We start from the raw sequence: 55550 nt of genomic DNA on the forward strand, positions 1-55550 counted from the left end.
CTTGCGAGTGCTCGATTCCGCCGTGTTGTGCAGCACTTTCGGCGTCGAGGCACGGGCCCTCGAGGACGAGATGGCAGCGCTCTACGGACGTCCCGCGGTGGCCTGCAGTTCCGGTACTGCGGCGTTGCACCTTGCCGTGGCGGCCGTGCAGTTCGAGCCGGGGGACGAGGTGATCACCACGCCGATCTCCGATTTCGGCACGGTGGCGCCGATCCTCGCGCAGAACGGCGTACCGGTGTTCGCTGATGTGGATCCGGCGACCGGCAACCTCGATCCGGCGGCGGTGGAGGCGGCGATCACGCCACGGACCCGGGCGATCATCGCGGTGCATCTCTTCGGCGCCCCGGCTGATGTCCACGCGTTGCGGGCCATCGCGGATCGGCATCGGCTGCTGCTGATCGAGGACTGCGCCCAGGCATGGCTCGGCACTACGGCGTCCGGCGAGTTGCTGGGGACCGTCGGGGACATCGCCTGTTTCAGCTTGCAGCAGTACAAGCACATCACGGCCGGGGACGGCGGGCTGGCGCTGACGGCTGATGCCGAGCTGGCCGCGCGGATGCGATTGTTCATGGACAAGGGATGGGACCGCTCGGGTGGGCGGGTGCACCTGATGCTCGGGCTGAACTACCGGATGACGGAACTGGTCGCGGCCGTCGCTCGCGCTCAGCTCGGGAAGGTTGCCGAGGTGGTCAAGCGACGCCGCGAGGCCGCCTCCCAGTTGGTGACGGCACTCGGCGACCTCGCTGGAGTGGGGCTGCCGTCGCTGGCTGGGCACGCCTTCTGGCTGTTCCCGCTGATCGTGGCCGGCGACAACCATGTCTGGGCCGAGTCGCTGACCCTCGATGGCATTCCGGCCTCCGCGGGGTACCTGGATCGCCCGCTCTACGCCAACCCGGTGTTCACCGGCTCCCCGGTCTACGGCACCTCGCGGTACCCGCTTGACCGTGACTACCCGACCGGCCTGTGCCCGAACGCCGAACGCCTGATCGACCGGACTCTCGTAGTGTTGCCCTGGAACGAGGCCTACACGGAGGCCGACGTCGACGACATCGCCCGCGCGATCCGGAAGGTGCCCACTGATGGCTGACTGGCTGACCCGGTCACCTGACGAAGACATCGAGTACGACGTGGACGTGCTCTTCGGCGCCTGGCCCAGTCATCCCGTCGACACCGATCTCGCCGGCCTCAAGTCCCACCTGGCCAAGCACCAGATCCAGAACGCGCTGGCCGTCTCCACCCGCGGCGCGCTCTTCTCCGACCGGGCCGGCAACGCGGAGACCTTCGCAGCAGCGTCGTCCTCGGACGGGTTGGTTCCGGTGGGCACGGTGGATCTCCGCGATCCGGTCACTGTCGTCGACCAGCTCGACGCGATGGTGGCGCAAGGCGTCAGGTTTCTTCGGTTGTTCACCGTGCAGCAAGGGGTGCCGGGAGATACGCCGGGGTATCGGCACGTCGTCCGGGAGGCGCTCGAGCGAAACCTGGTGCTGTTGCAGGACGGGGATCCGCGAAAGTTCGGCGACGTACTGGCGGGCCGCGGCGCCGAGGTGATCTTCCTGGATCTCCATGTCTATCTGCTCGGCGACTTCGTCCTGATGGCCCAGCAGGAGCAGGGGTTCAGGGCGACGACCAGGATGTTGTCGAGTCCGGACGGGATCGAGCGGGTGGTCGACAGCGTGGGGGCCAGGCATCTGGTGTTCGGGTCGCGGACGCCGTTCATGGACGTCTCGCCGCAGACGCTGCGGTTGCGGTACGCGCGGATCAGTGCCGAGGACCGGCAACTGATTGCTGGAGGCAACGTTCGGGGGCTGCATGCGGATCATTGACGTGCACGGGCACTGGGGGCCGTGGCCGTTCCACCTGGAGGTGGACGGTGTCGAGCTCAATCTCGAGCTGATGGACCGGTACGGGATCGAGCTGCAGATCGTGTCGGCGGCCGAGGCGGTGGTGTACGACGCGGTGGCAGGCAACGCGAAGCTGGCCGAGGTCCTGGTCGACCAGCCGCGGCTGCGCGGGTACGCGGTGGTCAACGCCAACCGGCTGGAGCGCAGCGCGGAGGATCTGAGGGACTGCCTGAGCACCGGACGGTTCGTGGGGGCGAAGATCCACACGACTTATCCGGGGGTGACGATCGGATCGCCGTTGATGGCTGATGCCTTCGATCTGCTGGACGAGTTGAAGGTGCCGTTGCTGATTCACACCTGGGGCACGGACGTGGCGTTGCTGCCGGGGATGCTGGAGAACCGGCCCAACCTGCAGGTGATCGCGGGGCATGCGGGTGGTGACGCGTGGCGCGAGGCGGCCAGTGCGGCGGTCGAGTGCGACCGGATTTATCTGGAGCACTGCCGCACGGTGACGGATGCCGGCCGGATCGCCTACGCGCGCGGGGTCGGCGTACCGATGGAGCAGTTTCTGTTCGGCACCGACTCGACGTTGATCGATCCGTGCATCTCCCTCGGGGTGATCCGCGACGCGGGGTTCACCGAGGAAGAGCTCGGGCAGGTGCTGTCGGGAAATGCGGAGCGGTTGTTCAAAGGCTTTCGAGACAACGGATGACGAGGTCGCGCTCGGCGGCGGGCAGCGCAGGGCCGTAGGGATCGAAAGCAGCCTCCTCGGGCAGCAGGCCTTCCCAGACCGCGGCCCAGAGCATGCGTTGGACGTAGCCCTCGATCGGGTCGTAGAAGGTGGCCGCGGCGAACCGGTCCAAGCGGTCTGATGCCTGCAGGAACTCCGTGTGGTCGCCAGCAGTCCAAGCACGCAGTACTGCGGCTGAAAGCTCTACCTGAGCTGCAGCGATGCCCACCAGAGCAGTGTCGGCTCCCCACATCATCGAAGGGCCGTACATCCGGTCCTCGCCGGTGATGAGCAACTTCCCGCTGGAGCGACCGGCCCAGATCGCGTCCTGACAGGCGACGGCCTGGTCCAGCGTCGCGGTCTTCACCCCGAGCATCTCCGGCAGTGACAGCAGTTCCTCGATCAGCGACGGCGGATACGGGTACCCGCCGGCCCCGCCGTGCAGGTAGAAGCCGACCAGCGGCAGCCCGCTCTCCGCCGCCACCCGCTGGTGCAGCCGCACTGCCGCGGCCTCCCCGTCGGGCAGGGAGCCGTAGGCCGCCAGGGGATAGACCATCACCGCATCAGCCCCGAAGCCTGCTGCGTTGACGGCCATCGACACCGTGGCGTCCTCGGCCTCCTGCAAGCTCCCTGGCGAGACACTGCGGGGTACACCGACCCCGGCCACCAGTGGAGCGCTAGTAGCGGCCCGCCAGGTCGACAGCACCTTGCCGCGGTCCGCATCGCTCAGGTACAGCCCGCGGCCGGTGTGAGCCCACACGGCCACCCCGCCGATGGGCCCCGCTGAGATAGCCGACGCGTAGGCCTCCAGGGCGTCGTACGAGATGACTCCTGAGCTGTCCATCGGTGTGACGACAGCAGGGAGGAGCGTGCCGCGGAGTTGGTCAACTAGTGCGTGCATCAGAGGTCATGTCCCAATCCGGGCCGAGTGGGCACATCCACCCAGCCGTTGACGTCACTGAAGGCCTTGGGAGCCAGCGGCTCCTCGCGGACCAGCAACGGCCCGACCAGGTCGGCCGGGACGGTAGCACCGGGCACAGCAGCCGCCAGGTGTACTGCGGCGAGTGTCGCAACCCCCAGCTCCGGCATGGAACCCACCTTCACCGCCAACCCGGCCGCCTCGGCCAGGTGAGCGATCTGCAGCGCCCTGTGCAGCCCGCCGACCTTGAGGATCTTGATGTTCAGCACATCGGCAGCACCCCGGCGCACAATCTCCATGGCGTCCTGCAGCGACTGCATGCTCTCGTCGACCATCAGCCGCAGCCCGACTCGCTCCCTGAGTCTCACCAGCCCAGCGAGGTCCCACCGGGGCAGCGGCTGCTCCACGAGCGCCAGGCCCGCGTCAGCCATCTTGGTGAGCACCGGCAGCGCGGTAGCGGAGTCGTACCCCTCGTTGGCGTCCAGGCAGAGCTCTGCGCCAGGCGGGAGCGCAGCGAGCACTGCCCGGACGAGTTCGAGGTCGCGCGCCGGATCCTGGCCGCCCTTGACCTTCAGGTGCCGGAACCCGCGTTCGGCGTACTCCGCGGCCTCGGCGGCCATCTCGTCGAGGGTGCCGAGGCCGACCACCCAGGCGGTCTCCACCCGAGTGCGGATGCTGCCGCCGAGCAGGACATGGACCGGCCAGCCGCTCAGGACTCCGGCCAGGTCGAACAAGGCGATGTCGAGCCCCGACTTGGCGACGTGCTGGCCGCGCAGCGCGGTGTCCATCACCAGGTGCGCACCGGCCCGGTCGAGTGGGTCGTGGCCGATCAGAGCGGGCGCGAGGTGCTCCTCGATCGCCGCCCGGACGCCGGCCAGCGTCTCACCGGTGTACGCCGTCATCGGCGAGGTCTCGCCGATCCCGACCACGCCGTCGGTCGTCTCGACCTCCACCACCAGGCTGATCAACTCGTGGCTGACACCGCTGCTGATCCGGAACGGACGCCGGTACGCCGCCCGCACCACCCGGGTGCGGATCTCGGCGATCGAACCGGCGGCCGCGGCGGCCGGCAGACCGATGGGCTGCGATGCAACACTCATGAGTCTGCTCCTCGGGGTCGCGCGACGACGAAAAAGGACTTACGGTCAAGACCGTAATTACCTGATATGGGTGATGTCAATGGACGGAAAGGTGGCAACGATGCGACTCGGGCTCTATCTGAACCTGTACGGCGACCAGGCGGACCGCCCCTCCCTCGAGGACGGCGTCGAACAGGCCCGGCTGGCCGAGCAGGCCGGCTTCGAGTGGATCGTGCTCGGTGAGCGGCATCTGCACCGCCCTGGCTACCACGAGATCCTCACCTCGCTGACCTGGCTGGCGGCGAAGACCGAGCGGATCGGGATCGCCACCGCCGGCATCGTCGCGCCGCTCTACCAGCCGGTCGTGCTGGCCGAGACGCTCGCGCACCTGGACGTGCTGTCCGGCGGGCGGCTGACCGCGGGCTTCGTGCTCGGCTACCGGCCGGAGGAGTTCGCCCTGTACGGCGTGACGCAGCGCGAGCGGGTCGCGCGGTTCGAGGAGTGCCTGGAGATCGTCACCCGGCTGTGGACCGAGGACGAGGTCACCGTCGACGGCAGGTACACCAGCATCAGCGAGGCCTTCCTGTCGCCGAAGCCGGTGCAGAACCCGCGACCGCGGATCTGGAACGGCGGCCGCGTCTCGGCGATGCTCGAACGCACCGCCCGGATGTGCGACGGCTGGACCACGTCGTTCAACGAACTCGACGCCGACCTGCCGGCCAAGATGGCGGAGTACCGGTCGTATCCCCGCGGTGAAGGCACGCTCGGCGCCGAGGTGATCCTGTGCCGCGAGGGCTACGCGGCGCCGACCTCGCAGGACGCCCGCAAGGCGCTGGAGGAGCCGCTGCGCGACCTGTACGACGCGTACGCCGGCTGGAAGCGCACCTCCGCCGACGCCTCGCGGTACACCCAGGGCTGGGACGCCATCGCCGATCGCAGCGTGATCGGCTCACCGGCCGAGTGCGCCGAGCGGATCCAGCACTACGAGGAGATGGGGGCCGACGGCATCATTCTCCGGGTCCAGCCGCCGGGGATGTCACAAGCCGATGCGCTCAAGGCGATCGAGGCCTTCGGCAACCTCTAGGTCTTGAGCCCGGTCATCGCGATGCTGTCGGTCAGGTAGCGCTGCAGCAGCCCGAAGACGAGCAGGCTCGGGACGACGGTGATGGTCGCGCCGGCCATCACCTGGTTGATCGGGACGGCCTCGCTCTGCAGGCTGGCCAGCCCGACGGTCAGCGTCTGCATCTGCGCCGACTGGCCGATCACCAGTGGCCAGAGGAAGTCGTTCCAGTGCCAGAGGAAGACGAAGATGCCGAGCGTCGCCAGGGCCGGCCGGACCAGCGGCAGCACGATCGTGGTGAAGGTCCGCCATTCCGAGGCGCCGTCGATCTCGGCCGCCTCGAACAGCTCGTCCGGCAGCTGGCTGATGAACTGGCGCATCAGGAAGACCGCCTGGGAGTTCGCCAGCGTGGGCACGATCAGCCCCCAGTAGCCGTCCACCCAGCCGAGCTTCGAGACCAGGATGTACGACGGGATCAGGGTCGCCTGGAACGGCACCATCAGGGTCGCCAGGAACGCCCAGAACATCAGCTCCCGGCCCGGGAACCGCTTCTTCGCGAAGGCGTAGCCGGCCATCGCGGCGAACAGCAGGATGAAGAACACCGAGACCAGCGAGTACGCCAGCGAGTTGAACGTCCAGCGGATGATGTCCGAGCCGGACAGCACGGTGGAGAAGTTCTGCCAGGTCCACCGGGTCGGGTCGAGCGCGCCCGGGAAGGTCTCGCCGCTCGGCGGCGCGAAGGCGACCAGCACCATCGCGGCGAACGGGACGATCGTCACGATCGCGGTCAGCGTGAGCAGGGTCGGCAGGGTCAGCCGGGCCGGCGAGACGGCGGAGCGCATCAGTCGTCCCTGCCGACCAGCCGGCGCTGCACCAGCGAGACCACCAGCACGATCAGGAACAGCACCAGCCCGATCGCGCTCGCGTAGCCGAAGTCGAAGAACTTGAAGCCGGAGTCGTAGAGGAAGTAGACCAGCGAGTAGCTGCCCCGGATCGGGCCGCCGGCGGTCATCACGTACATCGCGTCGAAGACCTGGAAGGCGCCGATCGTCTCGATCACCAGCACGAAGAACAGCACCGGCCGCAACTGCGGGACGACGATGTGGCGGAACCGCTGCCAGGGCCCGGCGCCGTCGATCATCGCGGCCTCCAGGTAGGACTTCGGCACTGCCTGCAGCCCGGCCAGCAGGATCAGCATCGAGTAGCCGAACCCCTTCCAGGCCGAGGTGACCGCGATCGACGGCAGCACCGAGTTGGCGTTGCCGAGGAAGTCGTAGGGGCCGAGCGAGAGCCAGCCGAGGAAGCCGTTCAGCAGGCCGTTCTCGGCGTTGTAGATCCACTTCCAGACCACCGCGGCGAGCACGATGCTGGTGACGTAGGGCAGGAAGAAGACGCCGCGGAAGAAGCCGCGGTTCCAGACCACCTGCTGCAGCAGCAGCGCAGTACCGAGGGAGAGCAGGACGGTGAGCGGGACGAAGATCACCGTGTAGGTGAGGGTGACCAGCAGGCTCTTGTGGAACAGCTCGTCGCCGAGCAGCCGCGAGTAGTTGTCAACGGCAACGAAGGTCCACTGGCCGTTCAGCCGGTAGTCGGTCAGCGAGAGCAGGAACGCGCCGACCACCGGGACGAACCGGAAGACCACGAACAGCACCAGCATCGGGGCCACGAACAACAGACCGGCCAGCGACCGGCGGCCCCGCCACGGCGACAGGTCCCGGCGCGCCGCCCCCGCGGCCGGGCCTGTCGCCTGGTTCTGTGGGGAAGCCGCGCGGCCTCCCTCCGTCATTGCCGCGCGACCTCCCCACGAGCTCATCTCTGCCGGGACAGCAGGTCGTCGGCCTGCTTGGCAGCGTCGTCCAGCGCCTGCTGCGGCGTCTTCTTACCGGTCAGCGCCGCCTGCAGTTCGACCGCGAGCAGCGACATCACCTGCCGGGCGGCCGGGTTCGGCTCGCCGGGGAAGGCGTACTCGAGGGCGGCGGCGAACTTCTCCGCCTCCGCGTCCTTGGCCGGCACCTTCGCGTCGGTCCGCGGCGACAGGAAGCCGGAGGCGGTGCCCAGGCTGACCACCTGCTTGGGGTCGATCATGAAGGAGAGGAACTTCTCCGCGCCGGCGATGTTCTTCGACCCCGCGTTCACGGACAGGCCGCCCGGCAGGCCGAAGCCGACCTGCTTCTGGCCCTTCAGCGGGAGCCCGATCACGACGTTGCCGGCGCCCCAGTTGGCGGCGACCGTCTTGGCGTCGGCGGGCGTGTTGGTGAAGCCCATCGCGACCTGCTGCTTGCCCAGCGCCTGGTCGGCGATCACGTTGCCGTTGGCCAGCGCGCTCTTCGGGATCGCGCCCTCGGAGTACAGGCTGGTCAGGAAGGTCAGCGCCTCGACGCCGGGGGCCTGGTTGAAGGCGGCCTTCTTGCCGTCCTCGGAGAAGACGCTGCCGCCGGCCTGCCAGAGCAGCGGGTAGAAGTTCAGGTTCAGCGTCGCGCTCGGCGAGGCCGAGTAGTCGAGCGTCGCGACCCCGGCCGCCTTGAGCTTCGGCGCGGCCGCCTTGATCTCGTCCCAGGTCTGCGGCGGCGTGGTGATGCCGGCCTTGTCGAGCAGCTTCTTGTTGTACATCGTCGTGGTGACGGTGTGGTAGATCGGCGCCGCGTAGGCCTTGCCGTCGACGGTCAGCGCCTTGACCGCGCCGGGCAGGAACTTGTCCTTGGCCGGGTCGATCACCTTGTCGACCGGCGAGAGCGAGCCGTTCTTCACGTACTGCGGAACCTGGTCCGGGTTCAGCAGTACGACGTCCGGGCCCTTGCCACCGGAGAACGCGGTGGCCAGCTTCTCGTCCCGGTTGAGCCAGGGCTGCAGCTCGATCTTCAGGTCGGTGCCGGCGTTGGCGGCCTCGAAGTCCTTCTCGACCTGACCCCAGTACGCCGTACCGGCCTTCTCGTCGGCGATCACCGGGTAGATCCAGGCCGTGACGGTGCCGCCGGACGAGGACGGCTCGTCGGAGCCGCCACAGGCCGTGAGTGAGGCCGCCACCGCGAACGCGGCGAGCGGCGCGAGGATACGGCTGACTCTGGTTTTCATCGGGCGACCCCTTCAATAACGGCCTAGGCCGAAACTACTAGGAATGAATTTCCACTGTCAACGAATCACTGTCAACGCTGCAGATCGATCCGGAAGAGTTGCGCCCCACTCGTGACCAGCAACTGGTTGTTGCCGCGCACGGCCAGCCGCCGGTTCGGCTGGGTGATGAACACCGGAGGAGTCTGGCGCTGCCACGGGTCAAGCCGGTAGATCCGGTTGCCGTCGATCCCGGCGTACAGGGCGTCCCGGGTCGCGACGATGTCGCCGCCGGCCGTCGTGGTGCCGACGTCGAAGCGGCGCTTGAGCCGGCCGCGGAGGGTGTCGACGGCGAAGATCGATTTGCCGGCCACACCCCAGAGCAGGCCGTCGGGGCCGATCGCGACCGAGCTGACCGTGCCTTCGCCGGTGATCGGCGTCTCCCAGAGCTTGCGGGCGTGCCGCACGTCCCAGGCGAAGACGGTGCCCTCGGCGCGGGTCGGCGGGGTGGTGCTGAGGCCGCCGGTGATCGAGGTGCCGCCGTACACGATGCCGTGGTCGGCGGCGAGGCCGAAGACGCTCTGGTCCTGGACGACGTTGCGGAACGTCTGGGTGGTCCCGGTCTTCGGGTCGTGGATGGCCAGCGCACCGCCGAGCCGGTCGCCTTCGGGAACGGTGCCGATGGCGATCTTGCCGTCCACCTCGACGAGCGCCCGGGCCCGCATCTGCAGGTCGGCCTTGAGGTTGACCTGGAGCTTCGGGTTGTCCGGGGTGCCGGGTGGTCCGGGGGAGTACTCCGGGCTGCTCCACGGCTTGGTCGGGTCGTAGGAGTAGACCCTGGCCTCGGGATAGTTGCCGACCCAGACCTTGCCGTCGGAGGCCTCCAGGATCGCCTCGGTCTGGGAGAAGCGGTTGAAGGTCGCCGCTCCGGTCGCGGTGTCGACCAGCGAGACGCCGCCGTTGAGGAAGCCGCCGGCGTACGCGCGCTGCTTGCCGCCGGCAATCGACAGGATCTCGATCGGCTCCCGGCGGACGCCGGACTGGATGATCTCGGACTTGCCGGTCTGCGGGTTGTAGCGGAACAGCTCGCCGCGCCAGAGCGTGCCGACGATGCTCTTGCCCGGGTAGTCGGGCAGGCCGAGCTCGGCCCAGCCGATCGCGCGGGCGTTCTGGATCCGGCCGGTGAAGGTGAGGCCGGTGCCGGTCAGGGCCTTGGTGGCCGGGTCGTACCGCTTCAGCTCGCCCTGCTGGATCAGGTACAGCTCGCCGTTCTCGCCGACCGGCGAGATGTCGAGGCCGTGGGTGAGCGGGATCTCGTCGACCCAGGTGCGGGTGGCGATGTCCCAGACGAAGGTCGGCCCCGGGTACGCCGTACTGAAGCGTGCGTAGAGTCGGCCGACCCGCGCGTTGAGGTCGTAGACGGCGACGTTCTTGATGTCCGGAAACCCTGGTGGAGTAGGGATCTCGGTGACCGCGCCGGAGACTGGGTCGAGCTCGGCGAGGTGCGCGTCGGGGTTGGTGCCGGCGTACACCTTGCCGTTGGACCAGTCGATGCTCTTCAGGTAGGGCTGGCCGGGGACGATCTGGCCGTAGTCGCGGACCGCGCCGGTGGCGGCGTCGTACCGGAAGATCTTGCCGCCCGGGTAGGTGCCGCCGTAGATGTTGCCCTGTGGGTCAGAGGTCAGGCGCCAGATGAAGCCTTCGCTGGCGATCGGGCGGCCGAGGTCCTCGACGGTGTTGCCGCTGCCCGGCCGCCAGCGGTAGAGGTGGCCGTTGTTGTAGGTGCCGGCGTAGATCGTGCCGTCGGGAGTGGCGGCGACGGCGTACCCGGAGTCGGCGCCTTCGAGTGGTGCCGAGACGAGGCTGGCGCCGGTGGCGGGGTCCATGGCGTTCAGGTAGCCGGGCTTGCCGGAGGAGACGTTCCAGATGGCTGCTTTGCCGGCGTTGGGGCCGGGGGCGACCGTGCCACCGATCAGGAGCACGTCGGACAGGGGGATCCCCAGGGAGACTGCGACCGGTGGTGGCGGCGGGTGACCTGCTTCGGCGGCGCTCAGTGGAGTCAGCAGCAGGAAGGCCAGAGCCGTTGTCAGGAGTACTCGCGCTGGTCGCATGGGGGAATGCCTCCAGGGGAATGAATAACGGTCTTGTCCGAAAGTAGAACCGCCTCATCGGGTCAGGTCAAGGTCTCGCAGTCTGCCGCTAACTGCAAGGGATTTCGGAAGCTTTCGGGCCCAGCCGTTACTGTCAACGGTTCGGCAGCCGGGTGAGCAGCGTTTCGAGCGTCTCGCGGGTAGCGGCGAAGTAGCTGTTCTCCCGGGTCAGCGCGCGATGGAAGGCAGCCAGCTCGGCGGCGGTGATGGTGTTGGAGAAGGTGCTGATCTCGGTCAGGTCGAGGCGGCGGTTGAACAGGTGCACGGTGTCGCGCCACCGGTGCAGCAGGGTGACCAGCTCGGCGTCGCGGTTCCGGCTGAGCGCGCCGGACACGAGGGCGAGGTCGACCGCCGAGACGACCAGGCGTGGGTAGACCTGCCGCTGGGTCGGGGTCTTGGGCGAGAACCGCTCGTCGGACAGCAGTCTGGTGTTCTCCTGCAGCTCGTCGGCGACGGCACGCAGTACGCCGGTGCGTCGCTCTGCCTCTGCCGTGAGTCGCTCGACGAAGATGCCGGTCAACCCGGCGACCAGGGTCAGCGAGTTGACCGCCGGCTCCCACCTGCTGTTGTCCGGCCAGAAGAACCAGATCACCCCCAGTACGAAGGCGAGTGCCAGCAACCCGTAGCTGACGGCGGTCACGGCAGTCCGCCGATACCCCGCCCACCGCGCATCCCCACGAGCCGACCGAAGCGCGGCAAGCACCAGCCGCAGCCGCGCCAACACCCGCCACCGATCCCGCCGAACCACCGGCACCCCACCTTCTGGGCCGGCGGTCGGCGTACCGGGGGCTTGGGTCATTGCGCCCAGATGTCCTCGGCGAGGAGGTTGACCGTGTCGGCGCCCTTGGGGGCGAGTAGCAGCAGGTCGAGGCCGAAGGGGCTGGGGCGGCGGGTGTAGCGGAAGCCGGAGTGGGCGTGCTCGACCGGAGTGAGACCGCACTCGGTGGTCAGCTTCTTCAGCCGCTCGGTGGAGAACTTGCGGGTGGTGTAGAGCAGGATCGTGTCGTCCGGCTCGAGCACCACCTCGGTGTGGTCGGGCAGCCCCATCGTGATCGGGGCGCCGGAGTTGTTCTGCCAGACGATCTTGACCAGCAGCGCGTCGTCGGTCTCGACCTCGCCGCGGAAGTCGATCCGGTCGTAGTCGATCGCCAGGTTCGTGTTGTAGCGCAGGGCACTGGTGACGAACTCGGCGAACGCGCGGGTCTGGTGGTACTCGTCGGCGGCCGCCGCGGCCGCCGCCTGGTCGAGGCTGCTGGTGGTCGCGACCTCGAGCAGCAGCCGATCCTGCGGACGCAGCGCCTTGGTGATCATCTGCAGCAGCTCGAGATCGCTCTCGAAGTTCGCCAGCGTGTTCCCGGTCAGCGTGTAGAGGATCGGCTCGTCGCCGACCAGCCGGGCCAGCATCTGGCCGAGCTCCTCCATGTTGTCGGCGATCGAGAAGTCGAGCTGCACCGGCAGCAGTTGCGCGGTCGGGAAGCCGATCCCGCGGACCGGCTCCAGGCTGCCCAGCCGGAGCATCTCCGAGCTCATGTCGACCGGGATGTAGAACATGTCCGGGTTGGAGCGGTAGAGGTCGGCCAGGATGGTGCGGTCCTTCACGCCGGTGCCGACACCGAGGCTGACGAAGTGGAAACCGCCCTTGTCGACGTGCGGCCGGACCCGGCGCCAGTGCCGCAGGAACGACTCCGCGCCGGCCTTCATCACCAGGTAGAACGGGTCGTTGGTCGCGTTCGCCCAGGCGATCGTCGGGCCGATGCCCCAGTAGGAGAAGCCGGAGGTGATCTGCTTGCCGTCGCCGGTGCTCGAGTACGGGCCGCGCAGATCGCCGGTCAGCGTCGCCAGCTTGTCGGTCTGGTCCTCGCCGACCAGCACCAACGACCAGGCGAAGTCGTCGTCGACCAGCGCCTGCTCGAGCTTGCGGATCACATGCACCGGCTCATCGGTCACGTGCCAACCCCTCCCAAGGTGAGAGGTCAGGTTACCGGGTGCCCGCGCTCCGCGCCGGGCCGTCAGAGCGTCCGGTTCAGAGCGTCTGTACTGCGTCCGCCTCGCGGCCCTTGGGTCCGTCCACCACCTGGAACTCGACCGGCTGGCCGTCCTCGAGCGTCTTGTATCCGTCGGTGACGATCTTGCTCCAGTGGACGAAGACGTCGTCCTGGCCGTCGACGGCGAGGAAGCCGTAACCCTTGTCGGCGTTGAACCACTTCACGGTGCCGCGCACCATCAGAACTCCCGTAGACCTTCCGCCAACCGGTGAACCGGTTGATCGAGCGGTCAACAAGACTAGCCCAGTACCCGGGAGAAGGGTGTGAGGAAGCAGTCAGCCGCGGTGTGAGGCAGCCAGGCCGACGATGCCGGCCGCAACGAGCAGCAGGGCCGCGGAGACCCCCAGGTCGTCGGTGCCCACCACGCCGTGGTCGGTCAGGAACCAGATCGTGGCGCTCCCGGACAGGACGGTGCCGGCGATCACGCCCGGCACGTCCGGCTTGATCTTCCTCATCACCGCACCACCCTGACACTGCCGAGCTTGAGTTGCAGGTCCAGGGTGACGGACTGCGGCCCCACCTTGCCGTCCTTGCCCAGGTCGGCCACCGACAGCTTCGCCGGATGCCCGCCGCTGGTCTTGTCGAACGCGTCCACCTGCCCGGTGTCGGCGGCCAGATCGCCGGTCACGTCGACGTTCGGCGGCAGCTTGACGACCACCTCGCCGGCGCCACCCTCGACGAACACCTTGGCGCCGGGCTTGAAGACCGCCTTGGTCAGGTCGAGCTTCACCGACCCGGCGTCGAACCGGTACGTCGTGTTGGTCGCGTCGACCGTGTTCTGGTCGGTGGCGACGAAGTTCACCTCCGCGAAGTCACGCGGTACTGCGGGGAAGATCGTGCTCGCCGCGATCCCGAACGCCAGCAGGATGCCGAGCGGCAGCAGGCCGAGCGTCTTGCCCAGGAACCCGCCGAACACCATGCCCAGGCCGAGGGTGGCCAGGCCGATCACGAACATCGTCGTCAGCTGCCCGCTCGCCAGCCAGGCGATCGACATCGCGACGGCGGCGGCCAGGACGATCGCCGGCTTTACTCCGCGCAGGCCCTTGACTGGTGGCGCAGCAGGCGGCCGGGTGGCCGTGGCGCCTCGCGTCGGCGGCTCGTCGACGTACAGGCCTAGTGGGTCGTCCTCGGTCCACACCGGCTGGACCGGCGCGGTGACGCGGTCCTGGGGTCGCTGTGCGGAAGGGCTGGTCGGGGCAGGGCCGCTCGAGGCGGGAGCGCCGTACTGCGGACCTGCCGGCGGAGTACTGGTGCTGGTGAAGCCTGCGCTGCGCATGGCCCGATCGACGGTGCGCTGGGCGTTCTGCTGAGCCTGCTGGGCGGTCCGCTGCGCCTGCTGGATGCTCGGGTTGCTCCAGTGACTGTTGCCGTGGATGCCGCTGTGGCCGGGGCCGTGGTGGCCGCCGCCGGGGTTGCGGCTCTTGCGGCGGAAGACGAAGAACCAGACCAGGCCGAGCACCACCAGCGGCGCCGGGACCAGCTTGCCGAAGTTGAAGGACGACATCATCGCGATGCCGGCGAACACGCAGACCCCGACCACTACCGGCCACAGCCACGGGTGGTCGGGCCGGACCCGGTCACCGAGCAGGCCCTGCGCGGCGGAGCGGTCGCTGCCCTCGTCGGGCATCAGCACCCAGGCGGCGCCGTAGAAGATGATGCCGGGCCCCATCAGGATGAGGACGGCCATCACCACCCGCACCAGTACCGGGTCGACGTTCAGTGCCCGTCCGATGCCGCCGCAGACTCCGGCGAGCATCCGGTCGGACCGACTGCGGCGCCAGCTCTGCACGTTCTTCAGCTGGTCGCGGTCGATGCCCCCGCTCGAGTTCTGCTCCATGCCATCGATACTGACTGCTCCCGGGCCGCCGCGACATCGGGGATCCCCCTTTGCGGACCCCGGGTCGCCGGTCGGCCACACTCGGCTAGGGGTTTCCCCTGGGGCCGACCCTGAGTGCGGGGAGTGACCGCTGAGGAGTCAGCCGGGGGGAAGCCTGCTGGTGCGCGGCCTGCCGGCATGTGACGATCGTGGTGATGACACAACCAGCTGCTGCCGCGCCTCCGGGCGGGTCCCCGACGCCAGGGGGTCCGGTCGGCAGTTCGTATGCCCAGGGACCGCAGTACGGCCAAGGTCCGCAGTACGGCCAGGGAGCGCAGTACGGAGCGCCCGGGCCGCAGCCGCCGCCTGAGCCTCCGCCGGTACGCCGCGCCTACCGGCGCGCTGACGGCCGGGTGCTGAGTGGTGTCGCGGGCGGAATCGCCGACCACCTCAATGTGTCCGACACCCTCGTCCGGCTGGTGTTCATCGGTACTACGGTCTTCGGCGGCTTCGGCGTACTGATCTATGCGGCGCTGTGGTTCCTGATGCCGCAAGAGGTGCCGACCGGCCCGAACGCGCCTGGCCTCGCCGCGGCGACCAGGAACGGGATGCGGCCGGAGACCCCGGTGCCGCCGATCGCGTCGGAGCACAAGCAGCGCCGTAAGGAGAAGAGCCGCGGTCAGCTGACCGCGCTCGCCGTGGTGGCGGTCGGTGTGCTCCTGCTGCTCAACGTGGCGGGCCTCGGGATCGCCGGGAAGATGTTCTGGCCGCTGGTGTTCGCCGGGACCGGACTGGCACTGATCTGGCGGCAGGCCGACGAGGGGCAGCGCAACGCGTGGATCGGCAAGACGCCGACACTCGGCTCGCTGTTCGGCCAGGGCGCCTGGAAGTCGGTCATCCGGGTAGTGGTCGGGCTGGTGCTGATCGGGACCGCGATCACGGTGTTCCTGGTGCAGAACGGTCAGCTGTCGATGGCTGGCGACGTACTGATCGCGCTGCTGCTGGCAGTGGTCGGCATCGGCGTCATCGCTGGGCCGTGGGTGCACCGGCTCAGCCGGGACCTCAACAACGAGCGTGGCGAGCGGATCCGGTCGCAGGAGCGCGCCGACATGGCGGCGCACCTGCATGACTCGGTGCTGCAGACACTGGCGCTGATCCAGAAGCAGGCGAACGACCCGCGGGCCGTAGTACGGCTGGCCCGGGCTCAGGAGCGCGACCTGCGGTCCTGGCTGTACGACGAGGACGACACCACCGACCAGACGCTGTCGGGCGCGGCCAAGCGGGCTGCTGCCGAGGTGGAGGACTCCCACGGCGTACCGGTGGAGGTGGTGACCGTCGGCGACTGCGACCTGACCGAGGGGCTGTCGGCGATGGTCCGGGCGGCGCGCGAGTCGATGGTGAACGCCGCCAAGCACTCCGGAGCTGACAAGATCGACGTGTTCGTCGAGGTGGACGGGGACCGGGCCGAGATGTTCGTCCGGGACCGCGGCAAGGGCTTCGACACCGACGGGGTGCCGGAGGACCGGCTGGGTCTGCGGCACAGCGTGATGGGCAGGATGGAACGGCACGGCGGCCGCGCAACAGTGCGGTCGAGCCCGGAGACAGGCACCGAAGTGCGACTGGAGATGGACAGATGACACAGCGGCGAGTGGTCGTAATCGATGACCACGACATGTTCCGGGCCGGCGTCCGCAGTGAGATCGGCGCCTCGGTCGAGATCGTCGGCGAGGGCGCGGACGTGGAGTCCGCGGTGAAGGCGATCGCCGGCACCGAACCGGACGTCGTGCTGCTCGACGTGCACCTGCCCGGCGGCGGCGGCATCGAGGTGATGAAGCAGGTGCACGTACGGCACCCGGAGATCAAGTTCCTGGCGCTCTCGGTCTCCGACGCCGCCGAGGACGTGATCGGCGTGATCCGGGCCGGCGCCCGCGGCTACGTCACCAAGAACATCAGCGGCACCGAGTTGGTCGACGCGATCGGCCGCGTCGCCGACGGCGACGCCGTCTTCTCCCCGCGGCTGGCGGGCTTCGTCCTGGACGCCTTCTCCGGCGCGATCGACATCGCCTCGGTCGACGAGGACCTCGACCGGCTCTCCCAGCGCGAACGCGAGGTACTACGGCTGATCGCCCGCGGCTACGCGTACAAGGAAGTAGCCCGCGAGCTGTTCATCTCGGTGAAAACCGTCGAAACCCACGTGTCGTCCGTACTCCGCAAGCTCCAGCTCTCCAACCGCCACGAACTAACCCGCTGGGCCACCGACCGCCGCTTGGTCTGAACTTCAGGCTCCTGTACGAGTACTGGAGCCGTACGGCAGCAAGGCCATCTCCCGGGCGTTCTTGATCGCCCGGGAGATCTTTTTCTGTTGCTGGACGGTCAGGCCGGTGACTCGGCGGGAGCGGATCTTGCCGCGGTCGGAGATGAACTTGCGCAGCAGCGCGGTGTCCTTGTAGTCGACGGTGTCGACCTTGTGCAGCGGGTTCTGCTTCGGCTTGCGGCCGGTGGTGGGTTTGTCGCGTCGCGCCATCGGGGGACCCTTCTTGCTGTTGATAATCGTTTTCAATTAGCATAGCGGGTGTTCAGCCGAGCAGAGGAGATGGGTGTCATGGCGGTACCGAAGCGGAAGATGTCGCGGTCGAACACGCGGAGCCGGCGGGCGCAGTGGAAGGCGACGCCGGTGCAGCTGGTGCCGATCACGGTCGGCGGGAAGCAGTTGCGGGTGCCGCGGCAGCTGGTTCGGGCGTACCAGTTGGGGCTGATCGAGTGAGCTGAGGGGAACGGGAAGGGTGGCGGGTTATGGACAGGTCACATATTCGCCACCCCGTCAGGGGCGCTGCGGGCTTTGCCGCTGTTATACCGTCGACTCTCATGGAGCGGAATCTCACAGCCGAACAACTCGGGCTCTTCGAGAAGGAGTTCGCGTCGAACCCGCAGTACCGGGTGATGCAGAACGCCGTCACGGAGACACCGATCGCCAAGATCGCCCTGGATCGCCAGATCGTCACCTCGATCGACCATTCCGTGTCGAACCTGCTGGACGACTGGAAGGTGACGAACCAGAAGAAGAGCGGGCGGTGCTGGCTGTTCGCCGGGCTGAACCTGTTCCGGGCCGGCGCCGCCGAGAAGCTCGGCGTCAAGGACTTCGAGTTCTCCCAGAACTACCTGCTGTTCTGGGACAAGTTCGAGCGGTCCAACTTCTTCCTCGAGGCGATGATCGAGACCGCCGACCGCGATGTCGACGACCGGACGGTGGCGCACCTGCTCTCCGACCCGATCGGCGACGGCGGCCAGTGGAACATGTTCGTCGCGCTGGTGCGCAAGCACGGCCTGGTGCCGAAGTCGGCGATGCCGGAGACCGAGAGCTCGTCGGCCACCGCGCAGCTGAACGACTCGCTGCGCAAGCTGCTCCGGCAGGGCGCGCGTGACCTGCGCAAGCTGGCCGGCGCCGGCCAGGAGGCGCAGCGGGCGCACAAGCAGGAGTTGCTGACCACCATCCACCGGGTGCTGAGCATCCACCTCGGGACGCCGCCGCAGAAGTTCCTGTGGCAGTGGAAGGACAACGACAAGGGCTTCCACCGCGACGGCTGGACCACCCCGGCCGAGTTCGCCGCGGCGTACGTGACGCTGCCGGTCGACGAGTACGTCTGCATCGTGCACGACCCGCGCGAGTCCAGTCCGACCGGCAAGACCTTCACCGTCGACTACCTGGGCAACGTCATCGACGCCCCGCCGGTGGTCTACCTGAACGTCGAGATCGACCTGATGAAGCAGCTCACCCAGGACGCCATCGTCGGCGGCGAGCCGGTCTGGTTCGGCTGTGACGTCGGCAAGCAGATGTCGGCCGACCTCGGCTACTGGGACGCCAACCTGTACGACTTCGGCGCCGTCTACGACGCCGAGTTCAGCCTGGACAAGGCCGAGCGGCTGCTGCACCACGAGACGCTGATGACGCACGCGATGCTGTTCACCGGGGTCGACCTGGTCGACGGCAAGCCGCGCCGCTGGCGGGTCGAGAACAGCTGGGGCGACGAGAAGGCCGACAACGGCTTCTGGACGATGAACGACTCCTGGTACGCCGAGCACGTCTTCGAGATCGCCGTCCGCAAGTCGTCGCTGCCGGCCGAGCTGCAGGCCCGCTTCGACGAGGCCCCGATCGTGCTGCCCGCCTGGGACCCGATGGGCGCTCTCGCCGACTGATTCATCGCTCGACCCGAACGGCCGGAGTACCTCGTCACGAGGGGCTCCGGCCGTTTCGTTTCAGGTCAGCGCGGCGCGGATCAGCGCGGTCATCTCGGCCGGACGCTCGAGCGACGGCAGGTGGCCGGCCCAGGGGAGCTCGGTGTGCTCGACTTCGGGCAGGAGCTCGCTCAAATGCTTCACGCAGGCGGCGAAGAAGCGCAGTTCGTGCGCACCGGTGAAGAGCTTGATCGGCGCGGTGATCCCGCCGACCTCCCACTCGTCGTTGTCGACGTCACCAGCAGCCAGCTGTACTTCGAAGGCGTGCTTCTGCATCACCCGCACCAGCTCACGCGCCTCGTCATCGCCCTCCGGCCCGACCGACGTCCGCACGTTGAGTTCGGCGGCCCCGTCGATGTCCCCGGCCGCCAGCAGTTCGTTCTCCTCAGCCGCGAAGGCCCGGAAGTCATCAGTCGGTACGACGTCGTCGGCCGGCGGCGACATCAGCACCAGCCGGCTGAACCGCTCCGGCTGCCGGCTGGCCGCCTGCAACACCACATAACCCCCGTACGACGACCCGACCACCTTCGCCGTCTCCACGCCCAGCTCGTCGAGCAGCTCCAGCACGTCCCCGGCATCGGAGTACTTCGCTCCCGCCGTCAACGGCGTCTCGCCGAACCCGCGCAGGTCCAGCGTGATCACCCGATGATCGACCCGCAGGTCCTCGACCTGGCGCGCCCACATCCGCGCATCGCACACCCCGGCATGAACCAGCACGACCGCCGGCCCGGAACCAACCACCCGATGAGAAAGAGTCACCCCCGCAGCCTCCCGCCCACCTCGGCGGACGGCAACTGCTTTTGCGGTTGAGACAGAACCGAGGACCGGCCGACACCCCGTGTTCGTTGCCGATGGCTACCTTTTTCGGATGCGGAAGCTCAGCAGCACGACGGCGGCGTTGCTACTCCTCGCCGCGACCGCCTCAAGCGTTTCGATCACCCCGGTCGCGGCAGCCAAGCCGGCGCTGAAGTTCGGCACCTGCCCGGACGACGCCGCCACCTCCGCGGCGGCCAGCTGCGCGACCCTCAAGGTGCCGCTCGACTACGCGAAGCCGCAGGGCCGCCAGATCACCCTCACGATCTCCGTCGACGGCAACCTGAATGCCGAGCGCTTTATGCTGGTCAACCCCGGTGGCCCCGGCGCACCCGGCCTCGGGATGGAGAGCTCCATCTACGAAGGCCTGCCACCGGCGATGGCGAAGAAGTTCGCCGTCTTCGGCTTCGATCCGCGCGGCATCGGCGCCAGTACTCCGGTCAACTGCGGCGACACCAGCAAGTTCGCCAAGCACCCTGCGCCGCCCGCCCGGCCGGAGAATGCCGTACAGGAGAACCAGCGGGTGCAGCAGGCCCGGCAGATAGCCCTGGCGTGTGGCGCCCACTCGAAGGAGCTGCTGCCACACATCACCACCGAGAACGCCGCCCGTGACCTCGACCGGATCCGGATCGCGCTGGGCCGCGACAAGATCGACTACCTCGGCTACTCCTACGGCACGCTGCTCGGCGCGACGTACGCGACGCTGTTCCCGGCGCACGTGGGCCGGTTCGTGCTGAACAGCGTGATGGACCCGGCGCTGACCACCTATCGCGCCAACTTCACGCAGGACCTGGCGCTGCAGCAGCGAATCGACCAGATGTTCAGCTGGGCCGCGGCGCGGGACAACACCTATCACCTCGGCAGGACCCGGATCGCGGTCGAGGCAGTCTGGAAGGACCTGCTGAAGAAGGCCAAGGCGCACCCGATCGGCGGCGTGGCCGGCGCCGCGGAACTGGGCGAGGCGATCATCGGTCCGACGTACTCCGCGGACAGCTGGCCGGACTTCGTGGCCGCGATGGCGCAGTACCGTCGCGGTGACGGTGACCCGATGCTGCTCGCCGTGAACGAGGCCACCGCAGTACCGGTCGACCCGGGCAACCTCGCCTACAACTGCATGGACGTCGGCTGGCCGAGGGACTGGCGGGTTTGGCACCGCGACACCCTGCTGGCCAATGCGAAGGCGCCGCTGGTCGCTTGGGGCAACACCTGGTTCGTCGCCCCGTGCGCCTTCTGGCCGGTCATGCCGGTACCGGCGCAGCGGATCGGCTCGGTCAAGGTGCCACCGATGCTGCTGATCGAGCCCGAGTACGACGGTGCGACGCCGCTGGCCGGAGCTCGACGGATGCACGACGCGCTGACCGGCTCCCGGTTGCTGATCCAAGCCGGGGGTGACCATGCGTCGTACCTGTCGAACCCCGACCCATGTATCGACACCCGGGCCGAGCGCTTCTGGCTGACCGGCGAGCTGCCGGCCAACCACACCTGCGCTTGGGTACCGACGCCGTAGCGGAGGCCGAGGACGAACGCCAGGCCGTTGGGCGTGCCGACGCCGGTGGTGGTGTCGTAGCCCTTGGCGGTGACCTGGTCGGTAGAGCTGGGGTCCTGGGAGTCGAAGACCTCGAGGGCGGCGCTGTCCGTGCTGGTAGCCGGGGTGTAGGTGGCCCGGTTCTGCTGGGGCATGGACTTGGTGACCGGGAGGACGTCGAGGAAGGCCCGAGTGCCGTAGAGGCGGTAGAGGAGCGGGTTGATGAAGCCGTAGGTCGCCCGTCGGCCTTGCTGGGCATTGGCGACCAGGCCGGCGATGAGTGGGGTGGACAGGCTGGTACCGGCGTTGACCTGCTCCTGGTAGTGGCCGGTGTCGGTGGTGTAGGCGGTCAGCATGCCGGTGCCGATGTCGCCGACGGCAGAGATGTCGGGGACTGCCCGGGTGACCGCAGTACGGCCGCCGATCCGCACGTGGGACATCGAGGCTGGTACGACGCCCTTCTGGTACGCGGGTTGCGGGTGGTCGAGGCTGGTTCCACCACCGGCGCCGGTGACGCCCAGGTCGCTCCACCGGCCGTCGTCGAGCATGGCGCCGCCGTTCGACCAGCCGGTCTCGAACACCCGGCGGCCGTTCGCAGCGAGGCCCAGCGTCGTACCGCCGACCGCTGTCACGAACGGATCCGCGGCAGTGGTCGTCAGGCCCGGGGTGTCACCGGAGGCGAAGTACAGGCCGACGCCCTCGGCGGCTGCCCGGACGGCGATCGCGTGCACGGTCTTGGGCGGCACCAGGCCGAGGGGGATCTGCCAGGAGTTGGACACGATGGAGGCGCTCGGCCGGTGACCGTCACCGGTCAGTACGGCGAGCACAGCGTTGAGCAGCGCCTGGTCCTCGTCGCAGCCGGTGCCGACGACCATCAACTGGTTGGCGTGCGGCGCCATCGCGTAGACAGCCTGCGAATCCATCTCCGCTTCGTTGTTGTACATCTCGGCGCTCCGCGAGCTCAGCCCGCACTCGCCCCCGCCACCGACCTGGATCTCCTTGTACTGCGTGGGTTTCGGCGCCTGCAGCTGATTTCGCCTCGCATACTCCCGCAGCGTCTGGAACATCGCGGTCGGGGCAGCGCTCTCAGTCAGGGCAACGGTCTGCCCTCTGCCGGTGAATGCCCCGGTCACGCCGTAGGCGGCGCGCAACTGCCGTGCGGAGTACCCACAGATCGGCAGGGACCCCTTGGTCAACCCCCGGTACGCCGGTGCGAACGTCCGCACGTGCTCGGCCCAGTACCGCGAGCAGGTTGGTTGCCGGGCCGCCACTGCTGCCGCCCGCGCCCCTGCCGCCCGGAAGTTGCTCAGTCCGGTCACCCCGAGGATGCCCGGCGCAAGCGAGGCAGGCACCGACACCGGCCGGTCATTGGTCTGGACAACAGCAGACTGCCCCACCACCCGGTACTGCGCGACCTCCACCCCGAGCACCGACTGCACTCTCGACACAGGCCCGGACGCCGACACGTAGTCACGCCCACTACTCACCTGTACGTCGCTCAACCCGCTCTCGCTCAGCCACCGGGACACCTGCTGCGCCTGCGCGACAGTAGGACCGAACCGAGCCGTATAGGCCTCAGGACTCAAGTACTGCTGGAACTCACGACTACCAGGCGTCGAGACAGCACCAGCAAACCGCGCAGCCCCCTCCAGATCCGGCTTCAACCACACCTGGACAGTCAACTGCTGCGACCCACTCACTGCGCCGACCCGGGCCCCGGTGCCGACCACTGGTGACACCGATCCCGGCAAGGCCGTCAGCACCTTCCCAGGCACCCCGAGCGCCGCCCCGGCCACCACCACAGCCGCGCATCCCGTGAGTGCCGCAACAGTCTTGATCAAGATCCCACGCTCCGTGATCGGTCGGTGACAGACCTGAACACACTATGTGGGCCGACCAGGACAGCAGATGATCGCCAGATTGCGGTTCCGTCAACCGCCCAGACGGATAACGGTGAAGGACTCGGCGTAGTGGCCCTCGGGGTAGCCGGCCGTGACGGCGGCTTGGCCGAAGACAGTGCGGAGGCGGCCGGTGAGTGACGCGGGGTCGGCGTGCTGGCTGGTGTGGGACATCACGGCGGCCAGCTTCTGCTCGAAGGTGTCGGTGATGTCGACGTAGTGGTTGGCCTCGGGGTGCTGGATCAGCCAGAGCTCGCCGGCGGTCCAGGCTTCTTCCGTCAGGTCGTCGTACGCGAAGGGGTTGCCGGCCGCGGGGAAGAAGGCGCGGACGGTGGCCTCGCCGGCCGCCAGGTGGTCCGGGTGCGAGGCGGGCAGGCGCAGCCAGTTGCGTTCCGGCGACTGACCGACCAGACGCTGCGGGCGGACCTTGCGGATCACCTCGGAGATGGCCCGGACGACATCGTGTGTCGGCTCCAGCGCGCCGTCCTGGTAGCCGAGGAAGTGCAGGTCGGTCACGCCGACCTGCGCGGCGGCCGCGGTCTGCTCGGCCCGGCGGACGGCGGGCATCTCGGCCCGATCGCGGTCGGCTTCGAAGCCGCCGGCCTGGCCGTCGGTCACGATGCAGTAGCTGACCTCGATGCCCGCCTTGGTCCACAGCGCGATCGTCCCGGCCGCGCCGAAGTCGACGTCGTCCGGATGGGCGACGACGACCAGGACGCGCTCGATCTCACTGTCAGGACGGGGATTCGCAGTAGGCACGGTCACACAGGCGACCTTAGTCTCACGCGCTCAGTGCCGGTGCTACCGGGAAGGTCGCGACCGGCGTACGGTGCTGGATCACCTCGTCGGCGACCCCGTAGTCGCAGGCGGCCTGTGCGGTCAGCACGTGGTCGCGGTCGGTGTCGTGACGGAGTTGCTCGATCGACTGCCCGGTGTGGGCGGCCAGGATCGCCTCCTGCTGACTGCGGACCCGGACCAGCTCGTCGGCCTGCAGGATCAGGTCGGGGATGGTCCCCTGGCCGCGAGCAGCCGGCTGGTGCAGGACGACCCGGGTGTGCGGCAGGACGGCCCGCCGGCCAGGTGCGCCGGCAGCCAGCAGTACTGCGCCCGCAGCGATTGCCTGGCCGACGCAGACGGTCGCGATCGGGCTGCGGACGAACTGCATCGTGTCGTAGATCGCGAGCATCGCGGTCATGTCGCCGCCCTCGCAGTTGATGTAGAGGTTGATCTCCTGGTCGGGCGCGGTCGCCTCCAGGTGCAGCAGCTGGGCGATCAGCGCGTTCGCGACGCCGGCGTCGATCGCCGTACCGAGGTAGATGATCCGCTCGGTCAGCAGGTGCGAGTAGACGTCCATGATCCGCTCGCCGCGCGGGTGCGGACTGATCACGTTGGGGATCGTGTAGCTCATCTGGCCACCCCTGCCGCTACGGTCTGCCGGGGCATCACCTGGTCGAAGGTCTCGACGATGTGGTCGATGAACCCGTAGGTGCGGGCCTCCTCGGCGGTGTACCAGCGGTCGTGCAGCGAGTCGGCGAAGACAGTCTCGATCGGCTGGCCGGTGTCGCTGGCGGTCAGGCCCAGCACGGTGTCACGGATGTGCCGCAGGTCGTTGGCCTGGATCTCGATCTCGACCGCCGAGCCGCCGATGCCGGCCGAGCCCTGGTGCATCAGGACGCGGGCGTTCTGGAGCGCGAAGCGCTTGCCCGGCGTACCGGCGGAGAGCAGGAACTGGCCCGCGCTGCAGGCCAGTCCGAGCGCCAGCGTCGAGACGTCGCACGGCACCAGCCGCATCACGTCCCGAATCGCCAGCATCGACGGCACGGACCCGCCGACCGAGTGGATCCACAGCGAGATGTCGGTCGACGGGTCCTCGGCCGCCAGGCTGAGCAGCTGGGTGGTGAGCAGGGTGCCGTTGTCGTCGGTCAGTTGCCCGTCCAGTACGACGATCCGCTGCCGGAACAACGTCTGCCGGGTCTGCTCGTTGAACATGGGAGGTTTCGTGTCATCGGCCATGTGACCACTGTGGACACGCGACCGTTGCCGAACCCATGTTTTCTGCTGGCAGCAGGTCTGCTCTCAGCCGACAGCGCTACTCGAGCAGCTTGTAGTACAGGTTCGCGTAGCGGTTGTCGCCACCGCCGCTGGGCCGGGAGGCGAAGCCGAAGAACAGCGCCAGTTCGCCGGAGTCCATCCGGTGGATGGCCATCCCCTCGGGCTCGCGGTAGGTCAGCGAGGCGCCGGCCCTGGTGACGGCCGGGCCGCGGGTGAACTCGCCGGTGTTCAGGTCGACGGTGCGGATGGTGGAGTTGATGTTGTCGGGGTTGGTCTGGCCGTCGCCGTACCAGAGATAGGCGTACTGCCCGTAGAAGGTGTAGCCCTGGAAGGTGCGGTCGTAGCTCGGCTGCTTGACGTGCACCAGCCGGTCGGCGCTCTTGCCCTCACGCGCTTTGCTGAGCGGCCAGACGCTCAGGTAGAAGCTGCCGTTCTCCTTTCTGCGGACCATCAGCCGCTTGTTCACCGGGTCGACGGCGGCGGTGATGGTGTCGCTGCCCTGGAAGAACTTCGCCTCGTCGGCGATCGATTCCCGGACGATGTTCTTGAACTGCACCCGGGCCAGCGCCGTACCGCGACCGTCGCCGTCGTTGCGATGCGTGTCGCACTCGACCCAGATGTAGGTCACGTCACCGACCGGCTCGGCGGCGATCGACACCCCGTGCCCGGCCTTCTTGATCGTCATCGAGCCCAGCACGGCGCCACTGGCCGACACCTGGTTGATCACCAGGTCCGAACCCGAGCCGCCGTTCTCGGCCTGGATGATGAACAGCCGCCGGTTCACGTCGTCGAACGTGAAGCCCTGCATGGCGTGATGCGTCTCGGCCAGGATCTTCGGCCCGAACAGGTGATGCGGCGAGGCACCGAGATCGAACTCGGGGGAGGCAGGCAACGCGGCGTTCGCAGTACCGGCGGCCAGTACTCCGCTGCCGAGCGCACCCGCGCCGACAGCGGCGCCGGCCCGGAAAACCCCGCGCCGGCTGAGCCGGATCTGATCCAGCGGTTCCATGGCAACTCCTTCACATTGGGGCGGACTTTCACGTTAATGCCCACCTGTGACCGCCCGCTCGCTCACGCGGTTCCCTTCGGTGCCAGACTTTCCGGCATGGCATCCCCGGTACTTCGCGCGACCGGCGAGGACGGCTCGACGTACGACGACCCGTCGGAGAACCTGCTGTTCGACCTCGTCGGCGAGATCGACGACGGCGAGCTGGAGTTCCTGATCGTCGAGAAGACGGCGGATCCGACCGGGCTGACCTATGTGCAGACCACCCGGAACAAGCAGGGGGACTGGTTCGTCGAGCGGCAGGAAGGGTCGGTCGATCGGCACTACGAGACTGTTGCCCAGGACCGGTACGACGCACACCGGATGCTGGTCGGATGGGCGTTCGAGGTACCCGACTGGGATCGGGGGTTGCAGTGGACGCATCACGACCCGAGCAGCTGGGAGGGCCCGCCGAGTCCGCAGGACGGTCTGCTCGGGCGGATCCGCGGGTTGCTCGGCCGGCGGTCGAGGGAGCCGGACTCACGCGCGTAGCAGGTTTGTCGGTGCGAGTGTCTAAGGTGGTGGGCGATGACGACGCTCTTTTCTCCAGATGAATTGCCGGTGCCGCTCGAGGAGCCGAAGAAGCACCGGGCCGACCCGGCGGCGCTGCTCGAGGGACTGAACCCGCAGCAGCGCGCTGCCGTCGTGCACGCGGGTAAACCGCTGCTGGTGGTGGCCGGCGCGGGGTCGGGCAAGACCCGGGTGCTGACCCGGCGGATCGCTTACCTGCTGGCCGCGCGGGACGCGCACCCGGGGTCGATCCTGGCGATCACCTTCACCAACAAGGCTGCCGCCGAGATGCGGGAGCGGGTCGTCGACCTGGTCGGGCCGCGGGCGAAGCTGATGTGGGTCTCCACCTTCCACTCGTCCTGCGTGCGGATCCTGCGTCGCGACATCAAGCGGTTCGGGATCAGCTCGACCTTCTCGATCTACGACAGCACCGACTCGCGCCGGCTGATGACGCTGGTCTGCCGCGAGCTCGACCTGGACGTCAAGCAGTACAACCCGCGCGCGGTGCTGAACTGGATCAGTACCCAGAAGAACGAGCTGGTCGATCACGAGTCGGCCGCCTCGAAGGCGGAGAACCACCTGGAGGAGAAGTACGCCGAGTGCTACCGGATCTACCAGGAGCGGCTGGCCCAGGCCAACGCGCTGGACTTCGACGACCTGCTGATGACCACGGTCAACCTGCTGCAGGCCTTCCCCGAGGTGCGGGAGTACTACCGGCGCAGGTTCCGCCACGTGCTGGTCGACGAGTACCAGGACACCAACCACGCGCAGTACACGTTGATCCGTGAGCTCTGCGCCCAGCTCGAGCCGGGCCCGAACGACGGCCCGATCAGCGACCCGGCCGAGCTGATGGTGGTCGGCGACTCTGACCAGTCGATCTACGCCTTCCGGGGCGCGACGATCCGCAACATCCTCGCCTTCGAGGAGGACTTCGCCGGCGCCGAGACGATCCTGCTGGAGCAGAACTACCGCTCCACCCAGACCATCCTGTCGGCGGCCAACGCGGTGATCAGCCGCAACGAGGGCCGGATGGCCAAGAACCTGTGGTCCGACTCGGGCCAGGGCGAGCAGATCGCCGTCTACGTCGCGGACAACGAGCACGACGAGGCGCAGTTCGTCGCGGACGAGATCGACCGGCTGACCGACGCCGACGGGGTGAAGCCGTCCGACGTCGCGGTCTTCTACCGGACCAACGCGCAGTCGCGGGTGTTCGAGGAGGTCTTCATCCGCACCGGCCATCCGTACAAGGTGGTCGGCGGCGTCCGGTTCTACGAGCGCAAGGAGGTCCGCGACGCGCTCGCCTACCTGCGGGTGCTGACGAATCCCGAGGACACCGTCTCGCTGCGCCGGATCCTGAACGTGCCCAAGCGCGGCATCGGCGAGCGCGCCGAGGCCGCCATCGAGGCGCTCGCGCTGCGCGACCGGATCACCTTCTCCGCGGCGCTGCGCCGGGCCGACGACGCCCCGGCGATGGCGACCCGGTCGGCGAAGGCGGTCCAGGGCTTCGTCGACATCCTCGACGAGCTGACCGCGATGGTCGACTCCGGCGCCCCGCCGGACGACATCCTGGACGTCGCCCTGCACCGCTCCGGGTACTACGAGGAGCTGCAGAAGTCGCCGGACCCGCAGGACGAGACCAGAGTGGAGAACCTGGACGAGTTCATCTCGGTCGCCCGGGAGTTCGTCGAGGAGCGCACCGCGGCCTCCGAACCGGCCGACCTGCAGGCGTTCCTGGAGCGGGTCGCGCTGGTCGCCGACGCCGACCAGATCCCCGACGCCGCCGACGACGGTGGCGTCGTGACGCTGATGACGCTGCACACCGCGAAGGGCCTGGAGTTCCCGGTCGTCTTCCTGACCGGCATGGAGGACGGCATCTTCCCGCACTCCCGGTCGCTCAACGACGTGAAGGAGCTGGAGGAGGAGCGACGCCTCGCGTACGTCGGGATCACCCGCGCCCGGCAGCGGCTGGCGATCTCCCGCGCCGCGGTCCGCAGCGCGTTCGGCGCTCCGCAGCACAACCCGCCGTCCAGGTTCCTGGAGGAGATCCCCGCGGAGCTGCTCGACTGGCGCCGCGACGAGTCCGCGATCACCCGCTGGTCCGGCACCGGCACGTCCTCGGGCGGTGGCGGTGGCGGTGGCGGCAACACCCGCTGGGAGAGCACCACCCCGCGGCGTCCGTCCGCCTCCGACAAGCCGGTCATCAGCCTCACTCCGGGTGAGCGGGTCGTGCACGACACCTTCGGGATGGGCACCGTCGTGGTGATCCGCGGCGAGGGCCAGCAGTCCCAGGCGGACATCGACTTCGGCTCGCAAGGAGTGAAGCGGCTGCTGCTGCGGTACGCGCCTGTCGAAAAGATTTAACAGACGCCAAGGTGCCGAATTGTCCTCAGACTGCGACAATTGCTGTTTCGGCCCTCCCGGACGAAGGTCCAGCCCATGCCCAAGGCATCAGACAGCAGCAACCGCCGGATCATCCTGGCGGGGGCCAACCCTGGGCTGCGGCTGTTCGACAAGGACGGCAAGGTCACCGCGTTCGCGTCGATCTGGATGGTCGACTGGTCGATCTGCGGGGCCGGCACAGCGGTGGTGCTCTGGTTCGACGGCATCGTCCGGGTGGTCTCCGAGGACGTCGATCTCGCCTCCTGGCTGGAGCGGTACTTCGTCCGCTCGTTCCTCGAGGTGCAGGGGCTGGCCTGGCACGAGCCGGCCGTCGAGCGGGATCTGGTCCAGGTCTCGATGAACCTGGCCGATGGCCTGAGCGTGAAGGCCGCCGACATCCAGATCGAGATGAGCGGTGTGCTCGACCGGCGGCTGTTCGCCACCGACAACTTCCAGCTCGCCGAAGGCCCGCACAGCCTCAGCCTGGTGATCGCTCCGGTCCGCTCGGCCACCGTCTCGATCGGCGGCGCCTCGGTCCCGGGCTACGTGCAGGTCGACGGCTCCGCCGACCGCCCCGGCTCGTCAGCTTTCCTCACCACTGCTGAGGTCTGGCGCCGCTAGGCCCACCAGTTCTCCATCCGGCGGGCGCTGGCAGCCGCACGACCCTGGTCCACCACCCGCGCGACCCGGAAGAGGTAGGCGGCAATCCCCGCGGCTCCTTGCATCCAGCCGACGCCGGGCGGCAGCAGCGGGTCCTCGTTGCGGTGTTCGATGAACTGCCAGTAGGCGCGGTCCCCGTGATGGACCGCCCGCTCGACCAGGGTGTCCGCCAGGCCGAGGGCGAAGTCGAGATCCACCTGGTCGCCAGTGGCGTGCCAGGAGTCCAGGTGCACGTCGGCGACTCCCGCAGTACCGCAGCAGCGGCCGTCGTTGTCCCAGAAGCCCGGGTGGAGTCGTTCAGGGATGCCCGAGGTCCGGGTGGTGTGTGAGCAGCGTCGCCGCCAGGTCAGGGGCGATTCGCCGGCGACCTGCTCGACACCGGCGTACTGCAGCGCGGCGAAGAGCAGCGACGTACCGGCTGGGCCGTGGCACCAGTTGTAGGTGATGGGGTCGTGGTCCGAGTCCTGCTTGATCGGCACCAGCCGGGGGACCAGGAACCCCTGCTCCTCACAGACGCTGAGGGTGACCAGATGCTCGGCGCCGCTGTGAGCCGCCGTGATCAGGTCCGGCCGGTCCAGCTCGACACCGGCAAGCGCCAGCGTTGCCGCGACCCCCGCCAGGCCGTGGGACAGGTTCGGCATCGATGACTTGGGCTCCAGCAGGAAGCGCTCCGGGATGAATGGCCAGTCCAGGCCTGTAGGCCGCGAGACGGCCTCAGTCAGCAGCAGTGCCGCTGCCTGCTCCGCTAGCTCGGCAGAGCCCGCTACACCGCTCCTACGGGCCCACAGGGCACTCAGGAGCACGCCGGCGGTACCCAGCGTCATGTCATTGACCCGGGCGCCCTCCAGATAACTAGGCGGTACTGCGAACGTCTGCGGCCACCCGTCCGGCTCAGCCAACTCCTGCAACCGCTCGATCGCAGCAGCCGCGCCCGGAAGTTCCAGCGCAACCAGTACGCCGATGGCGCTGCCCAGCCCGTCGAAGAAGCTGCAGTCCGTGTTCCCGGCGATCGTGGCGCGAGTCCGGTCAGCGATCTGCTCCGCAAGCGTCTGCTCCTCGGCCGTCCACGCTCGGCTCAGCTTGATCTCGGCGAGCGTGTGCGCCAGCCCACCGATACCGCTGTGCATGCCGTCCCGATCGCCCGGCGGCTCTCCCGGCGCGGAACCGTCAACCGCTGTTGGGATCCACGGTCCGTCGTCCCACCGAACCTGGTCGAGCACCCATCGCCAGCTTGCCTCGGCCACTTCGCCGTACGAGCCCATCAGCGGGGGACCGCGTTGCGCAGCCGGATCCCGCTGAACTCCAGCGTGCTGGCGGTCACCGCATCCCAGAACTCGTGCAGCCGTGGCAGCACCCGCAACTGGATCCCGGCCTCCGCGTGCAACTCGAACAGGTCGCCCACTCGCTCCGCGGGCCCGAGCGGCTCGACCTCGGTCGTTGCCACAAAGGCGGCGTCGAAGAGCTTGAACGGCTCGGCAGGCAGGCGATAGGCGTAGAGCTCGACCGTGCGGATCGCCTCCAGCCAGCCGTACTCGACCGCGTGGACTCGCGTTCCGCTGCCGTCGCCGATGATCCGCGAACGGTCTGCTGCTGTGGTGCCGGGGCCCACCCACGCCATCGCGCGGGGGCACTGCCGGGGGAACCAGTAGTCGGGCGCACGATCGTGGCCGACGGCCCAGACGTACGGCGTGGTTTCGGCCGAGGTCGGGGCGAGATGGGGCCGGAAGCTCCGGATCACCGGGTCTTCGGAGAAATGCAGTACCTCACCAGGCCGCGGACGCATGCGCGGCAGCCTAGTACTGCGAAACAGCAATGAGCCAAGCCTTATCGGCCAGGATCAGGGGTTGAGACCGCAGTGGTTGCGCAGCCACGGAATCGGGTTGATCGGATCGCCGCCACCGGGACGGACCTCGAAGTGCAGGTGCGGGCCGGTGGTGTTGCCGGTCATCCCGACCGCGCCGACCTGGTCGCCGGCGTAGACGGTCTCGCCGACCGAGACGCTGAACTTCGACATGTGGTTGTACCAGGTCTCGGTGCCGTCCTCGTGCCGGACCCGGACCTGGCGGCCGTAGGAGCCGGCGAACTCGGCGGAGACGACCTCGCCCTTCATCACGGTGCGGATCGGGGTGCCCATCGGGGCGGCGAAGTCGGTGCCGGTGTGGTCCCGGGCCCAGCGGCCGCCGGCCTGACCGAAACCGGCCGTGATGTGGTAGCCGGAGATCATCATCTCGCAGCGGGTGGCCGACTCGCGGGCGTTCTTCTGGGCCAGTTCGATCGCGGCCTTGGCGTTGGCCAGGGCGGTCGCGCGCTTGCTGGTCAGGGCGCGGGTGGCGTCGAGCTTCGCAGCGCGCTTCTTCGCGGTCTGGTCGGCCGCGGCCTGCTTCTTGGTCGAGTCCGCGCCGGTCAGCTCAACGCGGGACGAGTCCCGGGTGGCCAGCGAGCGGCGCTCGATCCGTGCCGTGGTCAGCTCGGACAGGTTCCCGTTGCCGAGGCTGAGCGCGGCGATGTTGACAGCGGAGTTCGCCTGCGTCGGGGACGCGAGCGAGCTGTGGCTGAAACCGACTGCTCCTGCTGCTGCCGCTAGTGCGGCGGTCAGTCCTACTACCTGCGTACTGCTGGGGGTATTACGCCTGGCAACACGATGCTTGGCACTGTGACGTCCTGCGCCGGTCTTGCGCGCAGCGTCGGCAGGCTTGCCGGGCGTGACGCGGCTAGCCGCGGCACGGTGCTGGGACACAACGTGGCCTTTCGGTCACAGGGGAGGGGGCCTGTCCACTCCCGGGGCTTGTTACCCCGGGGGCTCATGCACCATAACGGAACCGCAACGAGCCGACAAACCCATCCGGGCCTTTTGGGGTGCCACCTTCACGAAACTTTTGCATGCGCCGCTGCACGTGCATCGGCCTGAGCGCTCAGATGCCTGCTATGTCAGGAAGAACTTTCATGCAACTGTGTCCTGCTCATCGAGGTGCGAGAGCATTCCGGTGATCTGGTGGACCACGTCGCCGTGGAACGGCAGCGACAGGTGCCCGACCCCGTCGACCCGGATGTTGCGGGCAATCAGGTCGGGGTGCCGGATCCGGGCCCGGCGCTGCGGCACGATCAGCTGGTCGACGTCGCTGTAGAACGCCACGAACCGGGTGCTGCAGTCGGGAGCCGGCTCGGCCAGCTCCTCCATCAGGTCGCTGTCGGGCCGGAGTTGCTTCACCAGCGGCCACGGCAACAGCCGCGCGGCGACGGTGCCCTGGTGCGGGGTGCCGAGCGTCACGCAGGTGTGTACGTACTTGTCGCCGCCCAGCCGCTGGACGTAGTACCGGGCGATCAGGCCGCCCAGGCTGTGCCCGACGATGTGGATCTGGTCCGAGCCCGACTCCTCGCAGAGCCGCTCGATCTCGGCGCCCATCCGCTCCGCCGTACTGCGGACGTCGAGCGTCAGGGGTGAGTAGGAGAAGCTCTCGAGCCGCGTGAAACCGCGGCGGAGCAGTTGCCGGCGCATCAGCGCGAAAACGGTGTGGTTGTCGATGATGCCGTGCGCCAGCAGGATCGGCGTACCGGCCGCCCGGACGTCGCCGACCAGCAGGCTGCGTTGGGCCGGGGTCAGGCCGCTCAGGGTGAGTCGCTCGGATCGGGAGCCGGAGCCGCTGACCAGGCCGAGCGGGTACATCGCCAGATGGGTGGTGATCCAGCCCAGCTCGACGGCGGCGCTCTGCAGGCCGCGTGGCGACAGCGCCGAGCGGGCGCCGTACTTGAGTCCTTCGAGAGCTTCCCGGATGCCGTCGGCGCTCATCGCGTCTCCTCACTCCCAATCAGACCCCCCGACAACCACCACTGCCACTGGTCCGATCTCTACTTCACGGTAACCGGTTCCCCGTTCAGGTGGCCTCGAACACACTGCTCCGTGTCTGATCCGTGAGGTAGCTTCTGCATATGTCTGCCACGAGCCCTCTGCGAGTTGTCGTTGCCAAGCCAGGACTGGACGGCCACGACCGCGGCGCGAAGGTGGTCGCCCGTGCCCTCCGGGACGCCGGGATGGAGGTCATCTACACCGGCCTGCACCAGACCCCGGAGCAGATCGTCGAGACGGCGATCGCCGAGGACGCCGACGCGATCGGCCTGTCGGTGCTTTCCGGCGCGCACATGACCCTGTTCAGGAAGGTCCGCGAGCTGCTGACCGAGCGGGACGCCGACGACATCGTGGTGTTCGGCGGCGGGATCATCCCCGAGGCCGACCTGCAGCCGCTGGCCGACCTCGGCGTGCACAAGATCTTCACCCCCGGCGCGACCACGATGGAGATCGTCGAGTGGGTCCGCGGGCACGTCGGCGACGCCTCTGCGACCGCCTGACCACTTTGTGCTGTCATATCGGTCCCGAATGGCTTGTTACTAATCGGTAATACCGAATCGTTAAGAAACACCTGGTTGTGCACGGTGTGGAATCGCGGTCGCATACAGCCATGCGTTTAGTCCGTTCAGGACTCCGTGATCGGCAAGATGTGTGGCTCAGGACACATCGCCCCGGATCTCGGTTACTGTCCGGACAGGGCGGCTCGCAGCGTGGTGGGGGTCTGCGGACGACCGACGCGGGACCAAGTGACATCGCATCGGGAGAGGGCAGGTACACGATGAGGTTTGAACGATCACATACGCGCAAAGCGGTTGCCTTGGCCATGGTCGGCAGCTTGGGGCTGCTGGCCTCCGCGTGTGGCGGGGACGACGGGGACAGTGGTGGCAGCACGGGGGGTAGCGGCACGGCGCTCGAAGGCCGTGGCCCGATTACGTTTGCCACCGGCAAGGACACCTCAGGCAACCTGACGAACCAGGTGGCGGCCTGGAACTCGCAGCACCCGGACGAGAAGGTCGAGGTCAAGGAGCTGCCGGAGTCCGCCGACCAGCAGCGCCAGCAGATGGTGCAGAACGCGCAGGCGAAGTCCGACGCGTTCAGCGTGCTGAACCTCGACGTGGTCTGGACCGCGGAGTTCGCGGCCAACCGCTGGGTGCAGGAGCTGCCGGCCGACCAGTTCCCGGATCTGGGCAAGCTGATCCCGGCGACCGTCGACACCGCCAAGTACCGCGACAAGCTGTACGCCGTACCGGTCACCTCCGACGGTGGGCTGCTGTACTACCGCAGCGACCTGCTGAAGGCAGCCGGCGTCGAGGCGCCGAAGACCTGGGACGAGCTGAAGGCGGCCTGTACCAAGGTCCAGGCCACCCCCGCTGGTAAGGGGCTGGGCTGCTACGCCGGTCAGTTCGAGAAGTACGAAGGCCTCACGGTGAACTTCTCCGAGGCGGTCAACTCGGCTGGTGGCGTCGTGGTCGGCGACGACGGCAAGCCGAACGTCGACACCCCGGAGGCGCTGGCCGGCCTGCAGTTCCTGGTCGACGGGCTGAAGAGCGGCGAGTTCCCGAAGGCGTCGATCACCTACAAGGAAGAAGAAGGCCGGCGTGCCTTCCAGGAGGGCAAGCTGCTCTTCCTGCGCAACTGGCCCTACGTCTACGCGCTGGCCGGCAAGACCGACGGCTCGTCGAAGATCGCCGGCAAGTTCGCCGTCGCGCCGCTGCCGGGTAAGGCCGAGGGCGGCGTCTCGACGCTGGGTGGTCACAACTACGGCATCAGCACCTTCGCCAAGAACAAGGCCACGGCGGCCGACTTCATCAAGTTCATGTCCAGCGAGGAGCGGCAGAAGGCGAACGTCGAGAAGACCTCGCAGGCGCCGACCTGGGCCTCGCTGTACGACGACGCGGCGCTGAACAAGCAGTTCCCGTACCTGGCTCCGTTGAAGGCGTCGATCGAGTCCGCGAAGTCGCGGCCGAAGGTGGTCAAGTACGGCGACGTCACCGTCGCCATCCAGGAGGCCGCCTACGGCGCGCTGACCGGCACGACACCGCCCAAGGATGCGCTCACCGCTCTGCAGACCAAGCTGAGCACGCTCATCACTCAATGATCGAAGGTCGGGGCCGGTGCGCAGCAAGTCTCTGCTGGGTACCGGCCCCGACCCGTCCCTGCCCGCCGAACGGGCAGAGAGAAGGAGGCAGAGGTGAGTAGTGCATCCGTGCCGGTCCCCGCGGGTTCCGGTAAGGCCAAGCGGCAAACCACGTTCAACGAAGGCACCGGGAAGCTGGCGGCGATTCTGCTGTCACCGACCCTGATCGTGCTGGCTCTGGTGGTCGTCTACCCGATCATCTCGGCGTTGCGCGAGTCCCTCTACACCAGCGGCCAGAAGGTCGACGCCGACGGTTTCGTGATCGAGGGTTCCCAGTTCGTCGGGCTGGAAAACTACACCGCGATCTTCTCCGGCGAGACCGGGGACAAGTTCTGGAACGCGTTCTACAACACCACGTTCTTCACCATCACCTGCGTCGCGCTCGAGACGGTGCTGGGTGTCGCGATGGCCCTGGTGATGCACAAGGCGTTCAAGGGCCGCGGCATCGTCCGGGCCAGCATCCTGGTCCCGTGGGCCATCCCGACCGTGGTCTCGGCCCTGCTCTGGAAGTGGATCTTCCAGGCCGACGGCGCGGCCAACGCGCTGCTCGGACAGCAGATCCTGTGGTCCACCGAGGGCTGGCAGTCGGTCCTGTCCGTGATCATCGCGGACACCTGGAAGACGGCGCCGTTCATCGGCCTGCTGGTACTGGCGGGCCTGCAGACGATCCCCGGCGACGTCTACGAGGCGGCGAAGGTGGATGGCGCCACGCCGTTCCAGACCTTCCTGCGGATCACGTTGCCGCTGGTCAAGCCGGCGCTGCTGGTCGCCGTGCTGTTCCGCATCCTCGACACGCTGCGGATCTTCGACCTGCCGTACGTCCTGGTCGGGCCGAACAAGAACTCGGTCGAGACGCTGTCGATGCTGGCCTACCGGGAAGCGTCGAGCACCAGGTACGGGCCGGCCGCCGCCTACGCGACGATTCTGTTCCTGTACGTCGCGGTGGTCGCCTTCGTGTTCGTCAAACTGCTCGGCGCCGATGTGCTCGGTGACGCCGTGCAGAAGAAGAAGTCCAATGGCAAGCGCCGCAAGGTTGGTGTCCGATGAGCACTGAAGTGAAGACCGCCGCGCCGAAGAAGGTCGACATCAAGGCGGCCGAGGCCAGCCCGTGGCGCAAGTACCTGCCACTGCTGGGTGTCGGGATCATCGTGCTCTACTGCCTGGCGCCGTTCTACTGGATGATCGTGTCGGCGTTCCGCCGGCCGCTCGACCAGTTCGACAACGCGCTGCTGCCGTCGCCGTTCTCGCTGGACAACTTGAGGGCCGTGTTCGGCGACGGCGTCGGCTTCGGCCGGGCCCTGCTGAACAGCCTGATCGTGGCCGGCGTGACGACGATCCTGACCCTGATCGTGGGGCTGGTCGCCGCCTACACACTGGCGCGACTGGAGTTCCGGTTCAAGAACGTCGTACTGGCGATCATCATCACCACCTCGATGTTCCCCGGCATCTCGCTGGTGATCCCGCTGCTGAAGCTGTTCATCGACATCAAGTGGATCAACACCTACCAGGCGATGATCGTGCCCAGCCTGTCGTTCGCATTGCCGCTGGCTGTCTGGACGCTGACCACGTTCTTCCGGCAAATGCCGCGCGAGCTGGAGCAGGCGGCGATGGTGGACGGCTGCACTCCGGCGCAGGCATTCCGCAAGATCATTCTGCCGCTGGCCGCGCCCGGTGTGTTCACCACCGCGATCATCACCTTCATCGCGGCCTGGAACGAGTTCCTGATCGCGCTCAGCATGGTGAACAAGGGCGAGTACCAGACCGCTAACGTGGCGATCTCGAAGTTCCAGGGCATCTCGGGTTTCGACCAGCCGTTCGGTACCCAGATGGCGGCCGGTGTGGTCGTCACCATCCCGCTGCTGATCGCTGTACTCGCCTTCCAGCGCCGGATCGTGGCCGGTCTGACCGCAGGCGGCGTCAAGTAGGTAACCCGAAGCGGCGTATGGTCGAAGTTCCAGCCGCTGGAGGTGTGAAGTGAGCTACGGAGACAACAGGAACAAGCGCGATCAAGAAGATCGGGACCGCAGGGACCGCGAAGAGCAGGACCGTCGCGCCCGTGAGGAGCAGGACCGGCGCGATCGCGACAAGCGCTGATCGTGACTGACAACAGCGAAAGGCCGGACCCGACCTGGGTCCGGCCTTTCGTCAGCTGAGCGTCAGATCTTCAGCCAGACGGTGGCGTCCACCGGCAGCTTGCCGTCGGTGACCGGCTCGCTGGCCAGCAGCACCTCACCGGCCGGCAGGTCGATCGCCTGCTCGCCGATGTTCACCACGCAGCGGAAGCCCGGGTCGCGGGTGAACGACAGCACGCCGTCCGGGGCGTCGGTGTCCCAGGCCAGCCGGCCCTCGCCCAGCGCCTCCTGCTCGCGGCGGATCCGCAGGGCTGCCTTGTAGAGAGCCAGATGGCTGTCCGCGTCGGTCGCCTGAGCCTCTGCCGTCAGCGGCGCCCAGTCGGCCGGCTGCGGCAGCCAAGGCTGCCCGTCACCACTACCGAACCCGTACGGCGGCTCGCTGCCGCTCCACGGGATCGGCACCCGGCACCCGTCACGGCCACGCACGGTGTGACCGGACCGCTCCCAGGTGGGGTCGTCCAGCACGTCCTCCGGCAGGTCCTCGACCTCCGGCAGTCCCAGCTCGTCGCCCTGGTAGATGTACGCGCCACCGGGCAGCGCCAGCTCCAGCAGAGCGGCAGCCCTGGCCCGGCGAAGCCCCAGCGCCAGATCAACCGGTACTACGCCCGCACCCTCGAGCGCCTCCTCCTGGTCCCGCCCGTACCGCGTGCGGTGCCTGATGGTGTCGTGGTTGCTCAGCACCCAGGTCGCCGGAGCCCCGACGGCCCACAGGCTCTCGGTGGTGTAGTCGATGACCTGCCGCAGCTCCTTGGCGTTCCACGCGGCCCGGAGTACGTCGAAGTTGAAGGCGGAGTGCAGCTCGTTCGGCCGGACGTACTGCGCCAGCCGCTCGGCCGGGGACAGCCAGGCCTCGGCCACGAACACTCGCGGCCCCTGCGGGGTGTCGGCGTACTCGTCGGCGATCTCGCGCCAGCGCTGGTGGATCGCGTGCACACCGGGCTGGTCGTAGAACGGGTTGCCGACGTACTTGTCCCGGGTCGGGTGACCGTCGTCGTCAAGCGTCACGTCGGGCAGCGACGCGTCCTTGGCCATCGAGTCGGCGACGTCGATCCGGAAGCCGTCGATTCCCCGGTCGAACCAGAACCGCAGGATCGAGTCGAACTCCTCGATCACCTTCGGGTTGTCCCAGTTCCAGTCCGGCTGCGAGATGTCGAACATGTGCAGGTACCACTGGCCGTCCTCGATCTGCTGCCAGGTGCCACCGCCGAAGGCGGCCGGCCAGTTGGTCGGCGGCAGCCCGCCGTCCTTGCCGTCGCGGAACCAGAACAGGTCACGCTCGGGGGAGCCCTTGGGGGCGGCCAGCGCCGCCTTGAACGCCGGGTGCTCCCAGGAGCAGTGGTTCGGCACCAGGTCGATCAGCAGCCGGATGCCCAGCGCGTGCGCCTCGGCGATCAGCGCGTCCGCGTCGGCGAGGGTGCCGAACTCCGGATTGATGTCGCGGTAGTCGGCCACGTCGTACCCGCCGTCGAGCAGCGGGGAGGGGTACCACGGGCTGATCCAGATCGCGTCGATGCCGAGCTCGGCCAGATACGGCAGCCGGGCCCGGATCCCGTTCACGTCGCCCGTGCCGTCACCGTCCGCATCCGCGAACGACCGAGGGTAAACCTGGTAGACGACGGCACTACGCCACCAGTCGTCAGCTGGTCTGGTCGCTTGTTCTGTCATGGCATCCAGCCTTTCACGCGAGCGCAACCTGCCTGTGACGGTCGTCTCAGCCCGTACCCCGACTGTCGCGCGGGGTACGGAGGTGGCTAGTCTCAGCCCGACGGAACGCGCCGGCGACCGTGCCTCTGCACCGCAGCCTGCCGCGGACTAACTCGACAGGCGAGAGAGGGACCACAGTCGTGGACTTGATGGAGTACCAGGCGAAGAGTGTCTTCGCCAAGCACGGTGTACGGACGACGGTGGGTGAAGTCGTCCACACGCCCGAGGAAGCTCGCGCTGCAGCTGAGAAGCTCGGCGGCGGCACGGTGGTCGTCAAGGCCCAGGTGCTGACCGGCGGTCGCGGCAAGGCGGGTGGCGTCAAGATCGCCGCCAACCCCGACGAGGCCGAAGAGCGCGCCCGCGAGATCCTTGGTCTCGACATCAAGGGTCACATCGTCAAGACGCTGAACATCGTGCCGGCCGCCTCGATCGCGGAGGAGTACTACTTCTCCTTCCTGATCGACCGCGCGAACCGCAACTACCTCTGCATCGCGTCCGCCGCCGGCGGGATGGAGATCGAAGAGGTCGCGCACACCAACCCCGACGCGGTCGCCAAGATCTCGATCGACCCGGCCACCGGTGTCGACGAGGCCAAGGCCCGCGAGATCGCGACCTCGGCCGGCTACCCGGCCGACATCATCGACGCGGTCGCGCCGGAGATCGTCAAGCTCTACCAGGTCTTCCTGGCCGAGGACGCGACGCTGGTCGAGGTCAACCCGCTGGTCAAGCTCAAGGACGGCAACGTCGAGGCGCTGGACGGCAAGGTCTCGCTGGACGAGAACGCCGAGTTCCGGCACCCGGAGTTCGCGGACTACGCCGACTCGTCGGCCGAGGACCCGCTGGAGGCCGCGGCCAAGGCCAAGGGCCTGAACTACGTGAAGCTCGACGGCTCGGTCGGCATCATCGGCAACGGCGCGGGTCTCGTGATGAGCACCCTGGACGTGGTCGCGTACGCCGGTGAGGAGTTCGGCGGCGTCAAGCCGGCCAACTTCCTCGACATCGGTGGCGGCGCGTCCGCCGAGGTGATGGCGAACGGGCTGGAGATCATCATCTCCGACGCCCAGGTGAAGAGCGTCTTCGTGAACGTGTTCGGCGGCATCACCGCCTGTGACGCGGTCGCGAACGGCATCGTGCAGGCGTTCGAGCTGCTGGCCGGCCGCGGTGAGGCCGTCAACAAGCCGCTGGTCGTCCGGCTGGACGGCAACAACGCCGAGGAGGGTCGCCGGATCCTCGACGAGGCCGGCCTGGCCGGACTCGAGCGGGTCGACACGATGGACGGCGCCGCCAAGCGGGCCGCCGAGCTGGCAGCGAAGTAAGGGAAAAGCTGAAATGTCTATCTTCCTGACCAAGGACAGCAAGGTCATCGTCCAGGGCATGACCGGCTCGGAAGGCACCAAGCACACCACCCGGATGCTTGCCTCGGGCACCAACATCGTCGGCGGCGTGAACCCGCGCAAGGCCGGCCAGTCGGCCGACTTCGACGGCAAGTCGGTGGCCGTCTTCGGCTCCGTCGCGGACGCGATCAAGGAGACCGGCGCCGACGTCTCGGTCATCTTCGTACCGCCGAAGTTCACCAAGGACGCCGTGCTCGAGGCGATCGAGGCCGGCATGCCGCTGGTCGTGGTGATCACCGAGGGCGTCCCGGTGCACGACACCGCCGCCTCCTTCGCCGCCGCGCAGGCCTCCGGCACGACCCGGATCATCGGGCCGAACTGCCCGGGCATCATCACCCCCGGCGAGTCCAACGCGGGCATCATCCCGGCCAGCATCGCGGGCGCCGGCCGGATCGGTCTGGTCTCCAAGTCGGGCACCCTGACCTACCAGATGATGTACGAGCTGAGCGACTTCGGCTTCTCCACCGCGATCGGCATCGGCGGCGACCCGATCGTCGGCACCACCCACATCGACGCGCTGCAGGCGTTCCAGGACGACCCGGACACCGACGCGATCGTGATGATCGGCGAGATCGGCGGCGACGCCGAGGAGCGGGCGGCGGCGTTCATCAAGGACAATGTCACCAAGCCGGTCGTCGGCTACGTGGCCGGCTTCACCGCCCCGGAGGGCAAGACGATGGGCCACGCCGGCGCCATCGTGTCCGGCTCCTCCGGCACCGCTGCCGCCAAGCAGGAGGCCCTCGAGGCCGTCGGCGTCAAGGTCGGCAAGACGCCGACCGAGACCGCCAACCTGATGCGCGAGATCATGAAGAACCTGACCAAGTAACACCGCAGGACAGCAGAACGGCCCCCGGGGATCTCCTCGGGGGCCGTTGCGTTGTCGCCTTCGTGAAGTTGTCGGTTACTTGAAGGAGGCGGATCGCTCGGCGGCGCGGGTGAGCACCTCGTTGAAGCCGGCGTTGGTGATGTCCAGGTCCTCCAGCACCGGGTACAGCGCGTAGACGGCGCGCGAGCCGGCCAGCGCGATCCCGATCCGGTAGGTGAAGATCTTGCCGCCGCCGGTGTCGTAGGAGACCCGCCAGCTCTCGCCCTTGATGCTGCTGCCCAGGGTGATCTCGCCGGTCGGCTTCACGGTGGCGTTGGAGATCGTCTTCTTGCAGTTGTCCACGGCCTTGCGCAGGTCGGCGACATAGGTCGCCGCCGCGGCCGGACCGGCGAAACCGGCCACCAGGGTGTCCAGCCCGAACTCGGCCGGCACCTTGGCCTCCGGTACGACGTACGTCTGCGCCTTGGAGGTCTTCGCCTTGGCCTTCTTCAGGTCGATCTTGTCGCAGCCGGTGCCCTTGGGGATGGTGCTGGTGGTGCTCACCCAGGGCTTGTCGATACTCGGCAGCACCGGCAGGTCGATCGGCGCCATGAACCCGGCCGGCTCGGTGGTCGGCAGCAGCCCGGCGGTGGCGGTCGGCGTACCGGTGGTGCACTTGGTCTCGGCGCAGATCCGCTGCAGGCCGGCTCCGGCGGTCGCGATCAGGGTCTCCGGCTTGGGGGCCGCCTTGCCGACGGTGTCGTACTCCACCACCATCGTCGTCTGGCCCGCGGTGCTCACGCTGATCGTGCGGTACTTGTTGGTCTTGTCGCCGGGCTGGCCGAAGACGGCCACCACGCCCTTGCTGCCGAGCCCGTCGGTCGTGTAGCTGGAGATCAGCCGGATCTGCGGGGTGTTGCAGGCGCTCAGCCAGCCGGTGATCGTGCTGTACGCCTTGCCGGCCGCCGCCTCGTCGTTGGAGACCTCGACGTACTGGACGGCGGTGTCCTTGGTCGACGGGTTGCGGAAGCTGCGGATCCAGGTCCGGATCCCGGCCGGGTCGGCGAAGCGCTGCGACTGGCAGACGAAGGACTTGTCCGGGGCGCTGCTGCCGTTGTCGGTGCTCGCGACGGCCCAGGCTCCGCCCGTCGGGGAGAGCTGCTTGACCGCCGTACCGTCGATCAGCACCTTGGCGTCACTGAGCAGGCCGGAGTCGCTGCCGCCGGACTTGTCGTCCTGGTTGCCGGACTTGGCGCCGTCACCGGCGGAGTCGTCGCCGCCGAAGGCGTTCACGGCCGCGATGCCGCCGCCACCGACCAGCAGCAGCACGGCCGCACCGGCGCCGATGAACTGGTTCCGCCGACGGGTCTGCTGACGGCGTGCCTCACGTGCGGCAGCGCGGCCGCCGCCCCGCGAGACGCGGTGGGAACCGGTCACTAGTTCTTGACCTCCAAGACTGATTCCACCCGACGGTACCTGGTGGCTCATCATCTCTGTACACAGAGAGCAAGCAGGGCCGAAGTCTTCCATATCCGGCGTGTCAGAACGACTCGCGTCCAGGCTGAGAGTGACGATGGTGGGAGATGACCGACATGTTGAGCCGTCCGGGCGCCCGTGACGGCGGAGCTCACCAGGCGTCCGGGCCCGCCCTGCCCGATGCCACCGCACCGACCAAGCCAGTGATCGTCTCGGCGGTGATAGGAGCAGGTGCCTGCCTGCTGACCGGTCTACTGGCCTGCGCGGCCGTCGCCGTGATCGGCTGGCTGGCCGCTGCCTTCGGCGGCGCGTCCGGTGCGATTCGGGCCGGTGCCACCGTCTGGCTGGTCGCTCACAAGGCCACCGCCACCCTCGGAGACGCCAGGATCAGCATTGCGCCCCTCGGCCTGACCCTGTTCCTCGCCTGGTGCCTGTACCGCGGTGGCCGGTTCACTGCTCGCGTCAGCGGCGCAGACGAGACAAAAGACCTCGCAATCGCCTCCGGCGTGCTCGCTGTCACCTACGGCCTGGGGGCGCTCATCGTGGCGCTACTGGCCTCGGACGGCTCACTGAAGGTCTCCCCGGCGACAGCGTTCTTCGGTGCTGCCACCCTGGCGCTCATTGCGGGCACGGCCGGCATCCTGGTCGAGTCCGGAGCCGCGGCTGATATTGCCGACGCGACCCCGCAGGGCCTGCGAGACGTGGTCCCTGCCGCCGCTGCGGCGATCCTGACCATCGTCTCTCTCGCCAGCATCCTGTACGCCGTACTGCTGGCCGTGCACTTCTCCCGCGTCACCTCGATGCTGGAGCTGCTGGACGCCGGCGTGGTCGGCTCTGTGGTCCTGTTCGCCATCTGCCTGATGCTGCTCCCCAACCTGATCCTGTACGCGGTGGCGTTCCTCGCAGGCCCCGGCTTCCAGCTCGGAGTCGGTACGACGATCGCCCCGACCGGGGTGGACGTCGGCAATCTGCCTGCGCTGCCGCTGCTGGCCGCAGTACCGGCTGATGGGGCTACACCGACGTACCTGCTCGTCCTGACCGCTCTGGTGCCGCTGGGGGCCGGTGTGGTCGCCGGGCTCGTGGTGGCGAAGCGGGGGCTGGTTGCGGAGGATTCGGACGTGCTCGGCTGGGATGCCTTCGCTCTCCGGGGTGGGATAGCGGCACTGCTGGCCGGGATCGGGCTGCTGGTCCTGATGGTGATTTCGGGCGGTGCTGCCGGGCCGGGCCGGATGGCCGAGGTCGGCGTACCGGCTGCGCTGCCGGCGGCCGGCGTACTGGTCGCCGGGATGGCGATCGGAGCGGCGATCACCGCTGCCGTGATCGCGGCCAGGCGTCCGCAACCGACCGTCTGATCTCCTCGCGGTTCTGACCGGATGCGGGTCCGGGCGGGGGTGGACGATATGGTTTGCCGAGTGACAGACCCGGTTGCACCCACGCCCGAGCCCGCGCGCGTCGTCGTGCTCATCTCGGGTTCCGGCTCGAACCTGCAGGCTCTGCTCGACGCGTGCGCCGATCCCGCGTACGGCGCCCAGGTGGTGGCCGTCGGCGCGGACCGGGACGGGATCGCCGGGCTGGACCGGGCCACGGCGGCCGGGGTGCCGACGTTCGTGCACAAGGTCAAGGAGTACGCCGAGCGGGCCGACTGGGATCGCGCGCTGACGGCCTCCGTCGCGCAGTACCGGCCTGATCTGGTCGTCTCGGCCGGGTTCCTCAAGCTGGTCGGTGACGACTTCCTGGCCGCCTTCGGCGATCGCTACATCAACACCCACAACGCGCTGCTGCCGGCCTTCCCCGGCATCCACGGACCGCGCGACGCCCTGGAGTACGGCGTCAAGGTGGCCGGCGCGACCCTGTTCTTCGTCGACGGTGGCGTCGACACCGGGCCGATCATCGGCCAGGTCGTCGTCCCGGTTCTCGATGACGACACCGAAGAAACCCTGACCGAGCGGATCAAGCACGACGAACGCCGCCAGCTGGTGGAGTGGGTCGGCAAGCTGGTCCGCAACGGCTGGACCATCACCGGACGAAAGGTTCGACTGAAGTGAGCACCGACCGCAGGCCGATCCGCCGGGCGCTGATCAGCGTCTACGACAAGACCGGTCTGGAGGAGCTGGCGCAGGCGCTGTCCGAAGCCGGTGTGCAGATCGTGTCGACCGGTTCCACCGCCGGCCGGATCGCGGCGGCCGGCGTGCCGGTCACCAAGGTCGAGGAGCTGACCGGCTTCCCCGAGTGCCTGGACGGGCGGGTCAAGACGCTGCACCCGAAGGTGCACGCCGGCCTGCTGGCCGACGTCCGCAAGCCCGACCATGTCGAGCAGCTGGCCGAGATGCGGGTCGAGCCGTTCGACCTGCTGGTCAGCAACCTTTACCCGTTCAGCGAGACGGTCGCGTCCGGCGCCTCGGTCGACGAGTGCGTCGAGCAGATCGACATCGGTGGTCCGTCGATGGTCCGCGGCGCCGCCAAGAACCACGCGAACGTCGCCGTGGTGACCTCGCCGGAGCAGTACGCCGACGTCTACACCGTGCTCGACGAGGGCGGCTTCTCGCTGGAGGAGCGCAAGAAGCTCGCCGCGGCGGCCTTCGTGCACACCGCGGAGTACGACGTGGCGGTGGCTTCCTGGATGGGCAACGTGCTGACCGACACCAGCGGGGGCCAGGGCTTCCCGGCCTGGGTCGCCGCGACCTGGGACAAGAAGGCCGTCCTGCGCTACGGCGAGAACCCGCACCAGCTGGCCGCGCTCTACGGCAACGGCCGCACCGGGCTGGCCTCGGCCGAGCAGCTGCACGGCAAGGAGATGTCCTACAACAACTACGTCGACGCCGACGCGGCCCGGCGGACGGCGTACGACTTCGCCGAGCCCGCCGTCGCGATCATCAAGCACGCGAACCCGTGTGGCATCGCAGTCGGCAGCGACATCGCCGAGGCGCACCGGCGCGCGCACGAGTGCGACCCGGTCTCGGCGTACGGCGGCGTGATCGCCACCAACCGGCCGGTCTCGGTCGAGCTGGCCAAGCAGGTCGCGGAGATCTTCACCGAGGTGCTGGTCGCCCCGGCGTACGAGGACGGCGCGGTCGAGATCCTGCAGGCCAAGAAGAACATCCGGGTGCTCGTCTGCGGGCCGGAGGAATCCAGCCAGCCGGTCGAGATCCGCGCGATCAGCGGTGGCCTGCTGATGCAGGCGAAGGACGTCTTCCAGGCCGAGGGCGACGACCCGTCCAAGTGGACGCTGGCCGCCGGCGAGGCTGCCTCTCCCGAGGTGCTGGCTGACCTGGCTTTCGCTTGGAAGGCCTGCCGTGCGGTCAAGTCCAACGCGATCCTGCTCGCCGCTGACGGTGCCTCGGTCGGCGTCGGCATGGGCCAGGTCAACCGCGTCGACTCCTGCCGCCTGGCCGTCTCCCGTGCGGGCGAGCGAGCTGCCGGTTCGGTCGCTGCCTCTGACGCGTTCTTCCCGTTCCCGGACGGGCTCGAGGTTCTCCTGGAGGCCGGAGTGAAGGCCGTCGTCCAGCCGGGTGGCTCCATCCGCGACGACCAGGCCATCGAGGCCGCCACCAAGGCCGGCGTGACGATGTACTTCACCGGCACGCGGCACTTCTTCCACTAGTACTTCGGCAAAGCCCCCGCCTCCCGATCGTCGGAGGCGGGGGCTTTGTCATCGCTCGGCTACGAACAACCGGAACGCCAGCGGTGCGAGTCGTAGACGTTGTCGGACATGTCCCAGTCCCGCCAGTCACCCTGCGGCAGGCAGAACGACAGCGAGCGGTAGTTGGCGTCGAAGAACAGCTCGACGTCGTCGTAGGTGCCGGGACTGCCGTTGTTGTAGATCGTCTCGGCGTCGTCGTGCATGCCGTCGTCGCCCCACCAGCTGTCGTCGAACTCCCACTTGGCCATCCGGCCGGTGGCGGCGTCGTCGGACCAGGCGCAGAAGTAGCCGCGGGGGCAGGCGCCGATGTCGGGGTCCGCGGTGGTCGCCGCGGTCGCGGAGATGGTGGTGGTGATGCCGGCCAGCAGGACGATGGCCAGGAACGCGCTGAATCGCGGGGCGAGTGATCGCAAGGCGGTCTCTTTCGTCGAGGTGTTGCTCAGGAAGGCCCGAGGGCTGCTCGGGCTCTCGGTAGTGCGGCTCGTTCCAGGCGCTCCAGCTCCTGGAACTCCCGCCGGTTCTCGGCGGTGGTCCAGGTGAGGTGTTCCGCGTGCAGTTCGCGGGCGGTGCGGGCCACTGAGGTTGTGGTCGCGCACTCGGCTTCGGTCACGGCGCCGGCGATCTCGGCGGCCCGGATCGCCTGCCGGGGTTGGCCTTTGGTGCGCTGCTTGACGACCTCCATCAACCGGCCGGGGCTGTCGGCCGGGTAGCCCCGGCCACGGACGCAGGCGACCCATTCCTTCATCGCCGCGGCGTAGCGCTGGTCGTTGTTGACCTTCGCGTAGACGATGTAGGCCAGCCCGTCCGAGGTGCGACGGGCGCGGAACCAGCCCGCCAGGTCGCCGTACAGGGTGCGCCGCGCGGTGGCCAGGCAGCCTTTGTCGCTGGTGGAGATCCGGCTGCCGTCGCCGAGCTCGAACGAGATCTGTTTCCCGTCGCCGATCAGGGTGCGTTCCCATCGCCGGGCTTCCATCGCGGGAAGACGCTGGGCCTGCTGGGCATTCGGATTCGTACTGCGGGGCGCGGGGTTGGGGTCGTCGTAGCCGTGCACCTTGGCCCAGGCGACGTCGTCGATGAGGTAGGCGAAGCGCCGCTCGGTCCGCTCAGGTGGGACCGGGCGTTCGTCGTACTGGAAGCCGGCGGTGGTCATGCACTGCTTGATCAACCGCTGCTCGGCCCGGTGCAGGAGGGCCTGGTCCTCGGCGGTGACCGGTTTCGGCGCTGCGGTGGCGCCTCTGGTCAGGGTCACGACACCGACGCCGGTCGCGATGACCAGCACCAGTGCGACGGCGAGGCGGACGGGACGCAAGGTCGGCATAGCTGTGGACCTTAGACATCGCCGGTGACTCGGAGCGGTCACTTAGACACCGCTCGAAGTGAACCTTATTGGGCGATGCCGGATTGCCGGGGATTTGCCACGTGGCAAATCCTTCTCTACAGTCGAATCACGAATTCTTCTCCTGGTTGGAGGGCTCATGGTGCTCAGTGCCGCGATGCTGGTCGGTGACGGTCAGGTGGCTCATCGAGAGGTCGAGCCGCCGGAGCCAGGGCCTGGTCAACTGCTGCTGCGGGCTCGGGCCAACGCGATCTGTGGCAGTGATCGCGGGGCGTTCCTCGCGGGGGCGAGCGTGGTGCAGGGGCACGAGACGGCGGGCGAGGTGATCGCCGTGGGTTCGGGGACCACGACCGCTGTCGGCACCCGCGGTGTGGTGTATCTGATGGTGTACTGCGGGGAGTGCCGCAGTTGTCAGCTCGGCGCGACGAACGTGTGCCTCGACAAGCGCGGTGACATGGGGTTCAACCAGGCGGGTGGGCTCGGGCCGTTCGAGCTGGTCGAGGAGCGAGTCTTCTTCCCGATCGACGAGAGCATCCCGTTCGTCGAGGCGACCGCGTTGCTCGACGTGATGGGGACGAGTTCGCATGCGCTGGATCGTGCTCTGCGGCTGCGCCCCGATATTGAGGACCTGTACGTCGCCGGCGCGGGGCCGGTCGGGCTCGGTGTGCTGCTGATGGCCAGGCTGCGCTTCGGGGACGACTTCCCGGTCTACATCAGCGACCTGTCCGAGTGGCGGCTGGCGTATGCGGCGAGCCTCGGTGGTTTGCCGGTGACCGTGGACGAGGTGCCCAAACTTCCGCTGGTCGACGCCGCGGTGGATGCGAGTGGGCGCGCCGATGCCCGGCAGGGCGCAGTACGGCGACTGGGGCGGCGCGGGGTGCTGGTCTGCGTCGGGCATGGGCAAGGTCTCGAGCTCGATGTATCACGGGATTTGGTGTCCAACGAGGCCGCGGTGATCGGGAGCGAGTACTTTCCGTTCGACGATCTGGCGGCGAATCACCTGCTGCTGAAGGAGAATCTCGGTTTGGTGAGTCAGGTGATCTCACACCGCTTCGACCTGGCGGACACCGAGGAGGCGTTCCGGACGTTCTTCTCCGGCGAGAGCGGCAAGGTCCTCATCACGCAGGCCGACGATGAGTGAGCGCGTTCGGGTCGCGGTAGTTGGCGCGGGTGGCTGGGGACGGCAGCATGCTCGGGCGTTCTCGCAGCATTCGAAGGCCGAGTTGGTAGGTGTCTGGTCTCGCGACCTGGGCCGGGCCGAGGCGCGAGCCACCGACTGGCACACCAAGGGTTTCGACGACCTGGACCGGATGCTCGACGAAACCACGCCTGACCTGGTCTCCGTCTGCCTCCCGAACACCGAGCACTTCCTGCTGACCCGGCAACTGATCGCCCGCGGAATCCCTTTGCTGGTAGAGAAACCACTGGTCTTCGATCTCGCCGAGGGTGAGACGCTGATCCGCGAGGCAGCCGAGCGAGACCTGTTCTTCGCCATCAACTTCAACCACCGGTACGCCGTGCCGGTGCTGCGGGCCCGCGATGATCTCGCGGCCGGACGACTGGGCGAGCTGGAGTTCCTGACCTGGCGGTTCGGCGGCGAGGGCGGCAGCGATCACCATCCGCACGCCAACCTGATCGAGACCCAATGCCACGGCATCGACCTGCTCGAACACCTCGGCGGCCCGATCGAGTCCGTCACCGCGGACATGACCGATGCCCAAGGCAACCATCCGACGGTGGTCGCCACCCTCCGCTTCGCCGGCGGCGCGGTCGGGTCGCTGCTGGGCAGCTACAACTCGTCGTACGCCTACCCCGGCACTCACCTGCTCGAGGTCAACGGCCACCGCGGCCGCCTGCTGATCGAAGACACCGTCAAGCGCTACACCTTCTCGACAGCCGGCGAACCGACCCGCGAGGTCTGGGAGGCGAGCTACTTCGACGACCGCTCCCGCTCCTTCGAGCAAACCTTCGACACCCACCTGGATGCGCTCCTGCCTGCCCTGCAATCAGGTGCTCCGCCACCAGTCCCAGCCCGAGCGGGCCTCCGGGCCCTCACGGTCGCCACCGCGATAATCCAAGCCCATCAGACAGGTCGCCGCACGCAAGTCCCCTCCGGCTGAGGGAGACTGTGCGAGACGGTCCGTCGGGCGTGGAGGGAGTGGCATCGGTGCCGGTGCGGCAGAGTGACGTGGCTCGGCTGGCCGGCGTGTCTCCGCGCACGGTGTCGAACGTGGTGAGCGGGTACACGCACGTCTCGGCAGAGGTGCGGGAGAAGGTTCAGGCGGCGATCGACGAGCTCGGGTACCGGCGCAGTGATGCCGCGCGTGGCTTGCGTCTCGGGCGCACCGGGGTGATCGCGCTGGCCGTTCCGAGCCTTCGTGAGCGGTACTTCGCGGATCTGGCCGAGGCGGTGGTCCAGCGGGCCGAGGAGCATGACCTGACGGTGATGGTCGAGGTGACCGGCGGCGACCGCGAGCGTGAGCGGCTGGTTCTCGGTGGTGGCCGGAGCAGCTTGACCGACGGCGCTCTGATGAGTGCGGTCGGGCTGACCAGAACAGATGCGAAGTACGCCGCGGGGGCGTCCTATCCGCTGGTGCTGATCGGCGACCGGCAACTCCCCGGCCCCTTCGACCAGGTCTCGATCCCGAACGAGGAGGGCGCCGCCGCCGCTGTCCACCATCTCGTGAAGCAGGGCTGCCGCCGGATCGCCTTGCTAGGTACGCCCGAGGCCAACCGCTCCGGCGAGCTTCGCCTGCGGGGGTACCTAACCGCCCTCGACGAGGCAGGCATCGCTGTCGGTCCGCCGCGGATTCTGCGGGCTGACTGGACTCGCAGGGAGGGGCAGCGGGTGGTCGCCGAGATGCTGCGTGGCGACCTGGAGGCCGGCATCGAATGGCCGGACGCGCTGTTCGCGATGAATGACTCGCTGGCTCTGGGCGCGCTGGCGGCGTTGGCCGAGCTCGGAGTACGGGTGCCGACCGAAATGGCGGTGGTCGGCTTCGACGATGTCGAGGAGGCGAGGTTCAGCAACCCGCCGCTGACCAGCGTCTCGCCCTCGGTCGAGGAGATCGCGCGGCTGTCCGTGGAGCTGCTGGTCAGCCGACTCGAGGACCCTGCTCGCAGGGGCCGCCGGCTGGCCAGCCGGTACGAACTGAGGCAGCGGGCGTCGTCGATCGGCTGACTTGCTCCATTCGATGGGGAAAGAAAGCGCTCTCTTACCGACCGGTGACGGAGGAAAATGCTTTCGTTAGAGACGTTGCCTAAATAACTTGGCGGCACCTATGGTGACCCCATCTGTCCCTGAAATCCGCCCGTTGGGGAGAAGCATGTCGGTGAAACGTCGGAGTCTCGCGCTGCTGGTCGCAGCTACGGTGGTGGTCCCGTTGGGCCTGACCGCTGTGCCCGCCGAGGCTCACAGTCAGAAGCGTGTTGTCGGTTACTACACCCAGTGGAGCGGTTACGACCGCAACTTCCTGGTCAGTGACCTGGTGAAGAACGGTACGGCCGCCAAGCTCACTCACCTGAACTACGCGTTCGGTTTCCTGGATGCGCAGGGCAAGTGCATCAGCAGCGACCCGTGGGCCGACTACCAGCGGCCGTTCACCGCTGAGCAGAGTGTCAACGGCAAGGCCGATGTCGCCGGGCAGCCGTTGTCGGGGAACCTGAACCAGCTCAAGCAGCTGAAGCAGAAGTTCCCGAAGCTGCGGATCAGCATCTCGCTCGGCGGCTGGACCGGGTCGAAGTACTTCTCCGACGCGGCACTGCCGGCCAACCGGGCGGCGAGCGTGAAGTCCTGCCTGGACATGTGGATCAAGGGCAACCTGCCGGGCGCCCCGGCCGGTGCGGCGAAGGGTGTCTTCGACGGCATCGACCTGGACTGGGAGTGGCCGGCCAGCGAAGGCAACCCGGGCAATGTCATCCGTCCCGAGGACCGGGAGAACTTCACCGGCTTCGTGCACGAGTACCGCAAGCAGCTGGATCGCTCGTCCTGGCCGTTCAGCGGGCGCTACAACCTGACCGCGTTCCTGCCGGCCGACCCGGTCCAGATCGATCGCGGGTTCGAGGTGAAGAAGGTCTTCAAGGACCTGACCTTCGCCACCACTCAAGGGTACGACTACCACGGCGCGTGGGACCCGGTGACGAACCAGCAGTCCGCGATCGACGGCCCGAAGGGTGACCCGGCCGAGGCCGAGTTCAGCTCGCAGGTGACGATCGACCACTACCTGAAGCGGGGCGCGGGGAAGAACAAACTGGTGATGGGCGTCCCGTTCTACAGCCGCGGCTGGACCGGCGTGACGAACCAGAACAACGGTCTCTTCCAGCCGGCCACCGGCCCGGCGCCGGCGACGTACGAGGCCGGCTACGAGGACTACCGGATCCTGAAGACCAAGGCGAACACCTTCACCGTGCACCGCGACGCCAAGGCCGGGCATGCCTGGCTGTTCGACGGCACCACCTTCTGGACCTGGGACGACCCGATCGAGATGAAGCGCAAGGCGCAGTACATCTCGAAGCGCAACCTCGGCGGCGCGATGATCTGGTCCCTCGACGGCGACACCTCGAACGGTGAGCTGATCACCGCTCTGCACCGCAACCTGCGATAACCACGGCAGTACCGACGAACAGCCCGGCCCGGCGCACTCAGCGCCGGGCCGGGCTGTCTGTTGCCAGGCTCTAGTTGCCAGGTTTTAGTTGGACTCGCGCAGGTCGGTGCCGAGACCGTGCACGGCCGGGATGGTGCCCAGCTTGCCGGCCTGGAAGTCCTCGAACGCCTGGACGACCTCTTCGCGGGTGTTCATCACGAACGGGCCGGCCATCGCGATCGGCTCGCGGATCGGGCGGCCGCCGAGGACCAGGACGTCGAGGTTCGGCTCGGCCGACGGCTGCGACAGTGCGGCCGACGTACGGATCGTGTCGCCGGGGCCGAACAGCGCGAGCTGACCCTTGCGGATCGGCCGGCGGTCGGCGCCGACCGTGCCCTGGCCGGCCAGCACGTAGACGAGCGCGTTGTAGTCGGGCTGCCACGGCAGTACCAGCTCGGCGCCGGGGCTGACCGTCGCGTGCACGAGCGCGATCGGGGTGTTCGTCGAGCCGGGGCCTTCGTGGCCGTCGACCGAACCGGCGATCACCCGGATCAGCGCGCCGCCGTCAGCGGTCGACAGCAGCGCCGAGTCGCCACCGCGGATGTCCTGGTACTTCGGTGCCGCCCACTTCTGTGCCTTGGGCAGGTTCACCCAGAGCTGTACGCCGTGGAAGAGTCCGCCGCTCAGCACCAGGTGCTCCGGCGGGGTCTCGATGTGCAGTAGACCGCTGCCGGCCGTCATCCACTGGGTGTCGCCGTTGGAAATGATGCCGCCGCCACCCTGGGAGTCCTGGTGCTCCATGATCCCGTCGAGCATGTAGGTGACGGTCTCGAAGCCGCGGTGCGGGTGCCACGGGGTGCCCTTGGGCTCGCCCGGCGCGTACTCGACCTCGCCCATCTGGTCCATGTGGATGAACGGGTCGAGGTCCTTCATGTCGACGCCCGCGAAAGCACGGCGTACCGGGAAGCCTTCGCCCTCGTAGCCGGTCGGGGCGGTGGTCACCGACCGGACAGCCCGCTCCTTGGCGACGGCCGGGTCGGGCTGGTGGACGCGCGGCAGGACGGTGATGTCGCTGACGGTGACGGCGGGCATGTTCGGCTCCTTGGTCGAGGTAGTTCAAGAATAAACTATCCAGCAGAACCACGGCAAGTGCTGGGAAATTCCGGCCGGAAAGCACACCGCGCTCGCGCCCCTGCGGGGGCGCGAGCGCGGTGGAAAGCGAAGGCGGGAGGGGAGGCGCAAGGCCGAGCGCCGAGCGCCGAGCCGCGGCGGGCTCGGCCGACCTTGCCTCTCTTGGTCAGTCGACGGTGACCAGTTCCTTGTCGTCGTTCTGCTTCGGCTGGCCGACTCGCAGCGAGTCGCCTTCGATGTCGACCTTCGGGGTGATCCGGTCGAGCCACTTCGGGAAGGCCCAGGCGCGGTCGCCGAGCAGCGACAGCACTGCCGGGACGATCGCCATCCGGACCACGAAGGCGTCGATCAGGACGCCGATGGTCAGCCCGAAGCCGATCGTCTTGATGATCGGGTCGTGCACCAGGATGAAGCCGGCGAACACCGCGGCCATGATCAGCGCGGCCGCCGTCACCACCCGGGCGCCGTGGCCGACGCCCTGGATGGTCGCCTCGGTGGCGGCCTTGCCGTGCACGAACTCCTCCCGGACCCGGGACACGATGAACACCTCGTAGTCCATCGCCAGCCCGAACAGGATGCCCATCATGATGATCGGCAGAAAGCTGACCAGCGGCCCGGGAGCGTCGACCCCGAACAGGGACGCGCCCCAGCCCTTCTGGAAGACCGCGACAGTGATGCCGAAGGTCGCGCCGATCGTCAGCAGGAAGCCGAGGGTCGCCTTCAGTGGCACCAGGATCGACCGGAACGCCAGCAGCAACAGCAGGAACGACAGCCCGATCACAATCAGCAAATAGATCGGCAGGGCTGCGGTCAGCTTGTTCGACACGTCCACGCCGATGGCGGTGTTGCCGGTGACCGAGACGGTCGCGCCGCCGGTCTCCAGTGGATGGATCGCGGTCCGCAGGTTCTTGACCAGGTCGGCGGTCTCCTGCGAGGCCGGCCCACTCTTCGGGATTACGCTGACCAGCCGGGTCGAGCCGTCCTTGCTGGCCGGACCAGGCTGTACTGCGATGACGTCCGCAAGCGCCTTGGCCTTGCCGGTGACCTGCTCGACCAGTGTGTTGGAGGTCGCCGGGTTGTCGCTCTTCACGACGACCACCAGCGGACCGTTCGAGCCGGGACCGAAAGCAGCCGCGGACAAGTCGTAGGCGACGCGCTGGTTGGTACCAGCAGCCGCCGTCGCGCCGTCGGGCAACGCGAGCCGCATGTCCTGCACCGGCAGCGCCAGTACGCCGAGCCCAATGATGCCGACGGCAACGATCGGGATGCGGAAGCGAGTCACGAACCGGGCCCACCGGAAGCCGAAGCCCTCAACTGCCGGAGCAGCCGCCGTCTTGCGGATCTTGCGCGGCAGCACGCGCCGGCCGATGAAGCCGAGCAGCGCCGGCAACAGAGTCAAAGCAACCAGTACTGCGGTCAGCACCGTCGCCGCCGCGGCGAGACCCATCGCGGTCAGGAACGGCACGCCGACCACACTCAACCCGGCCAGCGCGATCACCACTGTCGCCCCAGCGAACATCACCGCCGAGCCGGCCGTCGCGGTAGCGCGAGCCACCGACTCCTCT

At 68.3% G+C, this 55550-nt stretch carries 52 protein-coding genes and 1 pseudogene (2 of these 53 running past the window's edge); 25 read left to right on the forward strand and 28 right to left on the reverse strand.

Annotated features, from left to right (window positions below; genetic code table 11):
• The 3 genes in view from AB0P21_RS19210 to AB0P21_RS19220 are tightly spaced (each overlapping or abutting the next) and all read left to right on the forward strand, a layout consistent with a single transcriptional unit that may run on beyond the window.
• Window positions 1–1087, forward strand: partial view of a DegT/DnrJ/EryC1/StrS family aminotransferase gene (locus AB0P21_RS19210; RefSeq protein WP_363698276.1) — the 3' portion only. The gene continues 89 nt to the left of window position 1, outside the view; 1087 of the gene's 1176 nt are visible here — the last part of the coding sequence; the start codon falls outside the window, past its left edge; it ends in the stop codon at window positions 1085–1087.
• Window positions 1080–1823 carry a hypothetical protein gene (locus AB0P21_RS19215; RefSeq protein ID WP_363698278.1) on the forward strand — a complete coding sequence of 248 codons (744 nt, stop codon included), beginning with the start codon at window positions 1080–1082 and terminating at the stop codon, window positions 1821–1823. Before AB0P21_RS19210 ends, AB0P21_RS19215 begins: the two co-directional genes overlap by 8 nt.
• Window positions 1810–2553 (forward strand): amidohydrolase family protein, encoded by a 744-nt coding sequence (locus AB0P21_RS19220; protein ID WP_363698279.1) that lies wholly within the window; start codon window positions 1810–1812, stop codon window positions 2551–2553. The genes AB0P21_RS19215 and AB0P21_RS19220 overlap by 14 nt, the downstream gene beginning before the upstream one ends.
• Here the strand turns inward: AB0P21_RS19220 and AB0P21_RS19225 are convergent.
• Window positions 2528–3472, reverse strand: coding sequence for a dihydrodipicolinate synthase family protein (locus AB0P21_RS19225; protein ID WP_363698281.1), 945 nt, complete (start codon window positions 3470–3472; stop codon window positions 2528–2530). The two genes, AB0P21_RS19220 and AB0P21_RS19225, sit on opposite strands and share 26 nt — an antisense overlap.
• Window positions 3472–4590 (reverse strand): dipeptide epimerase, encoded by a 1119-nt coding sequence (locus tag AB0P21_RS19230; RefSeq protein WP_363698282.1) that lies wholly within the window; start codon window positions 4588–4590, stop codon window positions 3472–3474. The genes AB0P21_RS19225 and AB0P21_RS19230 overlap by 1 nt, the downstream gene beginning before the upstream one ends.
• Window positions 4591–4690: 100 nt before the next feature.
• Between AB0P21_RS19230 and AB0P21_RS19235 the strand changes: the two genes are divergently transcribed.
• Entirely contained in the window at window positions 4691–5653 is a 963-nt protein-coding gene (locus AB0P21_RS19235) for an LLM class flavin-dependent oxidoreductase (RefSeq protein WP_363698283.1), read from the forward strand.
• Here the strand turns inward: AB0P21_RS19235 and AB0P21_RS19240 are convergent.
• The 9 genes from AB0P21_RS19240 to AB0P21_RS19280 all read right to left on the reverse strand — a co-directional run bounded on the left by AB0P21_RS19240 (window position 5650) and on the right by AB0P21_RS19280 (window position 14709).
• Window positions 5650–6471: a carbohydrate ABC transporter permease gene (locus tag AB0P21_RS19240; protein WP_363698285.1), complete on the reverse strand. Its 822-nt coding sequence runs from the start codon at window positions 6469–6471 to the stop codon at window positions 5650–5652. The genes AB0P21_RS19235 and AB0P21_RS19240 overlap by 4 nt on opposite strands.
• Window positions 6471–7415, reverse strand: coding sequence for a sugar ABC transporter permease (locus tag AB0P21_RS19245; RefSeq protein ID WP_363698286.1), 945 nt, complete (start codon window positions 7413–7415; stop codon window positions 6471–6473). Before AB0P21_RS19245 ends, AB0P21_RS19240 begins: the two co-directional genes overlap by 1 nt.
• 23 nt (window positions 7416–7438) lie before the next feature.
• The gene (locus AB0P21_RS19250) at window positions 7439–8701 is read right to left on the reverse strand and encodes a sugar ABC transporter substrate-binding protein (RefSeq protein ID WP_363698287.1); all 1263 of its coding nucleotides are present in this window, start codon (window positions 8699–8701) and stop codon (window positions 7439–7441) included.
• 71 nt (window positions 8702–8772) lie between these two features.
• The gene (locus tag AB0P21_RS19255; protein WP_363698289.1) at window positions 8773–10788 is read right to left on the reverse strand and encodes a hypothetical protein; all 2016 of its coding nucleotides are present in this window, start codon (window positions 10786–10788) and stop codon (window positions 8773–8775) included.
• A gap of 133 nt (window positions 10789–10921) precedes the next feature.
• Entirely contained in the window at window positions 10922–11626 is a 705-nt protein-coding gene (locus AB0P21_RS19260) for a hypothetical protein (RefSeq protein WP_363698290.1), read from the reverse strand.
• Complete coding sequence (locus AB0P21_RS19265) at window positions 11623–12774, reverse strand: L-histidine N(alpha)-methyltransferase (RefSeq protein ID WP_363698291.1); 1152 nt, start codon at window positions 12772–12774, stop codon at window positions 11623–11625. Before AB0P21_RS19265 ends, AB0P21_RS19260 begins: the two co-directional genes overlap by 4 nt.
• Window positions 12775–12850: 76 nt before the next feature.
• Entirely contained in the window at window positions 12851–13051 is a 201-nt protein-coding gene (locus tag AB0P21_RS19270; protein WP_363698292.1) for a cold shock domain-containing protein, read from the reverse strand.
• A gap of 96 nt (window positions 13052–13147) precedes the next feature.
• A complete protein-coding gene (locus AB0P21_RS19275; RefSeq protein WP_363698293.1) occupies window positions 13148–13327 on the reverse strand; it encodes a hypothetical protein in 180 nt (59 codons plus the stop codon).
• Window positions 13327–14709, reverse strand: a complete 1383-nt coding sequence (locus tag AB0P21_RS19280; protein ID WP_363698295.1) for a PspC domain-containing protein — start codon at window positions 14707–14709, stop codon at window positions 13327–13329. Before AB0P21_RS19280 ends, AB0P21_RS19275 begins: the two co-directional genes overlap by 1 nt.
• A gap of 194 nt (window positions 14710–14903) precedes the next feature.
• Here AB0P21_RS19280 and AB0P21_RS19285 point away from each other — a divergent pair, with 194 nt between their 5' ends.
• Both AB0P21_RS19285 and AB0P21_RS19290 read left to right on the forward strand, forming a co-directional pair.
• Entirely contained in the window at window positions 14904–16325 is a 1422-nt protein-coding gene (locus AB0P21_RS19285) for a PspC domain-containing protein (RefSeq protein WP_363698296.1), read from the forward strand.
• On the forward strand, window positions 16322–16963 hold the full coding sequence (locus AB0P21_RS19290) for a response regulator transcription factor (RefSeq protein ID WP_363698298.1): 642 nt from the start codon (window positions 16322–16324) through the stop codon (window positions 16961–16963). Before AB0P21_RS19285 ends, AB0P21_RS19290 begins: the two co-directional genes overlap by 4 nt.
• A 3-nt stretch (window positions 16964–16966) precedes the next feature.
• Here the strand turns inward: AB0P21_RS19290 and rpsR are convergent, their stop codons facing one another.
• The gene (gene rpsR, locus AB0P21_RS19295; protein ID WP_363698299.1) at window positions 16967–17212 is read right to left on the reverse strand and encodes a 30S ribosomal protein S18; all 246 of its coding nucleotides are present in this window, start codon (window positions 17210–17212) and stop codon (window positions 16967–16969) included.
• A gap of 78 nt (window positions 17213–17290) precedes the next feature.
• Here rpsR and rpmF point away from each other — a divergent pair, with 78 nt between their 5' ends.
• Complete coding sequence (rpmF, locus tag AB0P21_RS19300) at window positions 17291–17452, forward strand: 50S ribosomal protein L32 (RefSeq protein ID WP_363698300.1); 162 nt, start codon at window positions 17291–17293, stop codon at window positions 17450–17452.
• Window positions 17453–17553: 101 nt separating this feature from the next.
• Window positions 17554–18882 carry a C1 family peptidase gene (locus AB0P21_RS19305; protein WP_363698301.1) on the forward strand — a complete coding sequence of 443 codons (1329 nt, stop codon included), beginning with the start codon at window positions 17554–17556 and terminating at the stop codon, window positions 18880–18882.
• Between the two features lie 60 nt (window positions 18883–18942).
• On the opposite strand, the gene AB0P21_RS19310 is transcribed toward AB0P21_RS19305, so the two are convergent.
• The gene (locus AB0P21_RS19310) at window positions 18943–19680 is read right to left on the reverse strand and encodes an alpha/beta hydrolase (RefSeq protein ID WP_363698302.1); all 738 of its coding nucleotides are present in this window, start codon (window positions 19678–19680) and stop codon (window positions 18943–18945) included.
• A gap of 109 nt (window positions 19681–19789) precedes the next feature.
• Here AB0P21_RS19310 and AB0P21_RS19315 point away from each other — a divergent pair, with 109 nt between their 5' ends.
• The gene (locus tag AB0P21_RS19315; RefSeq protein WP_363698304.1) at window positions 19790–21241 is read left to right on the forward strand and encodes an alpha/beta hydrolase; all 1452 of its coding nucleotides are present in this window, start codon (window positions 19790–19792) and stop codon (window positions 21239–21241) included.
• A 275-nt stretch (window positions 21242–21516) separates the two neighbouring features.
• Here AB0P21_RS19315 and AB0P21_RS19320 read toward each other — a convergent pair.
• The 5 genes and pseudogenes from AB0P21_RS19320 to AB0P21_RS19340 form a co-directional block, all read right to left on the reverse strand.
• Window positions 21517–23061 (reverse strand): annotated as a pseudogene (locus tag AB0P21_RS19320) (protease pro-enzyme activation domain-containing protein); the annotation flags it as partial.
• Between the two features lie 129 nt (window positions 23062–23190).
• Window positions 23191–23922: a PIG-L deacetylase family protein gene (locus AB0P21_RS19325; RefSeq protein ID WP_363698306.1), complete on the reverse strand. Its 732-nt coding sequence runs from the start codon at window positions 23920–23922 to the stop codon at window positions 23191–23193.
• Window positions 23923–23938: 16 nt separating this feature from the next.
• The gene (locus AB0P21_RS19330; RefSeq protein ID WP_363698308.1) at window positions 23939–24565 is read right to left on the reverse strand and encodes an ATP-dependent Clp protease proteolytic subunit; all 627 of its coding nucleotides are present in this window, start codon (window positions 24563–24565) and stop codon (window positions 23939–23941) included.
• The gene (locus tag AB0P21_RS19335) at window positions 24562–25170 is read right to left on the reverse strand and encodes an ATP-dependent Clp protease proteolytic subunit (protein WP_363698309.1); all 609 of its coding nucleotides are present in this window, start codon (window positions 25168–25170) and stop codon (window positions 24562–24564) included. Before AB0P21_RS19335 ends, AB0P21_RS19330 begins: the two co-directional genes overlap by 4 nt.
• 76 nt (window positions 25171–25246) lie before the next feature.
• Entirely contained in the window at window positions 25247–26218 is a 972-nt protein-coding gene (locus AB0P21_RS19340; protein WP_363698311.1) for a hypothetical protein, read from the reverse strand.
• A 96-nt stretch (window positions 26219–26314) separates the two neighbouring features.
• Here AB0P21_RS19340 and AB0P21_RS19345 point away from each other — a divergent pair, with 96 nt between their 5' ends.
• The 3 genes from AB0P21_RS19345 to AB0P21_RS19355 all read left to right on the forward strand — a co-directional run bounded on the left by AB0P21_RS19345 (window position 26315) and on the right by AB0P21_RS19355 (window position 29764).
• Complete coding sequence (locus tag AB0P21_RS19345; protein WP_363698312.1) at window positions 26315–26746, forward strand: hypothetical protein; 432 nt, start codon at window positions 26315–26317, stop codon at window positions 26744–26746.
• A 36-nt stretch (window positions 26747–26782) separates the two neighbouring features.
• Window positions 26783–29125: a DNA helicase PcrA gene (gene pcrA, locus AB0P21_RS19350; RefSeq protein WP_363698314.1), complete on the forward strand. Its 2343-nt coding sequence runs from the start codon at window positions 26783–26785 to the stop codon at window positions 29123–29125.
• Window positions 29126–29200: 75 nt separating this feature from the next.
• Window positions 29201–29764 (forward strand): hypothetical protein, encoded by a 564-nt coding sequence (locus tag AB0P21_RS19355; RefSeq protein WP_363698316.1) that lies wholly within the window; start codon window positions 29201–29203, stop codon window positions 29762–29764.
• Here the strand turns inward: AB0P21_RS19355 and AB0P21_RS19360 are convergent.
• The 4 genes from AB0P21_RS19360 to AB0P21_RS19375 form a co-directional block, all read right to left on the reverse strand.
• Window positions 29761–31065, reverse strand: coding sequence for a lanthionine synthetase LanC family protein (locus AB0P21_RS19360; protein WP_363698317.1), 1305 nt, complete (start codon window positions 31063–31065; stop codon window positions 29761–29763). The genes AB0P21_RS19355 and AB0P21_RS19360 overlap by 4 nt on opposite strands.
• Window positions 31065–31586 carry a DUF6886 family protein gene (locus AB0P21_RS19365; RefSeq protein ID WP_363698318.1) on the reverse strand — a complete coding sequence of 174 codons (522 nt, stop codon included), beginning with the start codon at window positions 31584–31586 and terminating at the stop codon, window positions 31065–31067. Before AB0P21_RS19365 ends, AB0P21_RS19360 begins: the two co-directional genes overlap by 1 nt.
• A 54-nt stretch (window positions 31587–31640) precedes the next feature.
• A complete protein-coding gene (locus tag AB0P21_RS19370) occupies window positions 31641–32540 on the reverse strand; it encodes a M23 family metallopeptidase (RefSeq protein ID WP_363698319.1) in 900 nt (299 codons plus the stop codon).
• Window positions 32541–32744: 204 nt separating this feature from the next.
• Window positions 32745–33590, reverse strand: coding sequence for an alpha/beta fold hydrolase (locus AB0P21_RS19375; RefSeq protein WP_363698321.1), 846 nt, complete (start codon window positions 33588–33590; stop codon window positions 32745–32747).
• 140 nt (window positions 33591–33730) lie between these two features.
• Here AB0P21_RS19375 and AB0P21_RS19380 point away from each other — a divergent pair, with 140 nt between their 5' ends.
• From AB0P21_RS19380 to AB0P21_RS19395, 4 genes are all read left to right on the forward strand, one after another.
• A complete protein-coding gene (locus AB0P21_RS19380; RefSeq protein ID WP_363698323.1) occupies window positions 33731–34147 on the forward strand; it encodes a cobalamin B12-binding domain-containing protein in 417 nt (138 codons plus the stop codon).
• Window positions 34148–34470: 323 nt separating this feature from the next.
• Entirely contained in the window at window positions 34471–35745 is a 1275-nt protein-coding gene (locus AB0P21_RS19385; protein WP_363698324.1) for an ABC transporter substrate-binding protein, read from the forward strand.
• Between the two features lie 93 nt (window positions 35746–35838).
• Complete coding sequence (locus tag AB0P21_RS19390) at window positions 35839–36831, forward strand: sugar ABC transporter permease (protein WP_363698325.1); 993 nt, start codon at window positions 35839–35841, stop codon at window positions 36829–36831.
• Entirely contained in the window at window positions 36828–37709 is an 882-nt protein-coding gene (locus tag AB0P21_RS19395) for a carbohydrate ABC transporter permease (RefSeq protein ID WP_363698327.1), read from the forward strand. Before AB0P21_RS19390 ends, AB0P21_RS19395 begins: the two co-directional genes overlap by 4 nt.
• Before the next feature lie 231 nt (window positions 37710–37940).
• Here the strand turns inward: AB0P21_RS19395 and AB0P21_RS19400 are convergent, their stop codons facing one another.
• Complete coding sequence (locus tag AB0P21_RS19400; RefSeq protein ID WP_363698329.1) at window positions 37941–39581, reverse strand: glycoside hydrolase family 13 protein; 1641 nt, start codon at window positions 39579–39581, stop codon at window positions 37941–37943.
• Window positions 39582–39760: 179 nt separating this feature from the next.
• On the opposite strand from AB0P21_RS19400, the gene sucC reads away from it, so the two are divergent.
• A complete protein-coding gene (gene sucC, locus AB0P21_RS19405) occupies window positions 39761–40936 on the forward strand; it encodes an ADP-forming succinate--CoA ligase subunit beta (protein ID WP_363698331.1) in 1176 nt (391 codons plus the stop codon).
• Window positions 40937–40949: 13 nt separating this feature from the next.
• A complete protein-coding gene (sucD, locus tag AB0P21_RS19410; RefSeq protein WP_363698333.1) occupies window positions 40950–41840 on the forward strand; it encodes a succinate--CoA ligase subunit alpha in 891 nt (296 codons plus the stop codon).
• Window positions 41841–41915: 75 nt separating this feature from the next.
• Here the strand turns inward: sucD and AB0P21_RS19415 are convergent, their stop codons facing one another.
• The gene (locus AB0P21_RS19415; protein ID WP_363698335.1) at window positions 41916–43256 is read right to left on the reverse strand and encodes a hypothetical protein; all 1341 of its coding nucleotides are present in this window, start codon (window positions 43254–43256) and stop codon (window positions 41916–41918) included.
• Between the two features lie 146 nt (window positions 43257–43402).
• Here AB0P21_RS19415 and AB0P21_RS19420 point away from each other — a divergent pair, with 146 nt between their 5' ends.
• The 3 genes from AB0P21_RS19420 to purH are packed head-to-tail and all read left to right on the forward strand — an operon-like array spanning window position 43403 to window position 46896.
• Window positions 43403–44647 (forward strand): DUF6350 family protein, encoded by a 1245-nt coding sequence (locus AB0P21_RS19420; protein WP_363698337.1) that lies wholly within the window; start codon window positions 43403–43405, stop codon window positions 44645–44647.
• A gap of 48 nt (window positions 44648–44695) precedes the next feature.
• Window positions 44696–45340, forward strand: a complete 645-nt coding sequence (gene purN / locus AB0P21_RS19425) for a phosphoribosylglycinamide formyltransferase (protein ID WP_363698339.1) — start codon at window positions 44696–44698, stop codon at window positions 45338–45340.
• Window positions 45337–46896, forward strand: coding sequence for a bifunctional phosphoribosylaminoimidazolecarboxamide formyltransferase/IMP cyclohydrolase (gene purH, locus AB0P21_RS19430; RefSeq protein WP_363698341.1), 1560 nt, complete (start codon window positions 45337–45339; stop codon window positions 46894–46896). The genes purN and purH overlap by 4 nt, the downstream gene beginning before the upstream one ends.
• A 59-nt stretch (window positions 46897–46955) precedes the next feature.
• Here purH and AB0P21_RS19435 read toward each other — a convergent pair whose 3' ends face one another.
• Together AB0P21_RS19435 and AB0P21_RS19440 are read right to left on the reverse strand one after the other, a co-directional pair.
• On the reverse strand, window positions 46956–47348 hold the full coding sequence (locus tag AB0P21_RS19435; RefSeq protein WP_363698343.1) for a peptidase inhibitor family I36 protein: 393 nt from the start codon (window positions 47346–47348) through the stop codon (window positions 46956–46958).
• 26 nt (window positions 47349–47374) lie between these two features.
• Window positions 47375–48253: a hypothetical protein gene (locus AB0P21_RS19440; protein WP_363698345.1), complete on the reverse strand. Its 879-nt coding sequence runs from the start codon at window positions 48251–48253 to the stop codon at window positions 47375–47377.
• 157 nt (window positions 48254–48410) lie between these two features.
• On the opposite strand from AB0P21_RS19440, the gene AB0P21_RS19445 reads away from it, so the two are divergent.
• The 4 genes from AB0P21_RS19445 to AB0P21_RS19460 all read left to right on the forward strand — a co-directional run bounded on the left by AB0P21_RS19445 (window position 48411) and on the right by AB0P21_RS19460 (window position 52875).
• Complete coding sequence (locus AB0P21_RS19445) at window positions 48411–49412, forward strand: alcohol dehydrogenase catalytic domain-containing protein (protein WP_363698347.1); 1002 nt, start codon at window positions 48411–48413, stop codon at window positions 49410–49412.
• Window positions 49405–50391, forward strand: a complete 987-nt coding sequence (locus tag AB0P21_RS19450) for a Gfo/Idh/MocA family oxidoreductase (protein ID WP_363698349.1) — start codon at window positions 49405–49407, stop codon at window positions 50389–50391. The genes AB0P21_RS19445 and AB0P21_RS19450 overlap by 8 nt, the downstream gene beginning before the upstream one ends.
• A 47-nt stretch (window positions 50392–50438) precedes the next feature.
• Window positions 50439–51452 carry a LacI family DNA-binding transcriptional regulator gene (locus AB0P21_RS19455; protein ID WP_363698351.1) on the forward strand — a complete coding sequence of 338 codons (1014 nt, stop codon included), beginning with the start codon at window positions 50439–50441 and terminating at the stop codon, window positions 51450–51452.
• A gap of 145 nt (window positions 51453–51597) precedes the next feature.
• Complete coding sequence (locus AB0P21_RS19460; RefSeq protein ID WP_363698353.1) at window positions 51598–52875, forward strand: glycoside hydrolase family 18 protein; 1278 nt, start codon at window positions 51598–51600, stop codon at window positions 52873–52875.
• A gap of 84 nt (window positions 52876–52959) precedes the next feature.
• Here AB0P21_RS19460 and AB0P21_RS19465 read toward each other — a convergent pair whose 3' ends face one another.
• Both AB0P21_RS19465 and AB0P21_RS19470 read right to left on the reverse strand, forming a co-directional pair.
• The gene (locus AB0P21_RS19465) at window positions 52960–53946 is read right to left on the reverse strand and encodes a pirin family protein (RefSeq protein WP_363698355.1); all 987 of its coding nucleotides are present in this window, start codon (window positions 53944–53946) and stop codon (window positions 52960–52962) included.
• Between the two features lie 205 nt (window positions 53947–54151).
• Window positions 54152–55550 carry the 3' portion of an MMPL family transporter gene (locus tag AB0P21_RS19470; RefSeq protein WP_363698357.1) on the reverse strand. The gene runs 779 nt beyond the window's last position, so only the last 1399 of its 2178 coding nucleotides appear in the window; the start codon falls outside the window, past its right edge; the stop codon is at window positions 54152–54154.

Source organism: Kribbella sp. NPDC056861, assembly GCF_040687575.1.
Lineage (GTDB): Bacteria > Actinomycetota > Actinomycetes > Propionibacteriales > Kribbellaceae > Kribbella.

Coding starts and splice junctions, on each gene's coding strand:
- AB0P21_RS19260 (WP_363698290.1), bottom strand. CDS start 11,626: ATGACCCAAGCCCCCGGTACGCCGACCGCCGGCCCAGAAGGTGGGGTG.
- AB0P21_RS19375 (WP_363698321.1), bottom strand. CDS start 33,590: ATGAGCGCCGACGGCATCCGGGAAGCTCTCGAAGGACTCAAGTACGGC.
- AB0P21_RS19315 (WP_363698304.1), top strand. CDS start 19,790: ATGCGGAAGCTCAGCAGCACGACGGCGGCGTTGCTACTCCTCGCCGCG.
- AB0P21_RS19305 (WP_363698301.1), top strand. CDS start 17,554: ATGGAGCGGAATCTCACAGCCGAACAACTCGGGCTCTTCGAGAAGGAG.
- AB0P21_RS19245 (WP_363698286.1), bottom strand. CDS start 7,415: ATGACGGAGGGAGGCCGCGCGGCTTCCCCACAGAACCAGGCGACAGGC.
- rpsR (WP_363698299.1), bottom strand. CDS start 17,212: ATGGCGCGACGCGACAAACCCACCACCGGCCGCAAGCCGAAGCAGAAC.
- AB0P21_RS19335 (WP_363698309.1), bottom strand. CDS start 25,170: ATGGCCGATGACACGAAACCTCCCATGTTCAACGAGCAGACCCGGCAG.
- AB0P21_RS19285 (WP_363698296.1), top strand. CDS start 14,904: ATGACACAACCAGCTGCTGCCGCGCCTCCGGGCGGGTCCCCGACGCCA.
- AB0P21_RS19465 (WP_363698355.1), bottom strand. CDS start 53,946: ATGCCCGCCGTCACCGTCAGCGACATCACCGTCCTGCCGCGCGTCCAC.
- AB0P21_RS19275 (WP_363698293.1), bottom strand. CDS start 13,327: ATGAGGAAGATCAAGCCGGACGTGCCGGGCGTGATCGCCGGCACCGTC.
- purN (WP_363698339.1), top strand. CDS start 44,696: ATGGTTTGCCGAGTGACAGACCCGGTTGCACCCACGCCCGAGCCCGCG.
- AB0P21_RS19255 (WP_363698289.1), bottom strand. CDS start 10,788: ATGCGACCAGCGCGAGTACTCCTGACAACGGCTCTGGCCTTCCTGCTG.
- AB0P21_RS19420 (WP_363698337.1), top strand. CDS start 43,403: ATGACCGACATGTTGAGCCGTCCGGGCGCCCGTGACGGCGGAGCTCAC.
- AB0P21_RS19330 (WP_363698308.1), bottom strand. CDS start 24,565: ATGAGCTACACGATCCCCAACGTGATCAGTCCGCACCCGCGCGGCGAG.
- AB0P21_RS19250 (WP_363698287.1), bottom strand. CDS start 8,701: ATGAAAACCAGAGTCAGCCGTATCCTCGCGCCGCTCGCCGCGTTCGCG.
- AB0P21_RS19215 (WP_363698278.1), top strand. CDS start 1,080: ATGGCTGACTGGCTGACCCGGTCACCTGACGAAGACATCGAGTACGAC.
- AB0P21_RS19360 (WP_363698317.1), bottom strand. CDS start 31,065: ATGGGCTCGTACGGCGAAGTGGCCGAGGCAAGCTGGCGATGGGTGCTC.
- sucD (WP_363698333.1), top strand. CDS start 40,950: ATGTCTATCTTCCTGACCAAGGACAGCAAGGTCATCGTCCAGGGCATG.
- AB0P21_RS19225 (WP_363698281.1), bottom strand. CDS start 3,472: ATGCACGCACTAGTTGACCAACTCCGCGGCACGCTCCTCCCTGCTGTC.
- AB0P21_RS19230 (WP_363698282.1), bottom strand. CDS start 4,590: ATGAGTGTTGCATCGCAGCCCATCGGTCTGCCGGCCGCCGCGGCCGCC.
- AB0P21_RS19380 (WP_363698323.1), top strand. CDS start 33,731: ATGTCTGCCACGAGCCCTCTGCGAGTTGTCGTTGCCAAGCCAGGACTG.
- AB0P21_RS19460 (WP_363698353.1), top strand. CDS start 51,598: ATGTCGGTGAAACGTCGGAGTCTCGCGCTGCTGGTCGCAGCTACGGTG.
- AB0P21_RS19270 (WP_363698292.1), bottom strand. CDS start 13,051: ATGGTGCGCGGCACCGTGAAGTGGTTCAACGCCGACAAGGGTTACGGC.
- AB0P21_RS19395 (WP_363698327.1), top strand. CDS start 36,828: ATGAGCACTGAAGTGAAGACCGCCGCGCCGAAGAAGGTCGACATCAAG.
- AB0P21_RS19290 (WP_363698298.1), top strand. CDS start 16,322: ATGACACAGCGGCGAGTGGTCGTAATCGATGACCACGACATGTTCCGG.
- AB0P21_RS19385 (WP_363698324.1), top strand. CDS start 34,471: ATGGTCGGCAGCTTGGGGCTGCTGGCCTCCGCGTGTGGCGGGGACGAC.
- AB0P21_RS19345 (WP_363698312.1), top strand. CDS start 26,315: ATGGCATCCCCGGTACTTCGCGCGACCGGCGAGGACGGCTCGACGTAC.
- AB0P21_RS19365 (WP_363698318.1), bottom strand. CDS start 31,586: ATGCGTCCGCGGCCTGGTGAGGTACTGCATTTCTCCGAAGACCCGGTG.
- pcrA (WP_363698314.1), top strand. CDS start 26,783: ATGACGACGCTCTTTTCTCCAGATGAATTGCCGGTGCCGCTCGAGGAG.
- AB0P21_RS19450 (WP_363698349.1), top strand. CDS start 49,405: ATGAGTGAGCGCGTTCGGGTCGCGGTAGTTGGCGCGGGTGGCTGGGGA.
- AB0P21_RS19240 (WP_363698285.1), bottom strand. CDS start 6,471: ATGCGCTCCGCCGTCTCGCCGGCCCGGCTGACCCTGCCGACCCTGCTC.
- AB0P21_RS19340 (WP_363698311.1), bottom strand. CDS start 26,218: ATGGAACCGCTGGATCAGATCCGGCTCAGCCGGCGCGGGGTTTTCCGG.
- AB0P21_RS19400 (WP_363698329.1), bottom strand. CDS start 39,581: ATGACAGAACAAGCGACCAGACCAGCTGACGACTGGTGGCGTAGTGCC.
- rpmF (WP_363698300.1), top strand. CDS start 17,291: ATGGCGGTACCGAAGCGGAAGATGTCGCGGTCGAACACGCGGAGCCGG.
- AB0P21_RS19235 (WP_363698283.1), top strand. CDS start 4,691: ATGCGACTCGGGCTCTATCTGAACCTGTACGGCGACCAGGCGGACCGC.
- AB0P21_RS19220 (WP_363698279.1), top strand. CDS start 1,810: ATGCGGATCATTGACGTGCACGGGCACTGGGGGCCGTGGCCGTTCCAC.
- AB0P21_RS19440 (WP_363698345.1), bottom strand. CDS start 48,253: ATGCCGACCTTGCGTCCCGTCCGCCTCGCCGTCGCACTGGTGCTGGTC.
- AB0P21_RS19355 (WP_363698316.1), top strand. CDS start 29,201: ATGCCCAAGGCATCAGACAGCAGCAACCGCCGGATCATCCTGGCGGGG.
- AB0P21_RS19280 (WP_363698295.1), bottom strand. CDS start 14,709: ATGGAGCAGAACTCGAGCGGGGGCATCGACCGCGACCAGCTGAAGAAC.
- AB0P21_RS19445 (WP_363698347.1), top strand. CDS start 48,411: ATGGTGCTCAGTGCCGCGATGCTGGTCGGTGACGGTCAGGTGGCTCAT.